General features: G+C 66.9%; 45 protein-coding genes (1 of these 45 cut by a window edge). 22 read left to right on the forward strand and 23 right to left on the reverse strand.

All coding sequences use genetic code 11. The features are described 5' to 3' along the window. Positions 1-215: 215 nt before the first annotated feature. Positions 216-2,123 carry a beta-ketoacyl synthase gene (locus tag ACFPU0_RS01740; protein WP_377691068.1) on the forward strand — a complete coding sequence of 636 codons (1,908 nt, stop codon included), beginning with the start codon at positions 216-218 and terminating at the stop codon, positions 2,121-2,123. Between the two features lie 153 nt (positions 2,124-2,276). Here the strand turns inward: ACFPU0_RS01740 and cysQ are convergent, their stop codons facing one another. Both cysQ and nudE read right to left on the reverse strand, forming a co-directional pair. Continuing rightward, a complete protein-coding gene (gene cysQ / locus ACFPU0_RS01745; RefSeq protein WP_377691069.1) occupies positions 2,277-3,098 on the reverse strand; it encodes a 3'(2'),5'-bisphosphate nucleotidase CysQ in 822 nt (273 codons plus the stop codon). Next, a complete protein-coding gene (nudE, locus tag ACFPU0_RS01750; protein WP_377691070.1) occupies positions 3,095-3,661 on the reverse strand; it encodes an ADP compounds hydrolase NudE in 567 nt (188 codons plus the stop codon). The genes cysQ and nudE overlap by 4 nt, the downstream gene beginning before the upstream one ends. Positions 3,662-3,792: 131 nt before the next feature. Here nudE and yrfG point away from each other — a divergent pair, with 131 nt between their 5' ends. The 6 genes from yrfG (at position 3,793) to ACFPU0_RS01780 (ending at position 10,209) form a co-directional block, all read left to right on the forward strand. Continuing rightward, on the forward strand, positions 3,793-4,455 hold the full coding sequence (gene yrfG / locus ACFPU0_RS01755) for a GMP/IMP nucleotidase (RefSeq protein WP_377691071.1): 663 nt from the start codon (positions 3,793-3,795) through the stop codon (positions 4,453-4,455). Positions 4,456-4,477: 22 nt separating this feature from the next. Further along, positions 4,478-5,374, forward strand: coding sequence for a LysR family transcriptional regulator (locus ACFPU0_RS01760; protein WP_377691072.1), 897 nt, complete (start codon positions 4,478-4,480; stop codon positions 5,372-5,374). A 95-nt stretch (positions 5,375-5,469) separates the two neighbouring features. Then, positions 5,470-6,315: a formate dehydrogenase accessory sulfurtransferase FdhD gene (gene fdhD / locus ACFPU0_RS01765; RefSeq protein WP_377691073.1), complete on the forward strand. Its 846-nt coding sequence runs from the start codon at positions 5,470-5,472 to the stop codon at positions 6,313-6,315. Then, the gene (locus tag ACFPU0_RS01770; RefSeq protein WP_377691074.1) at positions 6,312-8,633 is read left to right on the forward strand and encodes an FdhF/YdeP family oxidoreductase; all 2,322 of its coding nucleotides are present in this window, start codon (positions 6,312-6,314) and stop codon (positions 8,631-8,633) included. Before fdhD ends, ACFPU0_RS01770 begins: the two co-directional genes overlap by 4 nt. A 544-nt stretch (positions 8,634-9,177) precedes the next feature. Beyond that, positions 9,178-9,669, forward strand: coding sequence for a hypothetical protein (locus ACFPU0_RS01775; RefSeq protein ID WP_377691075.1), 492 nt, complete (start codon positions 9,178-9,180; stop codon positions 9,667-9,669). Between the two features lie 171 nt (positions 9,670-9,840). Next, a complete protein-coding gene (locus tag ACFPU0_RS01780) occupies positions 9,841-10,209 on the forward strand; it encodes a glycine zipper domain-containing protein (RefSeq protein ID WP_377691076.1) in 369 nt (122 codons plus the stop codon). A gap of 59 nt (positions 10,210-10,268) precedes the next feature. Here the strand turns inward: ACFPU0_RS01780 and sstT are convergent, their stop codons facing one another. The 4 genes from sstT to ACFPU0_RS01800 all read right to left on the reverse strand — a co-directional run bounded on the left by sstT (position 10,269) and on the right by ACFPU0_RS01800 (position 15,383). Then, a complete protein-coding gene (gene sstT, locus ACFPU0_RS01785) occupies positions 10,269-11,513 on the reverse strand; it encodes a serine/threonine transporter SstT (RefSeq protein ID WP_377691077.1) in 1,245 nt (414 codons plus the stop codon). A 295-nt stretch (positions 11,514-11,808) separates the two neighbouring features. Beyond that, positions 11,809-12,246, reverse strand: coding sequence for an acyl-CoA thioesterase (locus tag ACFPU0_RS01790; RefSeq protein ID WP_377691078.1), 438 nt, complete (start codon positions 12,244-12,246; stop codon positions 11,809-11,811). Positions 12,247-12,355: 109 nt separating this feature from the next. Then, positions 12,356-13,519 carry an iron-containing alcohol dehydrogenase gene (locus ACFPU0_RS01795; RefSeq protein WP_377691079.1) on the reverse strand — a complete coding sequence of 388 codons (1,164 nt, stop codon included), beginning with the start codon at positions 13,517-13,519 and terminating at the stop codon, positions 12,356-12,358. A gap of 64 nt (positions 13,520-13,583) precedes the next feature. Continuing rightward, on the reverse strand, positions 13,584-15,383 hold the full coding sequence (locus tag ACFPU0_RS01800; RefSeq protein WP_377691080.1) for an acyl-CoA dehydrogenase C-terminal domain-containing protein: 1,800 nt from the start codon (positions 15,381-15,383) through the stop codon (positions 13,584-13,586). Positions 15,384-15,488: 105 nt separating this feature from the next. Between ACFPU0_RS01800 and ACFPU0_RS01805 the strand changes: the two genes are divergently transcribed. Further along, a complete protein-coding gene (locus ACFPU0_RS01805; RefSeq protein ID WP_377691081.1) occupies positions 15,489-16,388 on the forward strand; it encodes a LysR family transcriptional regulator in 900 nt (299 codons plus the stop codon). 142 nt (positions 16,389-16,530) lie between these two features. Here ACFPU0_RS01805 and ACFPU0_RS01810 read toward each other — a convergent pair whose 3' ends face one another. The 4 genes from ACFPU0_RS01810 to hslO all read right to left on the reverse strand — a co-directional run bounded on the left by ACFPU0_RS01810 (position 16,531) and on the right by hslO (position 22,187). Next, complete coding sequence (locus ACFPU0_RS01810; protein WP_377691082.1) at positions 16,531-17,133, reverse strand: nitroreductase family protein; 603 nt, start codon at positions 17,131-17,133, stop codon at positions 16,531-16,533. Positions 17,134-17,344: 211 nt separating this feature from the next. Further along, positions 17,345-19,285, reverse strand: coding sequence for a RecQ family ATP-dependent DNA helicase (locus ACFPU0_RS01815; protein WP_377691083.1), 1,941 nt, complete (start codon positions 19,283-19,285; stop codon positions 17,345-17,347). Between the two features lie 267 nt (positions 19,286-19,552). Next, on the reverse strand, positions 19,553-21,097 hold the full coding sequence (locus ACFPU0_RS01820; protein ID WP_377691084.1) for a phosphoenolpyruvate carboxykinase: 1,545 nt from the start codon (positions 21,095-21,097) through the stop codon (positions 19,553-19,555). A gap of 196 nt (positions 21,098-21,293) precedes the next feature. Then, positions 21,294-22,187: an Hsp33 family molecular chaperone HslO gene (gene hslO, locus ACFPU0_RS01825; protein WP_377691085.1), complete on the reverse strand. Its 894-nt coding sequence runs from the start codon at positions 22,185-22,187 to the stop codon at positions 21,294-21,296. Between the two features lie 355 nt (positions 22,188-22,542). Between hslO and ACFPU0_RS01830 the strand changes: the two genes are divergently transcribed. Then, positions 22,543-23,895 (forward strand): UDP-glucose dehydrogenase family protein, encoded by a 1,353-nt coding sequence (locus ACFPU0_RS01830; protein ID WP_377691086.1) that lies wholly within the window; start codon positions 22,543-22,545, stop codon positions 23,893-23,895. Between the two features lie 52 nt (positions 23,896-23,947). On the opposite strand, the gene hslR is transcribed toward ACFPU0_RS01830, so the two are convergent. Then, the gene (gene hslR / locus ACFPU0_RS01835; RefSeq protein WP_377691087.1) at positions 23,948-24,346 is read right to left on the reverse strand and encodes a ribosome-associated heat shock protein Hsp15; all 399 of its coding nucleotides are present in this window, start codon (positions 24,344-24,346) and stop codon (positions 23,948-23,950) included. Positions 24,347-24,494: 148 nt separating this feature from the next. On the opposite strand from hslR, the gene ACFPU0_RS01840 reads away from it, so the two are divergent. Next, positions 24,495-24,929 (forward strand): ATP-dependent zinc protease, encoded by a 435-nt coding sequence (locus tag ACFPU0_RS01840; protein ID WP_377691337.1) that lies wholly within the window; start codon positions 24,495-24,497, stop codon positions 24,927-24,929. After that, positions 24,929-25,834 carry a 30S ribosomal protein S6--L-glutamate ligase gene (rimK, locus tag ACFPU0_RS01845; protein ID WP_377691088.1) on the forward strand — a complete coding sequence of 302 codons (906 nt, stop codon included), beginning with the start codon at positions 24,929-24,931 and terminating at the stop codon, positions 25,832-25,834. Before ACFPU0_RS01840 ends, rimK begins: the two co-directional genes overlap by 1 nt. Before the next feature lie 154 nt (positions 25,835-25,988). Here rimK and ACFPU0_RS01850 read toward each other — a convergent pair whose 3' ends face one another. From ACFPU0_RS01850 to ompR, 3 genes are all read right to left on the reverse strand, one after another. Continuing rightward, positions 25,989-29,774: an EAL domain-containing protein gene (locus ACFPU0_RS01850; RefSeq protein ID WP_377691089.1), complete on the reverse strand. Its 3,786-nt coding sequence runs from the start codon at positions 29,772-29,774 to the stop codon at positions 25,989-25,991. Positions 29,775-30,215: 441 nt separating this feature from the next. Next, positions 30,216-31,529: an ATP-binding protein gene (locus tag ACFPU0_RS01855; RefSeq protein ID WP_377691338.1), complete on the reverse strand. Its 1,314-nt coding sequence runs from the start codon at positions 31,527-31,529 to the stop codon at positions 30,216-30,218. Positions 31,530-31,572: 43 nt separating this feature from the next. Next, positions 31,573-32,304, reverse strand: a complete 732-nt coding sequence (gene ompR, locus ACFPU0_RS01860) for a two-component system response regulator OmpR (protein WP_044873108.1) — start codon at positions 32,302-32,304, stop codon at positions 31,573-31,575. Positions 32,305-32,524: 220 nt separating this feature from the next. On the opposite strand from ompR, the gene ACFPU0_RS01865 reads away from it, so the two are divergent. From ACFPU0_RS01865 to gshA, 3 genes are all read left to right on the forward strand, one after another. Beyond that, on the forward strand, positions 32,525-34,840 hold the full coding sequence (locus ACFPU0_RS01865; RefSeq protein WP_377691090.1) for a Tex family protein: 2,316 nt from the start codon (positions 32,525-32,527) through the stop codon (positions 34,838-34,840). A 2-nt stretch (positions 34,841-34,842) separates the two neighbouring features. Continuing rightward, complete coding sequence (locus ACFPU0_RS01870) at positions 34,843-35,226, forward strand: PaaI family thioesterase (RefSeq protein WP_377691091.1); 384 nt, start codon at positions 34,843-34,845, stop codon at positions 35,224-35,226. A 150-nt stretch (positions 35,227-35,376) separates the two neighbouring features. Beyond that, positions 35,377-36,963, forward strand: coding sequence for a glutamate--cysteine ligase (gene gshA / locus ACFPU0_RS01875; RefSeq protein ID WP_377691092.1), 1,587 nt, complete (start codon positions 35,377-35,379; stop codon positions 36,961-36,963). 127 nt (positions 36,964-37,090) lie between these two features. Here the strand turns inward: gshA and argA are convergent, their stop codons facing one another. Both argA and argE read right to left on the reverse strand, forming a co-directional pair. Next, a complete protein-coding gene (gene argA, locus ACFPU0_RS01880) occupies positions 37,091-38,389 on the reverse strand; it encodes an amino-acid N-acetyltransferase (RefSeq protein WP_377691093.1) in 1,299 nt (432 codons plus the stop codon). Positions 38,390-38,506: 117 nt separating this feature from the next. Next, positions 38,507-39,664, reverse strand: a complete 1,158-nt coding sequence (gene argE / locus ACFPU0_RS01885; RefSeq protein ID WP_377691094.1) for an acetylornithine deacetylase — start codon at positions 39,662-39,664, stop codon at positions 38,507-38,509. Positions 39,665-39,801: 137 nt separating this feature from the next. Between argE and ACFPU0_RS01890 the strand changes: the two genes are divergently transcribed. Then, on the forward strand, positions 39,802-41,166 hold the full coding sequence (locus ACFPU0_RS01890) for an inorganic triphosphatase (RefSeq protein WP_377691095.1): 1,365 nt from the start codon (positions 39,802-39,804) through the stop codon (positions 41,164-41,166). A gap of 15 nt (positions 41,167-41,181) precedes the next feature. Next, on the forward strand, positions 41,182-41,871 hold the full coding sequence (locus ACFPU0_RS01895; protein ID WP_377691096.1) for a DUF502 domain-containing protein: 690 nt from the start codon (positions 41,182-41,184) through the stop codon (positions 41,869-41,871). Positions 41,872-42,122: 251 nt separating this feature from the next. Here ACFPU0_RS01895 and ACFPU0_RS01900 read toward each other — a convergent pair whose 3' ends face one another. Beyond that, positions 42,123-42,596: an Lrp/AsnC family transcriptional regulator gene (locus ACFPU0_RS01900; protein ID WP_377691097.1), complete on the reverse strand. Its 474-nt coding sequence runs from the start codon at positions 42,594-42,596 to the stop codon at positions 42,123-42,125. Positions 42,597-42,722: 126 nt separating this feature from the next. Between ACFPU0_RS01900 and ACFPU0_RS01905 the strand changes: the two genes are divergently transcribed. The 6 genes from ACFPU0_RS01905 to ACFPU0_RS01930 all read left to right on the forward strand — a co-directional run bounded on the left by ACFPU0_RS01905 (position 42,723) and on the right by ACFPU0_RS01930 (position 49,245). Then, positions 42,723-43,037, forward strand: a complete 315-nt coding sequence (locus tag ACFPU0_RS01905; RefSeq protein ID WP_377691098.1) for a hypothetical protein — start codon at positions 42,723-42,725, stop codon at positions 43,035-43,037. A gap of 103 nt (positions 43,038-43,140) precedes the next feature. Further along, the gene (locus ACFPU0_RS01910; protein WP_377691099.1) at positions 43,141-44,925 is read left to right on the forward strand and encodes a GspE/PulE family protein; all 1,785 of its coding nucleotides are present in this window, start codon (positions 43,141-43,143) and stop codon (positions 44,923-44,925) included. Between the two features lie 92 nt (positions 44,926-45,017). Then, positions 45,018-45,938: an SPFH domain-containing protein gene (locus tag ACFPU0_RS01915; RefSeq protein WP_377691100.1), complete on the forward strand. Its 921-nt coding sequence runs from the start codon at positions 45,018-45,020 to the stop codon at positions 45,936-45,938. Positions 45,939-45,942: 4 nt separating this feature from the next. Further along, entirely contained in the window at positions 45,943-46,389 is a 447-nt protein-coding gene (locus ACFPU0_RS01920) for an NfeD family protein (protein ID WP_377691101.1), read from the forward strand. 123 nt (positions 46,390-46,512) lie between these two features. Continuing rightward, positions 46,513-48,834, forward strand: a complete 2,322-nt coding sequence (locus tag ACFPU0_RS01925) for a cytochrome c3 family protein (RefSeq protein WP_377691102.1) — start codon at positions 46,513-46,515, stop codon at positions 48,832-48,834. Positions 48,835-48,936: 102 nt separating this feature from the next. Continuing rightward, positions 48,937-49,245, forward strand: coding sequence for a DUF2388 domain-containing protein (locus tag ACFPU0_RS01930; RefSeq protein WP_377691103.1), 309 nt, complete (start codon positions 48,937-48,939; stop codon positions 49,243-49,245). Positions 49,246-49,706: 461 nt separating this feature from the next. Here the strand turns inward: ACFPU0_RS01930 and gcvP are convergent, their stop codons facing one another. The 6 genes from gcvP to ACFPU0_RS01960 all read right to left on the reverse strand — a co-directional run. Next, positions 49,707-52,583, reverse strand: a complete 2,877-nt coding sequence (gcvP, locus tag ACFPU0_RS01935; protein WP_377691104.1) for an aminomethyl-transferring glycine dehydrogenase — start codon at positions 52,581-52,583, stop codon at positions 49,707-49,709. A 78-nt stretch (positions 52,584-52,661) separates the two neighbouring features. Next, on the reverse strand, positions 52,662-53,051 hold the full coding sequence (gene gcvH / locus ACFPU0_RS01940) for a glycine cleavage system protein GcvH (protein ID WP_377691105.1): 390 nt from the start codon (positions 53,049-53,051) through the stop codon (positions 52,662-52,664). 43 nt (positions 53,052-53,094) lie between these two features. Then, positions 53,095-54,177 carry a glycine cleavage system aminomethyltransferase GcvT gene (gcvT, locus tag ACFPU0_RS01945; protein WP_377691106.1) on the reverse strand — a complete coding sequence of 361 codons (1,083 nt, stop codon included), beginning with the start codon at positions 54,175-54,177 and terminating at the stop codon, positions 53,095-53,097. A gap of 217 nt (positions 54,178-54,394) precedes the next feature. Beyond that, a complete protein-coding gene (locus tag ACFPU0_RS01950; RefSeq protein WP_377691107.1) occupies positions 54,395-56,014 on the reverse strand; it encodes an ABC transporter permease in 1,620 nt (539 codons plus the stop codon). Positions 56,015-56,118: 104 nt separating this feature from the next. Further along, positions 56,119-57,120, reverse strand: coding sequence for an extracellular solute-binding protein (locus tag ACFPU0_RS01955; protein ID WP_377691108.1), 1,002 nt, complete (start codon positions 57,118-57,120; stop codon positions 56,119-56,121). 138 nt (positions 57,121-57,258) lie between these two features. After that, on the reverse strand, positions 57,259-57,671 hold the end of the coding sequence (locus ACFPU0_RS01960; RefSeq protein ID WP_377691339.1) for a 2-octaprenyl-3-methyl-6-methoxy-1,4-benzoquinol hydroxylase. It continues 802 nt past the right edge of the window; 413 of the gene's 1,215 nt are visible here — the last part of the coding sequence; its start codon lies off the right edge, out of view — the gene reads right to left on this strand; it ends in the stop codon at positions 57,259-57,261.

Genomic DNA, 57,671 nt, shown 5'->3' on the forward strand with positions numbered 1-57,671 from the left:
CCATCCCCCCAATCTCCCGCCGAATGACCGACGGAGTGACTTGATAGTCATACCCCGCGTCAGGTAGACATCCCAATACATTCGAGCTGCCACCTGGCTCATGCCACCTGGCCCGTGACGCTTGACGCTGCATAAAGCCGCCACCTCCGAGCGGCGCCCCGCTGTCAAGCTCGCCCGCTGGCATGAGATGGTCCTTTTTGAGGAGTTTCCGAGAGATGTCCCGACTTCCAGTGATTGTGGGTTTTGGCGGCTATAACGCGGCTGGACGAAGCTCGTTCCACCACGGCTTCCGTCGTATCGTGATCGAGACCCTGGACGCCCAGGCCCGCCAGGAGACCCTGGCCGGCCTCGCCGTCATGATGAAGCGGGTGTCGGTGGCCGACGGCCAGTACTTCAGCGCCGAGGGCCAACCCCTGACCCTGGCCGAGATCGAAACCCGCTACGCCGCCGAGATCCTCGACTCCACCCTGGTGCGCCGCATCGGCCTGCAACACCTGGACGTGGACGCCGCCCACTGGCAGAAGAACCTCAGCGCCGCGGTCGGCGACGGCCAGGCCATCAGCTTCACCACCTCGCGCAAGCAGCTGCCCGAGCCGCTGCCGGCCAACTGGGAGGTGGAAACCCTGGACAACGGTGAAGTGCGCGTCGCCATCCACGGCAGCTGCGACTTCAAGGTGGACAGCTACCGCGAGCTGCCGGTGAAATCCGCCGGCCAGCTGCCCACCGGTTTCGAGCCGGGCGAGCTGTACAACTCGCGCTTCCACCCGCGCGGCCTGCAGATGTCGGTGATCGCCGCCACCGACGCCATCCGCTCCATCGGCCTGCCGTGGAAGGACATCGTCGACCGCGTGCAGCCCGACGAGATCGCCGTGTTCTCCGGCAGCATCATGAGCCAGCTGGACGAGTACGGTTTCGGCGGCATGATGCAGTCGCGCCTGAAAGGCAACCGCGTCACCGCCAAGCAGTGCCCGCTTGGCCTCAACACCATGCCGGCCGACTTCATCAACGCCTATGTGCTGGGCAGCGTCGGCACCACCGGCAGCGTTACCGGCGCCTGCGCCACCTTCCTCTACAACCTGCAGAAGGGCATCGAGCTCATCACCTCCGGCCGCGCCCGCGTGGCCCTGGTGGGCAACGCCGAAGCACCGATCACCCAGGAGTGCATCGACGGCTACGGCGCCATGGGCGCCCTGGCCACCGAGGAAGGCCTGCGCCAGGTGGGCGGCCGCGAGGACGTGGATTTCAGCCGCGCCAGCCGCCCCTTCGGCGAGAACTGCGGCTTCACCCTGGCCGAATCCAGCCAGTACGTGGTGCTGATGGACGACGAGCTGGCCCTGGAACTGGGCGCCGACATCCATGGGGCGGTGACCGACGTCTTCATCAACGCCGACGGCTTCAAGAAATCCATTTCCGCCCCCGGCCCGGGCAACTACCTGACCCTGGCCAAGGCGGTTGCCGCCGCGTCCCAGCTGATCGGCCCGGACGGCGTGCGCGAGCGCAGTTTCGTCCATGCCCACGGCTCCAGCACCCCGGCCAACCGCGTCACCGAATCCGAGCTGCTGGACCGCGTAGCCGGCGCCTTCGGCATCGAGGAATGGCCAGTCGCCGCGGTGAAGGCCTATGTCGGCCACTCCCTGGCCACCGCCAGCGGCGACCAGGTGATCGCCGCCCTCGGCACCTTCAAGTACGGCATCCTGCCGGGCATCAAGACCATCGACCGGGTGGCCGACGACGTGCACCGCCAGCACCTGTCCATCGAAACCCGTGACCGGGTCCTCGGTGACCGCCAGCTGGACGTCTGCTTCATCAACTCCAAGGGCTTCGGCGGCAACAACGCCACGGGCGTGGTCATTTCCCCGCGCCTGGTGGAGAAGATGCTGAAGAAGCGCCACGGCGAAGCGGCTTTCGCCGCCTACAGCGCCAAGCGCGAACAGACCCGCGCCAATGCCGAGGAATACGACCGCCGCGCCCGCCTCGGCGAGCTCGACATCATCTACAACTTCGGCAACGACCTGATCGACGAGCAGCAGATCGAGCTGAGCCCCGAAGGCATCCAGGTGCCCGGTTTCGCCCAGACGCTGCGCTACAAGAAGGACGAGCGCTTCGCCGATATGCTCGATTGAGCCTTTGGCAGGCCTCCGGCCTGCTTGGCGAATGAATTCGCCCCTACAAGGGTCCGCAACTCTGTAGGGGCGAATTCATTCGCCAAGGACCGCGCAGCGGTCCCAAAAGGTTGAATCCATGAAAAAGGGCCCCTCGGGGCCCTTTCTCGTTGCTCAGTCCAGCGCGCGCGCCAGCTGGATCAACTCCGCCCGCCATTCGGCGGCCACCGGCAGGGCCAGGAAGGACGGATTGAGGAAGTCCGCGCGGGCTTCGTAGGTCAGGGCCGTGCCGGCCAGGTTCAGCACCTCGCCGCCGGCGCCCTCGAGCACACCCTGGGCCGCCGCGGTGTCCCACTGGGAGGTGGGGGCCAGGCGCGGATAGCAGTCCGCCGAGCCCTCGGCCAGCAGGCAGAACTTCAGCGAGCTGCCGATATTGGCCAGCTGCAGGTCACCGAAACGCTCGCACAGCCAGGCCAGCAGGCGCTCCTGGGCCGGACTCGAATGACGCTTGCTGGCGACCACGGTAAAGGCTTCGTCCGGGGCGATGCGCACGCTGATCTCCTCGGGCGCACCGCCAATGTCCAGGCGCCAGGCGCCCAGGCCGGCACCGCCGTAATAGCAGCGTCCGCCCACCGGCATGCCGACCACGCCGAACACCACGCGACCGGCTTCCACCAGGGCCACGTTGACGGTGAACTCCTCGCTGCCGGCGATGAATTCCTTGGTGCCGTCCAGCGGGTCCACCAGCCACCAGCGCTGCCAGCCGGCGCGCTCGGCGAGGGGGATGTCGGCGGCCTCTTCGGAAAGCACCGGGATCTGGGCATCCAGCGCCGCCAGTCCGCTGGCCAGCACCTTGTGCGCCGCCAGGTCGGCGGCGGTGACGGGCGAGGCGTCGGCCTTCTCCATCACCGAAAGTTCGCCACGCCAGTAGGGCAGGATCAGGTCGCCGGCCTGGCGCACCAGGTCGATCACGGCGGGTAGCAGGGGATGGTTCACGGTTGGTACTCCCCGCGCTGGGTCAGGAGGTCACGGGTCAGGTAGAGCGCCGCCAGGGCACGGCCCTCGCTGAATTGCTGATGCTGGGCGAGGCTGGACAGCTCGCGCAGGTTGATGCGGTCGACCCGCAGCGGCTCGGGCTCGTCGCCCGGCAGGCTCTCGGCGAAGAGGTCGCGGGCCAGCACCACCTGGATCTTCTGGCTCATGTAGCCGGGGGACAGGGACAGCTCGGTGAGGTACTCCAGCTTGCGCGCGCCGAACCCGGCCTCTTCCTTGAGTTCGCGGTTGGCGGCGTCGAGCACATCCTCGCCCGGCTCGATCAGCCCCTTGGGCAGGGACAGCTGGTAGTCGTCGGTGCCGGCGCAGTATTCCTCCACCAGCAGCACATGTTCGGCGTCGGCCATGGCCACCACCATCACCGCGCCGTAGCCGGAGCCCTTGCCCACCAGACGTTCATAGGTGCGTTCGACACCATTGGCGAAGCGCAACTGCAGCTCTTCGACACGGAACAGGCGGCTGCTGGCGACGATTTCGCGAGCGAGCACCGTGGGCTTCTGACGCATAACGGACTCCTTGGCATGACCGGCGGGTTATCATACCCCGCCTTTGCCGAATGTCCCCGCTGGAGATTGCATGCCAGCGACGACCAGCGATGCATTGGCGACAGCCCCCTTCACCACCGCCGGCGTTACCCATGTCCCGACTGCCCTGGAGCGAAATCGACACCGTCCTGCTCGACATGGATGGCACCCTGCTCGACCTGCACTTCGACAACCACTTCTGGATGGAGTACCTGCCGCAGCGCTACGCCGAACACCACGGCATCAGCCGTGAACTGGCCGACGCCGAGCTGCTGCCGCTGTTTCGCGACAACGCCGGGCAGCTGAACTGGTACTGCACGGATTTCTGGAGCCGCGAACTGCGCCTGTCGATCCGCGACCTCAAGCGCGAGGTGGCGCACCTGATCGCCCTGCGCCCGGACGCCGACCTCTTCCTCGCTGCCCTGCGCCGCGCCGGCAAGCGCGTGGCGCTGATCACCAACGCCCACCGCGACTCGCTGTCGCTGAAGATGGAGCGGGTCCAGCTGGCGCCCTGGTTCGACCGCCTGATCAGCTCCCACGACTATGGCTACCCCAAGGAAGACCAGCAGTTCTGGCAGGCGCTGCAGCAGGACTTCGGCTTCGAACCTGCGCGCAGCCTGTTCATCGACGACAGTCTGCCGATCCTGCGCAGCGCACGGCATTATGGCGTCGCCCAGTTGCTGGCGGTACGCGAACCGGACAGCCGCAAGGGCCCGAAGGACACCGAGGAGTTCCCCGCGGTGGAGAGCTACCGCACGCTGATCCAGGGACTCTGAACTTTCCTGTGGAGGAACCGCCATGGACATCAAGCAACTGAAGTTCCTCATCGCCCTGGAGGAGACCCACCACTTCGGCCAGGCCGCCGCGCGCTGCCACGTCACCCAGCCGACGCTGTCCATGCGCCTGCGCAGCCTGGAGGAGGAACTGGGCCTGGACCTGGTGATCCGCGGCCAGCGCTTCGAAGGTTTCACCGACGCAGGCGAGCGCGTGCTGGCCTGGGCCCGTACCCTGCTGGCGGCCCACGACGGCCTGTACGCCGAGGCGGCGGCCTGCCGCGGCCAGTTGGTGGGCACCTTGCGCCTGGGGATGGTGCCGCTCGCCGGCTTCGACCCCATGCGCCTGGTGGAAGCCTTTTCCAGCCCTCACCCGAACCTGCGTTTCCAGATGTTCTCGCTGAGCTCCGAACAGATTCTCGAAGGCCTGGCGCGCAACCAGCTGGACCTCGGCCTGTCCTACCTGGATCGCCTCGACCGCGAGCATTTCGAGAGCCTGGAACTGGCGCAGACGCGCATGGGCCTGTTGCACGACCGCCGCCACTTCAGCTTCGATACCCCGGCGCTGTCCTGGGAAAGCCTGGTGGACCTGCCCCTGGGACTGCTTTCCAGCGGCATGCACTTCCGCCAGTCCATCGACCACGGTTTCCGCAGTCGTGGCCTGTCACCCCAGCCACGGCTGGAAACCGACGCCGTGCACCAGCTGCTGCGGGCGGTCAGCGCCGGCCTGTGCTGCGCCATCATGCCTCTGGACAGCGGCCTCGACGACTTCACCGAGCACCTGGCGCTCACCCCCATAGAAGAAGCCCGCACCCTCGCTCCCCTGGGCCTGATCCTGCGTCGTAGCGAGCCCCGCTCGGCGCTGGCGGATGCCTGCTTCGCCGAGGCGAAGGCACTGCTGGAGCTCGATTCGGCGTCTTGATAGGCGCGCTCGATCATTGAATCGGGAATAGCGATTAGACGCCCGTGCCATGCGGGCCTAGGATGGCTGAGTCAATCCGTCGCAGGGGCAGTTCCATGTCACGCCCAGACGCCAAGCGCCATCTCGAATCTGTGGATAACCCACCCGTGCCGTCCGGCTACACCTATGCCGAGCTGGACCGCGGCGCGCGTGTGGAAGACGCCGTGCTGGCCGAGGAATGCGCCCTGGCCATTTCCTACAACGGCATCAGCTACGCCGTGATGATGGTGTCTCCCAGCGCCCTGGAAGATTTTGTCGCCGGCTTCAGCCTGAGCAGTGCGGTGGTGCAATCCATCGACGAAATCTATGACATCCAGCTCGAAGGCGAGGGCATCGCCCTGCATGCCGAAGTGGACATCGGCAACCGCGCCTTCTGGTCCTTCAAGGAGCAGCGCCGCAACCTGGCCGGCACCACCGGCTGCGGCCTCTGTGGCGTGGAAGCGCTGGAACAGGCGCTGCCGGAACTGCGTTCCCTGGAGCCGGCCCCGCTGCCGCCCGCCGAGCATTTCGTCGACCTGCGCCAGCGCATCAATGAAGCCCAGGAACTGGCCCGGCGCAGCGGCGCCCTGCATGCCGCGCTCTTCGTCGATGCCAGCGGCGAGCTGCGCCTGTGCCGCGAAGACATCGGCCGCCACAACGCCCTCGACAAGCTGATCGGCGCCCTGCTGCGCCAGGGCCTGGACCCCCGCGAAGGTTTCGCCGTGGTCACCAGCCGCTGCAGCCTGGAACTTATCCACAAGGCGGTGCGCGCCGGCCTGTCCACCCTGGTCAGCCTGTCTGCCCCCACCACCCTGACGGTGGAATGGGCGCGTCGGCACCACCTCAACCTCATCCACCTGCCTCACCACAGCGCCCCACGGGTCTACAGCCCGGCGCCGCAACCGAAAGCCCCCACCGAATGAGCCTGCAACCCGTACAACCCCGCTACAAACCCTACAAGGGCGCCGCGGCCGGCTGGGGTGCGCTGAAAAGCGTCACCCGCTTCTGGCTGGACAGCAAACAGCCGTTCAAGAACCTCCGTGCCCTGCTCAAGACCAACCAGAATGGCGGCTTCGACTGCCCCGGTTGCGCCTGGGGCGATTCCCCCGAGGACGGCCGCATCAAGTTCTGCGAGAACGGCGCCAAGGCGGTCAACTGGGAAGCCACCAAACGCCGGGTGGATGCCGCCTTCTTCGCCCGCTACAGCGTCAGCCAGTTGCGCGAGCAGAGCGACTACTGGCTCGAATACCAGGGCCGCCTGACCCAGCCCATGCGCTACGACCGCCAGACCGACCACTACGTGCCGGTCAGCTGGGAACACGCCTTCGCCACGGTGGCCCATCACTTGCGCAACCTGGAAAGCCCGCACCAGGCCGAGTTCTACACCTCCGGCCGGGCCAGCAACGAGGCGGCCTACCTGTACCAGCTGTTCGTCCGCGCCTTCGGCACCAACAACTTCCCCGACTGCTCGAACATGTGCCACGAGGCCAGCGGCGTGGCCCTGGGCTCGAGCCTGGGGGTGGGCAAGGGCAGCGTGACCTTCCACGACTTCGAGCATGCCGACGCCATCTTCGTGCTCGGCCAGAACCCCGGCACCAACCACCCGCGCATGCTCGAACCCCTGCGCGAAGCGGTGAAGCGCGGCGCCCAGGTGGTCTGCCTCAACCCGCTTAAAGAACGCGGCCTGGAACGCTTCCAGCATCCCCAGCACGCCCTGGAGATGCTCAGCAACGGCTCGCGCCCGCTGAATACCGCGTTCTTCCGCCCGGCCCTGGGCGGCGACATGGCGGCCATCCGCGGCATCGCCAAGTTCCTCCTGCAGTGGGAGCGGGAAGCGGCCGGCAAGGGCGAGCCGCCGGTGTTCGACCATGCCTTCATCGCCGAACACACCGAAGGCGTCGACGCCTACCTGGCGGAACTGGATGCCACGCCCTGGGAGCGGATCGAGCAGCAGTCGGGCCTGGGCCTGGACGAGATCGAGATTGCCGCGCGCATCTACCGCGACGCCGGCAGCGTGATCATCTGCTGGGCCATGGGCATCACCCAGCACCGCCACTCGGTGCCGACCATCCAGGAAATCGTCAACCTGCAACTGCTGCGCGGCAACGTCGGCCGCCCAGGCGCCGGCCTCTGCCCGGTACGCGGCCACAGCAACGTGCAGGGCGACCGCACCATGGGCATCAACGACCGCCCGCCGGCGGCGCTGCTGGACGCGCTGGAGAAGCGCTTCGGCTTCAAGGTGCCGCGGGAGAACGGCCACAACACCGTGGAAGCGATCAACGCCATGCTGAAGGGCGAGGCCAGGGTCTTCATCGGCCTCGGCGGCAACTTCGCCCAGGCTACCCCGGATACCCCGCGCACCCATGCCGCGTTGCAGAACTGCGAGCTGACGGTGCAGATCAGCACCAAGCTCAACCGCAGCCACCTGACCGTCGGCCGCGACGCGCTGATCCTGCCGTGCCTCGGCCGCACCGATATCGATCGCCAGGCCGAAGGGCCGCAGGCGGTGACGGTGGAAGACTCCTTCAGCATGATCCACGCGTCCTGCGGCCAGCTGGAGCCCTCGTCCCGGGAAATGCGTTCGGAGCCGGCCGTCATCGCCGGCATCGCCAAGGCCACCCTGGGCGATCACCCGGTGGACTGGGACGCCCTGGTCGCCAACTACGACCGCATCCGCGAGCTGATCGCCGACACCATCCCCGGCTTCGAGGACTTCAACCGCCGCGTGCAACACCCGGGCGGCTTCTACCTGGGCAACACGGCCAACGCCCGGCAGTGGAGCACCGCCAGTGGCCGCGCCAACTTCACCGCCAGCCCGCTACCGGCGGACCTGCTCCACGAGAAGGTCCGCAGCACCGGTGAAACGCCGCACCTGATCCTGCAGACGCTGCGCTCCCACGACCAGTACAACACCACCATCTACGGCCTGGACGACCGCTACCGCGGCGTGCACGGCCAGCGCGAGGTGGTCTTCGCCAACGAGGCGGACATCCGCCGCCTGGGCTTCTCGCCTGGGCAGAAGGTGGACATGGTGACGCTCTGGGATGACGGCGTGGAACGCCGGGTGTCCGGCTTCAGCCTGCTGGCCTTCGATATTCCCGCCGGACAGGCCGCCGCCTACTACCCGGAAACCAACCCCCTGGTGCCCCTGGAAAGCTACGGCGACGGCAGCTACACCCCCACCTCGAAATTCGTCGCCATCCGCCTCGAAGCCTCCCGCGACAACGGCCGCATCCTCTAAAGGGTGCAGCCCGCCACCGAGTTGAACTGAACGGTAGGGTGCGCTGCGCGCACCGAGAGCCCCGCGCGGAGCATCCGGTGCGCACAGCTCTGTAGGATGGGTAGAGCGGAGCGAAACCCATGCTGTCGGATCGATGGGTTTCGCAAGCTCTACCCATCCTGCAGGCTGAACCGAACCGTAAGGTGCGCACGGCGCACCCTACATGGGCGCAATAGCGGCAATGAACTTTCAATGGAAATAAGGGAACTTTGTTTCGTGGAACTTTAATTCTGCGAAACAATTTGAAACATCGCTTTAAACGCTATATAAAGTTCCCACGCAAACGAAACTTTCACGGCACTTTGCTAGCATGCAAAAAGCCCGAAAGGCAGGGCTGTAGAGGGCTGGAACAGAGCTCAGACTGTGAAGCAAAAAAATAGTTCCGCCTTTAAAGTCGAAAGTGAAAAAAATGTGAAAAGTCGGTGTTTTTCGTCGCCCGACTCTTGCGCAAGTTAATTCCTGCGGTAAATATCGCCTCACCAAAACCACTGAGGCGATCCTCACCATGAAGTACACCTCGATCCTTCTTCTGTCTCTTGGCCTCGCCAGCGGCAGCGTCTTCGCAGGCGGCAATACCGAAGCCGGTGTTGGCGGTGCGCTGGGCGGGGTCCTGGGGTCCGTTGTCGGCAACGCTGTCGGCGGCAGCACCGGTGCAGCCATTGGCGCCGGCGTGGGTGGTGCAGCGGGCGGCGCCGTAGCCGCTCCGAAACGCAACCGCACCGAGGCAGCCATCGGCGGTGGCCTCGGCGCGGCCGGCGGCCAGGTCATCGGCCGCTCCATGGGCGGCACCACGGGCGGCCTGATCGGCGCGGCCCTGGGTGGTGGCGCCGGTGGTGCGCTGGGTAACGAATACGGCGACCGGAACCGCTACGACGATGACGACTGGGACGACGATGGTCATCGCCACTACCGCCGCGCTTACCGTGATCACCCCGGCCGTGGCCATGCCTGGGGCCATCGCAAGCACAAGCACAAGCACTGGCATGACGATGATTGATCAACGCCACTAACCGAAAAAAGCCCGCTTCCAGCGGGCTTTTTCTGCGGGCTGCGGCCTGGTCGAGCACCAGCCGCCCCCCTCCTGAAACCATAATCCGACCTGCGTCATGGATGCCCCGGAGAAGCCGCGGGACCATGGACTTCCCCTTCGAAATGGAGACTTAGCAAGATGCGCAAAGCAGTAACCGCCCTCGCCCTCAGCCTGCTGGCGACCCAGGCCGTCGTGGCCGGCGAGACCACCAACAACGCCATCGGCGGCGGCCTCGGCGGTGCCCTGGGCAACGTCGTTGGCAACGCTGTTGGCGGCAGCACTGGCGCGGCCATCGGCGCCGGCCTGGGTGGTGCGGCCGGTGGCGCCATGACCGCGCGCAAAGGCAAGAAGACCGAAGCCGCCATTGGCGGTGGCCTGGGCGCTGCCGGCGGTTCCGTCGTTGGCCGCAGCCTCGGCGGTTCCACCGGTTCGGCCATCGGCGCGGGCCTGGGCGGCGCGGCTGGCGGCGCGATCGCCACCGAGCTGAGCAAGGGCAAGCATCGCTGAGGCATGCGCCCATGAAAAAGCCCCGGCACCTGCCGGGGCTTTTTCGTTGTGGGCGGGAATCAGCCGAGCTGTTCGGCGCGCGCCTCGATCACATCGCCGCTGGCCATGCACGCGGCCGCGGTGAAGAGCACATCGGTGGAGGAGTTCAGCGCGGTCTCGGCGGCGTCCTGGAGGATGCCGATGATGAAGCCCACGGCCACCACCTGCATCGCCACCTCGCTGGGAATGCCGAACAGGCTGCAGGCCAGCGGGATCAGCAGCAGCGAACCACCGGCCACGCCGGAGGCGCCACAGGCGCAGATGGCAGCGACCACGCTGAGCAGGATGGCGGTGGGGATGTCGACGGCGATGCCGAGGGTCTTCACCGCCGCCAGGGTCAGCACGGTGATGGTGATGGCCGCACCGGCCATGTTGATGGTGGCGCCCAGCGGGATGGATACCGAGTAGGTGTCCTCGTGCAGGCCGAGCTTTTCCGACAGCTGCAGGTTGACCGGGATGTTGGCCGCCGAGCTGCGGGTGAAGAAGGCGGTGATGCCGCTCTCGCGCAGGCAGGTCAGCACCAGCGGGTAGGGGTTGCGGCGGATCTTCCAGAACACGATCAGCGGATTGACCACGAAGGCCACGAAGAGCATGCAGCCCAGCAGTACCGCCAGCAGGTGGGCATAGTCGGCCAGCACGCCGATGCCGTTCTCCGCGAGAGTGGAAGCCACCAGGCCGAAGATGCCCAGCGGAGCGAAGCTGATCACCACGCGAACGATCAGGGACACGCCATGGGACAGGTCGCTGAACACGTTGCGGGTGGTTTCGCTGCCCTGGCGAATGGCGATGCCGAGGCCCACGGCCCAGACCAGGATGCCGATGAAGTTGGCTTCCATCAGCGCGGTCACCGGGTTGGCCACGGCACTGGCCAGCAGGCTCAGCAGCACTTCGGAGATATTGCCGGGTGGCGCCAGGTCGGTGGCGCCGGTGGACAGGGCGATGGTCGAGGGGAACAGGCTGGAGGCCAGCACCGCGACCACGGCGGCGGAGAAGGTGCCGATCAGGTAGAGGAACAGGATCGGGCGGATATGGGTGCGCTCGCCCGGCTTGTGGTTGGCGATGGCGGCGATCACCAGGACGAATACCAGCACCGGCGCCACGGCCTTCAGGGCCATGACGAACAGCTTGCCGAGCAGGCCGACGGCGCTGGCGTACTCGGGGGCGGTCAGGGCGAGGGCGATGCCGGCGATCAGGCCGATGATGATGCGGGTGACCAGGCTGGTGCGTTTCAAGCGTTGCAGGATGGAGCCGTTTGCATGGGTCATTGCAGGTACCGCTGAACGTTCGGGCCGCACGACGGGCCGGCCCCAGGTGGAAATTGAATCCCGGTGGCGCCCCGCCTTCACTGCCGCAGATCAAGCGCAAAAGAAAAAACCATGCCGCGCGGTGTTTCACCTCGCAGCCGGTCGGGACGTTCGGGTTTGGCGCGCATTGTGCTGATTCGCGCCCGATATGGGTAGAGCGAGCGGACCGCTGGCCCTTGTGGATGTCGCCATTTCGGCCGTTTCGGGCCGCTGAATGTCTGTAGGGGCGAATTCATTCGCCCCTACAAGGAGGCAGTCAGCCCTCCACCACCAACTCCGCCAGCGCCCCGCGAAGGGCCTCGGGAATCGGCACCGGCCGGTTGCTCTCGCGGTCGACGAAGACGTGCACGAAACGCCCGGCGGCGCAGGCCTCGTCTTCACCCTGCTTGAAGATCGCCAGTTCGTACTGCACCGAGCTGTTGCCCAGCTTGCCCACCCGCAGGCCCACTTCGATGCGATCGGGGAAGGCGATGGAGGCGAAATAGTCGCAGGAGGAACTGACCACGAACCCCACCACGCCGCCCTCGTGGATATCCAGGCCGCCCCGTTCGATCAGGTAGGCGTTCACCGCGCTGTCGAAGTAGCCGTAATAGACCACGTTGTTCACATGGCCGTAGATGTCGTTGTCGTGCCAGCGCGTGGTGATGGGCTGGAAATGGCGGTAGTCACCGCGCAGGTGCTGGGGTTGGCTCATGGAATCTCCTGTGTTCGAGGGGCGATTGATGGAAATCCGCCCAGGGGATTTCCACCCTGCGCGAGGCAATCGTAGGGTGGATCACGCTCCACCGATCCACCAGGCGGACTCAATAGGCGGCCTGGTAGATGGCCAGGGCCTGGGCCTCGCTGATGTCGCGGGGATTATTCACCAGCAGGCGCTGTTGCAACATGGCGTCGCTGGCCAGGCGCGGCAGCATGGCTTCGGGCACGCCGGCATCGCGCAGGCGGGTGGGCAGGCCGCTGCGCAGGCTGAAGCCCGCCAGTTCGACGATCAGTTGCTCGGCCAGATGGGCCTCGCCACCGGGCTTGAGCTTGCGCCCGAGCACCAGGGGCGCCAATTCGGCATAGAGGGGCGCCGCCACCTCGGCGTTGAAACCCAGCACATGGGGCAGCACCAGCGCATTGGACAGGCCGTGGGGCATGTGGAAATGCCCGCCCAGGGGGTAGGCCAGGGCGTGCACCGCCGCCACCGGGGCGTTGGCGAAGGCCTGTCCGGCCAGGCAGGCGCCCAGCAGCATGGCCTGGCGTGCCGCGCGGTCACGGCCGTCGTGCACCACCTTGTCGAGGTTGCCCACCAGCAGGCGCAAGGCCTCGCGGGCCAGCAGGTCGGACAAGGGGTTCTTCTTCAGGCGGCTGGTGTAGGCCTCGATGGCGTGGACCATGGCGTCGATTCCGGTGGCCGCGGTGACCGCCGCCGGCAGGCCGAGGGTGAGGTCGGCGTCCAGCAGTGCCAGGTCCGGCAGCAGCAGGGGCGACACCACGCCCTGCTTGGCGGTCTCGCCGGTGGTGACGATGGCGATGGGTGTCACCTCGGAGCCGGTGCCGGCGGTGGTCGGCACCTGCAGCAGCGGCAGACGCCGGCCCCGTGCGTTGCCGACACCGTAGATATCCGAGAGCCCCTGGCGGCACTCCGGGTGCGCCAGCAGCGCCACCAGCTTGGCCACGTCCATGGAGCTGCCGCCGCCGAAACCCACCACCAGTTCGGCGCCTAGCGTCCTGGCCAGCTCCACGGCCTCCAGCACCACGCTTTCCGGCGGGTCGGCCTGGACCTGGTCATAGACGGCGACGGTCAGGCCGGCGGCGGCGAAGCCGGGAAGGATTTCATCGAGCATGCCGAGGCGGGTGATGCCGGGATCCGTGACGATCAGCACGCGGCTTGCGCCGCGTTCACGACAAAGTTCGGCCAAGCGCACGGCCGCACCCGATTCGCAGAGGATCTGCGCGGTGGTGGCAAAGCTGAAGGGTTGCATCCTGGCGTCCTCCTTTTCTTGTTGTGGGGCGCACCGCAGCCGGGCGGTGCGCCGGATCGCCTGGTCAGAACGCGAAATGCGCCTCGGGCAGCGCCATCAGGCAGTCCGCACCGCCCAGCAGGGCCTCGCGGTGGCTGCTGGCACGCGGCAGCACACGACGCAGATAGAAGCGCGCGCTGTGCAGCTTGGCCTGGTAGAAGTCCGCCTCGGCAGCACCGGCCTCCAGGGCGTCCTGGGCCCGGGCGGCGGCTTGCAGCCAGAACCCGGCCAACAACACATAGGCCGAGTACTGGAGGAAGTCCACCGAGGCGGCACCGATTTCCTCCGGGTTCTCCCGCACCCGGTCCAGCAGGGTAGCGGTCAGCGCGCGCCATTCCTGCAGGCGCGCCAGCACCGCGCCGGCCAGTTCGGCCAGTTCGGCCAGTTCGGCGCGCTCCGCCTGGGCATCGGCCAGGGCGGCGAACTCGTCCTGCAATGCAGCCAGTTCGGCGCCGCCATCGCCCATCAGCTTGCGGCGGATCAGGTCCAGCGCCTGGATACCGTTGGTGCCCTCGTAGATCTGGGTGATGCGGCTGTCGCGCATCAGCTGCTCCATGCCCCACTCGCGGATGTAGCCGTGGCCGCCGTAGACCTGCACGCCAAGACTGGCGACCTCCTGGCCCATATCGGTGAGGAAGGCCTTGACCATGGGAATCAGCAGCGCCGCGCGGCGGCCGGCGGCCTTGCGCTGGGCGGCGTCGGGGTGGCCGTGCTCCAGGTCCAGCTGACGCGCGCAGTAGGCGGCCAGCATGCGGCTGCCCTCCACCAGGGTCTTCTGGGTCAGCAGCATGCGCCGCACATCGGCGTGGTGAATGATCGGATCGGCGGGCTTTTCCGGCGCCGCCGGACCGCTCAGCGCGCGGGATTGCAGGCGCTCGCGGGCGTAGGCCAGGGCGCCCTGGAAGGCCTGCTCGCCAATGCCGAGGCCCTGCAGACCGACCTGGAAACGCGCGTCGTTCATCATGGTGAACATGCAGGCCAGGCCCTGGTTGGCTTCGCCGATGAGCCAGCCGGTGGCGCCATCGAAGTTCATCACGCAGGTGGCGGCGCCCTTGATGCCCATCTTGTGCTCGAGGGCGCCGCAGGACAGGGCATTGCGCGCACCCGGCGTGCCATCGGGGTTGGCGATGAACTTGGGTACCAGGAACAGGCTGATGCCCTTGACCCCGGCCGGGGCGTCCGGCAGGCGCGCCAGCACCAGGTGGACGATGTTCTCCGACAGGTCCTGCTCGCCGCCGCTGATGAAGATCTTGCTGCCGCTGACCTTGTAGCTGCCATCGGCCTGGGGCTCGGCGCGGGTGCGCAGCAGGGCCAGGTCGGTGCCGGCCTGGGGTTCGGTGAGGCACATGGTGCCGGCCCACTGGCCGCTCACCAGCTTGCCCAGGTAGGCCTCGCGCAGCGCCTCGCTGCCGTGCTTGTGCAGCGCCAGCACGGCGCCTTCGGTCAGGCCCGAGTAGACGCGGAAGGACAGGCTGGCGCCCATCAGCATTTCGTGGAAGTTGCAGGCGACCATCTGCGGAAAGCCCTGGCCACCGTATTCCAGCGGGCCGGTCATGCTCGCCCAGCCATTGTCGCAGTACTGCCGGTACGCCTCGCGGAAGCCCTTGGGCGTGGTCACCACGCCCTGTTCCAGGGTCACGCCTTGTTCGTCGCCGTTGCGGTTCAGTGGCGAGACCACTTCACCGGCATAGCGCGCGCCCTCTTCGAGGACGCCGTCGATCAGTTCGCGGTCCAGGCCATTGCCCAGCAGTTCGCAGTGGGCGGAAACGTCGAAAAGCTCGTGGAGCACGAAGCGCATGTCGCGCAGGGGTGCCTTGTAGGTCATGGATGGCCCTCTTGTTGTGCTGCTGGAAAGACAAAAACGCCAATCACCTTAAGGAAGCCGCTACTATTTTTGAAATTTAGTCTTGTGATAGATGGCATTCCCCCGGTGAATATCTCGAACTTCGACCTCAACCTCCTGCGGGTGCTGGACGCCCTGCTGCGCGAGCGCAACGTTTCCCGTGCGGCGGAACGCCTGGCGCTCAGCCAGCCGGCGGTGAGCAACGCGCTGAGCCGCCTGCGCGAACTGCTCGGCGACCCGCTGCTGGTGCGCGTGGGCCGCGCCATGCAGCCGACACCGCGGGCCCTGGCCCTGGAGACGCCGATTCGCGCGGCGCTCAAGCAGATCGAGCAGAGCCTGGTGATGGGCGAAGGTTTCGACCCGGCGCGCAGCCGCCAGCGCTTCACCATCGCGCTGACCGACTATGTGGAACTGCTCTGCATGCCGCGCCTGCTGCAGCAGCTGGCCGAGGAAGCGCCGGGGGTGAAGGTCGCCATCCGCCACCTCAGCCCCAGCCTGCCCGCCGCGGCGCTGGACCAGGGCGAGCTGGACCTGCTGCTGGGCCGCTTCGAGCGCATCCCCTCGCGCTTTTCCAGCCGCCGCTGGATGAGCGAAACCCTGCGCCTGGTGGCCCGCCGCGACCATCCGCTGTTGCAGGAGGCGCCCGACCTGTCCGGTTTCCTCAGGCTACGTCACCTCTGGGTGCACGGTGGCCAGACCAAGGGCATGGTCGATCAGTGGCTGGGGGAACAGGGGCTGGCGCGGGATATCGTCTACACCACGCCCAATTACCTGCAGGCGGCCCACATAGTCGCCGGCACCGACCTGACCGTGGTGCTGCCAACGCGCCTGGCCCATCACTTCGCGCGCCTGCTGCCGCTGCAGGTGCATCCCCTGCCCTTCGCCCTCGGGCCCTTCCACCTGGACCTGGTGAGCGTGGCCCAACGCGAAGGGGACGAGGCGCTGCAGTGGCTGATCGAGCGGTTGATGGGAATCGGGCGTTTGTAGGGTGGACCACGCTTCACCGGTCCACCATCGCGGTTCGGCATGACTCCGCTGGTGGATAGAAAAGCGCTATCCACCCTACCGGGCTGCCGTGACCTGTGGGAGCGAATTCATTCGCGATTGAAATCGCTCCCACAACCGCAATTCAGAACCGGTCGCGGATAACCGCTTCGTCGAAGGCCAGCTTGCCGATGCGCGGCTTGGGCTCGATGGCCTGCTTGCCTACGGCGACCATCAGGCCGATGGCGTGGTGTTCCGGCAGGCGGATCAGGTCGGCGACGGCGTCGAAATCGAAGCCGTCCATGGGGCAGCTGTCCAGGCCCTTGCCGCGGGCGGCGAGCATCAGGGTCTGGGCCACCAGGCCACAGCTGCGCATCACCTCATCGCGCTGCACCCGGGGCTTGCCGCGGTAGTAGTTGTCGATGGCACCGGCCATGAAGTCCTGCACCGGCTGCGGCGCTTCGGCCCAGACGCGGGCGGCGTCCTGTTCCCAGGCGTCGAGGCGGGCGCAGACGATCACCAGCATCGAGGCCTCGGTCACCTGGGCCTGGTCCCAGGCCACATCGCGAATGCGCTGGCGCAGGGCCGGGTCGCCCACTTCCACCAGGCGCACGTGCTGCAGGTTGAAGGCGGTAGGCGCGAACAGGGCCAGTCGCAGCAGCTCGTCCTTTTCTTCGCGGCTCAGGGCGTGGCCGGTATCGTAACCCTTGACGGCGCGGCGGCTGCGGATGGCTTCATGGATATGCATGTAAGGCTCCTGGGATCGGTGAAGTGAAACGTGGCGCCATCCTAAGCAGGCAATGCATGCACTACCAACACTGATTAATGATGGAACCGATCGAAAAAATCCGTGTGGGCGAGATTTTCCTGTAGGGGCGAATTCATTCGCCAAGGACCGCGAAGCGGTCCAGCGGTATCGAAGGGCAGGTCTTCGACCTGCTTGGCGAATGAATTCGCCCCTACAAGATGTGCTGTCGACTCACCCACTCACGCACCTCGGCGTAGGGATAGGCCTCCAGCGCGGCGAAGCCCGGCAGGCTGCGCGCCTTGAGACGGGTGAAGAGCGGCGCGCTGATGCCGCAGAGCAGGCGGGCCAGGCAATCGGCGCTGGGCGGCGCGCCCCTCAGCTCCTCGTAGCGGCGGCTGAAGGCACCGCACAGGGACTGGAAGTCCCGCCCGGCCAACGGCGCCAGTTCAGGCGGCGCGGGCAGGCGCGCCACCCGGCCCTGGCAGACCGAGCAATGGCCGCAGCGCTCCGGCACCTCGTGGTCGCCGAAGTAATGGGCCAGCCGCGCGCTGAGGCAGTGGTCGCTGGAGAAGAGCTGCAGCATCGCCTGGATGCGGGCGATTTCGCTCGCCTCGTGCTGGCGGAAATAACGATGCAGCTCCTCGCTCAGGGCCGGCGCGTCGAAGGCGGGCTGCAGCAGGGCATAGACCTCGGTCATCTGCTTGCTTTCCAGCTCGATCCAGCCGCGCTCCTGGAAGTAGTCCAGGGCCTTCACCGCGCGGCTGCGCTCGGCGCCGTACTCGCGGTAGAGCCGGTCGAAATCCACCGTGCACCAGGTGCGCGCGCGGGTGGAGGTACGCACCAGGGCTTCGACGAACTGGCGGCGCTCCCCCTCGAACTGCCGCATGAGCTCCTCGGGCGCCAGCAGATGCTTGAAGCGGTACTCGGCGAAGTAGGCGAACAGCGGCGCGATGATGCCGCGCAATTCCAGCTGCACCAGCAGGGTCTTGAGCGGCAACTGGCGGATATTGCTCTGGTCGGAGAGGGCCCCCAGCATCAGCTCCCAGCGTTCGCCGCCCTGCGCCGCCGCCTTCAGTTCCTCCAGCACCTGGCGGATGCCGGCCAGCTCCGGGGTGTCGCCATAGACGAAGTTCTCCAGCACGTTGAGGCTGTCGCGGTTGGCCAGCACCAGGCAGTCCGAGGGCTGGCCATCGCGCCCGGCACGGCCGATCTCCTGGCTGTAGTTCTCCACCGACTTGGGCAGGTCGTAGTGCACCACCTGGCGGATATCGGCCTTGTCGATGCCCATGCCGAAGGCGATGGTGGCGACCATCACGCTCACCTGCCCGGCCATGAACCGGCGCTGCAGCGCCTCGCGCTCTTCATGGGGCATGCCGGCGTGATAGGCACTGGCGGCGATGCCACGTCCGGTGAGATGCGCGGCGACCTCTTCGGCGGTCTTCTGCAGGGTCACGTAGACGATGGCCGGCTGCCCCGCGCGCGGCCCCAGCCAGTCCACCAGTCGCTCCAGCTTGCGCGCTCCGGCCACGGGCTCCACCAGCAGGTTGAGGTTGGGGCGATAGAAGCCGGTGGTGATCACGTCGGCATCGGCGATGGCGAACTTGCGCTGCATGTCGGCGATCACCGTCGGCGTCGCGGTGGCGGTGAGCAGCAGCACCTGGGGGATGCCGAACTGGCGCTGGTATTCGGGCAGCTTGAGGTAATCGGGGCGGAAGTTGTGGCCCCATTCGGAAATGCAGTGGGCCTCGTCCACCACCAGCAGGGAAATCGGCACCTGCTGGATGAAGCTGCGGAAACGCTCGTTCTTCAGGCGCTCCACCGAGATCATCAGGATCTTCAGCTCGCCGGAACGCGCCCGCGCCATGACCGCGGCAGCCTCCTCGCGGCTCTGCGCCGAATCGATGCTGGCGGCGGCGATGCCGTGGCGATGAAGGAAGGCCAGCTGGTCCTGCATCAGCGCCAGCAGCGGCGACACCACCAGGGTCAGGTGCGGCAGGTGCAGGGCCGGCAGCTGGTAGCACAGCGACTTGCCGGAGCCGGTGGGGAAGATGGCGGCGGCCGAACGTCCGGCCAGGACGGCGGAGATGGCGGCTTCCTGGCCGGGGCGGAAGGCCGGGTAACCGAAGACCTGGGCGAGGCTGGTTTGGGGCATGGGGTTCACTCCGTTGACGGGGCCTTGAGCATGGGCGAAGGCTGCATCGGACGAGGCTCCTCGAAGGGAGGAAAAGTCCTGGAATCCGTGAGCGAATTCCAGCACATGCAGGGCCCCGTAGGGTGGACCACGCTTCACCGGTCCACCATTCGGGGTTCGGCCGGGCCCTGTTGGTGGATGTAAAAAGCGACATCCACCCTACGCACTACGCAGCGCCAATGAAAAAGCCGCCCGGGGGCGGCTTCTTCGATCAGGACGCGGTGCGGCTTAGAGCTGCGGGCCGGCGTTCTTGATAGCGTCGGAGACGTCGAACTTCTTGAAGTTCTCGATGAACTGCTTGGCCAGGGCCTGTGCAGCTTCGTCGTAGGCAGCCTTGTCAGCCCAGGTGTTGCGCGGGTTGAGCAGGTTGGTGTCGACGCCCGGAACGGCCTTCGGCACGTCCAGGTTGATGATGTCCAGGTGCTCGGTCTCGGCGCCGATCAGCGCGCCGCTCTGGATGGCGGCGATCACGCCACGGGTGGTCGGGATGTTGAAGCGCTTGCCGACGCCGTAGCCACCACCGGTCCAGCCGGTGTTGACCAGGTACACCTTGGAGCCGAAGCCCTGGATGCGCTTGATCAGCAGTTCGGCGTACTCGCCGGCCGGACGCGGGAAGAAGGGCGCGCCGAAGCAGGTGGAGAAGGTGGACTTGATGCCACCGCCGGAACCCATTTCGGTGGAGCCGACCAGCGCGGTGTAGCCGGACAGGAAGTGGTAGGCGGCCTGCTCGTTGTTCAGGATGGAAACGGGCGGCAGCACGCCGGTCAGGTCGCAGGTCAGGAAGATCACTGCGTTCGGCTCGCCGGCACGGTTGGCCTCGACGCGCTTCTCCACCAGGTGCAGCGGATAGGCGGCACGGGTGTTCTGGGTCAGGCTGTCATCGCTGTAGTCGGGCACGCGGGTTTCCGGGTTCAGCACGACGTTTTCCAGCACGGCGCCGAACTGGATGGCTTTCCAGATCACCGGCTCGTTCTTCTCGGACAGGTCGATGCACTTGGCATAGCAACCGCCTTCGATGTTGAACACGGTGCCCACGCCCCAGCCGTGCTCGTCGTCACCGATCAGGTAGCGGCTCGGGTCGGCGGACAGGGTGGTCTTGCCGGTGCCGGACAGGCCGAAGAACAGGGTGGTATCGCCCTCTTCGCCGACGTTGGCGGCGCAGTGCATCGGCAGCACGTCCTTTTCCGGCAGCAGGAAGTTCTGCACGGAGAACATGGCCTTCTTCATTTCACCGGCGTAGCGCATGCCGGCGATCAGGACTTTCCTGGCGGCGAAGTTGAGGATCACGCAACCATCGGAGTTGGTGCCGTCGCGCTCGGGTTCGCAAACGAAGTTCGGCGCGTTGATGATCTGCCATTCCTGGCGGGACTGCGGGTTGTACTGTTCCGGGTTGATGAACAGGCAACGGCCGAACAGGTTGTGCCAGGCGGTCTCGGTGGTCATCCTGACGGCCAGGTAGTGCTCGGGATCGGCGCCGACGTGCACGTGGGAGACGAAACTCTCGCGCTCGGTCACATAAGCGTCAACGCGGGCCCACAGCGCATCGAACTTGTCCGCCGGGAAGGGACGGTTGATGTTGCCCCAGGCGATCTTGGCGTCGGTGCTCGGCTCTTGAACGATGAATCGATCTGCCGGAGAACGACCGGTGCGGTGGCCGGTTTTCACTACCAACGAACCGTTGGCGGCCAGTTCACCCTCACCACGGCGGATGGCCTCTTCGACCAGTTGCGCGGCGCTGATATCGGTGTACACGGCGTTTTTGGCTTGCGTCATGTGGTTCCCCGTCGGCGAAAAGCCGAGTCCTCCAAACGATTTGTAGTGGGTACTGCGACCCCCTACAGCGAAAAAAGTGCGCGCGATTATGCCAGAAAAGGCTGCATTGGGTAGAAACCTCCTGTCAGCCGGGCATATTCCTGACCGATAATCGCACCTCGGTCACGCAGCGACCCCATGGGCACACTACATCTTTTCAGTGGCGCGTTTCCGAGGGCGCGGCACTGCCGCCACCGGCGAACAGCTGGGCGATATCCGCCGCATCGAAGCTGTAGCGCTGGTTGCAGAACTGGCAATCGATCTCGACCGTGCCGCCATTTTCCCGCAGCAGCGCCTCGGCGTCTTCCTTGCCCAGGCTGACCAGGGCATTGGCCGAGCGCTGGCGCGAGCAGCTGCAGCGGAAGTGGATGGCCTGCGGGTCGAACAGGCGCACCGCTTCCTCGTGGTAGAGGCGGTGCAGGATGGTTTCGTTGTCCAGGCCGAGCAGTTCCTCGGCGGTCAGGGTGTCGGCCAGGGTGGTCAGGTGCTGCCAGCTGGCCTCGCGGGCCTCGGGGTCCTTCAGGCGGTCGGCGGGCAGGGCCTGGAGCAGCATGCCACGGGCGTTGCGGCCGTCGGCATTGAGCCAGAACCGGGTGGGCAACTGCTGGGAGTTGTCGAAGTAGCTGGAGAGGCAATCGGCCAGGGTGGCGCCATCGAGGGCGACTATGCCCTGGTAGCGCTGGCCCTGCTTCGGGTCCACGGTCAGGGTCAGCGAACCTTCGGGCATCAGCTCGTGCAGGCCGGCGCCGGGGCTGACCTGGCTGGCGTGGTAACGGGCGATGCCGCGCACCTCGCGGTCGCTGGAGCACTCCACCATCAGCAGCGGAACCGCGCCCGAGGAGCGGGCCTGGAGTACCAGCAGCCCGTCGAACTTGAGGGTTCCCACCAGCAGGGACGCGGCGGCGAGCATCTCGCCGAGCAGCTGGGCGACAGGCTCCGGGTAGGGGTGCTTGGCCAGCACATGGGCGTAGCTATCGCCCAGGGAAGCCATTTCACCGCGCACGTCGGTGTCGTCGAAGAGAAAGCGTTGCGTGAAGTCGTGTTCGTACATATCGGCGGGCCGTAGCGGGGTACAGCGCGGACGGACGCCGGGCTGTCGGGAAGGAGGGAAGAGTCGGAAATACGACTCCGGCATGGCGGAATTTTAAGGAGAAAGACCAAGTCCTCCAAGAGGGCGCCAATTATTCGACAGATTTGACCGAGCGTCCGCAGGCGCCGACAGTTTATTGTCGAACAAGCAGATGAGGAAAGCGCCCTAACCGGCAGAAATCCAAGGGCTTTGCTTTCCGGGAAATACTGGCACTTTCACATTTCGCGACGCGCCAACAGTCTCTTCCCCCGCTGTCCCCCTTCGTACGTCACCTATATCTAAGCCGTGCAGCCCACATTTTCCTGAGGTTTGCTCCATGGATGTCAGCGTATTCGGGATCGGTCATGTCGGCCTCGTCCAGGCCGCCTCCCTGGCCGACGTCGGCCATCGGGTCCTGTGCGTCGATATCGACGAAAGGAAGATCCAGCAACTGCGAAAGGCGGTGCCACCCATCCAGGAGCCGGGACTGTCGGCCCTGATCGACGACAACCTGCGCGAAGGACGACTGTCGTTCAGCACCCGGTCCGGCGACGCGGTGACCCATGGGCAGCTGATCTTCATCGCGCTGGGCACGGCGCCGGATGAGGACGGTTCCGCCGATCTGCGCCACGTGCTCGGCGTGGCCCGGGAGATCGTGCGCCACATGGAGGCCGACCGTACCCTGGTGATCAAGTCCACCGTGCCGGTCGGCACCGCCGCCAGGGTGCTGGACACGGCGCGCGAGACCCTGGCCGAACTGGGCAAGGGGCACCTGAAGGTGCGCGTGGTCTCCAACCCCGAGTTCCTCAAGGAAGGCAGCGCCGTCAACGACTGCGCCTGCCCCGAGCGCATCATCGTCGGCAGCGACGACGAAGTGGCCCGCAGCCAGCTCGCCGAGCTCTACGCGCCTTTCTGCAGTAACCAGGACAAGCTGATCTTCATGGACAACCGCAGCGCGGAGCTGACCAAATACGCGGCCAACGCCATGCTCGCGACCCGCATCAGCCTGATGAACGAGCTGGCCAACCTGGCCGAACAGGTGGGCGCCGACATCGAGTCGGTGCGCAAGGGCATCGGTTCCGACCCGCGCATCGGCTTCCACTTCATCACCCCCGGTTGCGGCTGGGGCGGTGCCTGCTCGCCCAGGGACCTGCGCGCCCTGCTGCACACCGGCCACATGATCGGCTTCCAGATGCGCCTGCTGAGGACAGTGCACGAGGTCAACGAGGAGCAGCGCCAGGTGCTGTTCCACAAGCTGCAGAAGCACTATCCCCATGGGCTCAAGGGCAAGTCGATCGCCGTGTGGGGCCTGGACTTCAAACCCGACACCGACGACATGCGCGAGGCGCCGATCCGCTACCTGATGGAAGCGTTGTGGCACGAGGGCGCCACGGTGCGCGCCTTCGACCCGGAAACCATGTCCGAGTGCCGGCGCCTTTACGGCTACCGCGACGACCTGATGCTCTGCGCCACCCGCGACGACACCGTGCAGGACGCCGACGCCCTGGTGATCTGCACCGAGTGGAAGGCCTTCCGCGTGGTGGACTTCGAGTTCCTGGCCAGCAAGCTGCGCGACCGCCTCGTCATCGATGGGCGCAACCTCTACAACCCCGACCAGGTGACCGCAGCCGGCCTGCACTACCAGGGCATCGGCCTGCCCAGGATCGTTCCGTTGGCCAGCGCCTCATGATGCCCGCTCGGCGCGCTGCCGGAGCAACGGTCACCGGGCGCGCATTCCCGGCCTACTGATCCAGCAGGCGGAAGAGCTGCCGCCGCTGCTTCTTGCTCGGCCGGCCATCGGTCTGGATGCCCAGGGCGCCCGCCTTGCGCTGGGCGGCGGCTTCCTCACGCTTGGCCACGCTCTCGGCGGTTTCTTCATAGAGCAGTTGCGCCTCGGGGGCGCCGCGGCGCACCGCGGAGAGGGCGCGAACGATCACGGTGCGCTCGTCGAAGCCGGCGCGGATCACATACTCGTCGCCGACTCTCGGCTCCTTGGACGGTTTGCAGCGCTCGCCGTGGTGATGGACCTTGCCGCCTTCGATGGCTTCCTTGGCCAGGGCACGGGTCTTGTAGAAACGCGCAGCCCAGAGCCATTTGTCGAGGCGCACCTTGTCATCGTCTTTACGGTCTTTTTCACTCATGACTCATTCCCATCGTGCCCGGCCTGTGCCATTCGCCAGCCCGGTCTAAGCTCAGCCAGGGTCCAGGTGCAGTTGTCACACGGGCCCACTAGAATGCTCCAACTTTACCGGAAAGCCTGCAGTGAAGACTTTCGACCATCTCTCCGTGATCGGACTCCGCGAGTGGATCGCCCTGCCGGAACTCGGCATGGTCGGCCTGCGCGCGAAGATCGATACCGGGGCCAGCACCTCTACCCTGCACGCCAGCGACATCGTGCCCTTCGAAAAGCACGGCGAGCGCTGGGTGAGGTTCACCGCGCACCTCGGCACCCTGGTGCAGCGGCGTCACCGTTGCGAGGCGCAGGTGGTTTCGGTGAAGACCATAAGAAGCTCCAATGGCCAGGCACAGACCCGCTACGTGATCCGCACCCTGCTCGCGCTGGGTGACCGGGTCTGGCCCATCGAGTTCACCCTGGCCTGCCGCAAGACCATGCGCTACCGCGTACTGCTGGGCTCCAAGGCCCTGGTACAGGCACAGCTGGTGGTCAATCCGGCCCTAACCTACGTTCAGGAAAAACCGACTCTTTCCCTTCCGGGTGCCTAATGAAAATCGCCGTGTTATCGCGCAATCCGCGCCTGTATTCGACTCGCCGCCTCGTCGAGGCCGGCCATCAGCGCGGCCATGAGATAGTGGTGATAGACACCCTGCGCGCCTATATGAACATCGCCAGCCACAAGCCGCAGATCCACTACCGCGGCCAGCCGCTGGAGGGCTTCGACGCGGTGATCCCGCGCATCGGCGCCTCGGTCACCTTCTATGGCTGCGCCGTATTGCGCCAGTTCGAGATGATGGGGGTGTTCCCGCTCAACGAGTCGGTGGCCATCACCCGCTCGCGGGACAAGCTGCGTTCACTGCAGCTGCTGTCGCGCAAGGGCATCGGCCTGCCGGTGACCGGCTTCGCCCACTCGCCGGACGACATCCCCGACCTGATCCGCATGGTCAACGGCGCCCCGCTGGTGATCAAGGTGCTGGAAGGCACCCAGGGCATAGGCGTGGTGCTCTGCGAAACGGAGAAGGCGGCCGAATCGGTGATCGAGGCCTTCATGGGCCTGAAGCAGAACATCATGGTCCAGGAATACATCCGCGAGGCCGGCGGCGCCGATATCCGCTGCTTCGTGGTGGGCGACAAGGTGATCGCGGCGATGAAGCGCCAGGCCAAGCCCGGCGAATTCCGCTCCAACCTGCACCGTGGCGGCAGCGCCAGCCTGATCAAGATCACCCCGGAGGAGCGCATGACCGCCATCCGCGCCGCCAAGGTGATGGGCCTGTCGGTGGCGGGGGTGGATATCCTGCGTTCCCACCACGGGCCGCTGGTGATGGAGGTGAATTCCTCCCCCGGCCTGGAAGGCATCGAGGTCACCACCGGCAAGGATGTGGCCGGGATCATCATCGAGCACCTGGAAAAGTACGCCTGCCCCAACTCGACCAGGACCAAGGGTAAGGGGTGAGCCGGATGAGGCAACGCATGCGTTGCCCCGGCGAACGACCGGCCATGGATGGCCGGGAACCTGTAGGGGCGAATTCATTCGCCAAGCAGGCCGAAGGGCTGCCCCAGGCGAGCAAATGGGGCTGCTGCGCAGCCCTTGGCGAATAAATTCGCCCCTACAGGCTTCGTTCCATCAGTTGCCGGCATTCCCGCTCGCGAACCCAGTCCAGGAAGCCCGTCTCGCACAACGGCCGGCTGAAGTGGTAGCCCTGGCCCAGCTCGCAGCCGCGCTGGCGCAGCATCGTCAGTTGTTCCTCGCTCTCGATGCCTTCGGCGATGCACTCCAGGCCCAGGTTGCGGCCGATGGCCAGGATGGTTTCCACCAGGGCGAGGTCGCTGGCATCGCTGTTCAGGCCGTCGACGAAACTGCGGTCGATCTTCAGGCGGTCGAGGGGCAGGCGCTTGAGGTAGGCCAGGGATGAATAGCCGGTGCCGAAGTCGTCGATGGCAAAGCGCACGCCCAGCACCTTGAGCGCCTGCATGGCCGAGATGCACTGCTCCACTTCCTCCAGCAGGCTGCCTTCGGTGATTTCCAGCTCCAGGCGGCCGGCCGGGACGCCATGGCGTTCCAGGGCATTGCGGATGCGCTCGACGAAGCCCGGCTTGCGCAGCTCGCGCGGGCTGACGTTGATCGCCAGCACCAGCCAGGGCCAGTGGAGCTGCCAGCTGGCCAGGCAGCGGCAGGCGCTTTCCAGCATCCAGTCCGACAGTTCGATGATCAGCCCTGTCTCTTCGGCCAGCGGAATGAATTGCGCCGGCGGCACCTCGCCGCGGCTGGGGTGGTTCCAGCGCATCAGGGCCTCGGCACCCAGCAGCCGGCCATCGGCCAGGGCCAGTTGCGGCTGGAACACCAGGCTCAGTTGGCCGCGATCGATGGCCTGGCGCAGCTCGCTCTGCAGCTGCAGGCGCTGGTCGATGGCGGCCTGCATCTCCGGGGCGAAGAAGTGCAGGGCGTTGCGTCCGGACTGCTTGGCCCGGTACATGGCGGTATCCGCCTGTTTGAGCACGTCGGCGGCGACCTGTTCGGTGAAGGGATGCAGGGCGATGCCGATGCTGGCGCTGACCACCAGTTCGTGCTCGCCGATGCTGTAGCTGCCATGCAGGCTCTGCAGCAGCTTGTCGCCCACCTCCGCGGCCAGCTTGCCGGCCTGCTCCGGGGCATCGGCCAGGGCCTCCAGCAATACCACGAACTCGTCGCCGCCCAGGCGCGCCAGGGTGTCCTCGTTGCGCAGGCAGCCGGCCAGGCGGGCGGTGACGTCCCGCAGCAGGGCATCGCCCACCGGGTGGCCGAGGCTGTCGTTGACCGTCTTGAAGTGGTCAAGGTCGATGAACAGGAGCGCGCCGTAGCGGCCTTCGCGCTTCTCGCGGGCCATGGCGTGCTGCAGGCGGTCGAGCAGCAGGCGGCGATTCGGCAGGCCGGTGAGTTCGTCGCTGTAGGCCAGGCGTTCGATCTCGCGCTGGTAGCGCTGGCGCTCGGAGATGTCGGTGATGCTCAGGCGGACCAGCGGCCGCCCCTCGCCAGGCAGGCGCACCAGGCGGACTTCGCAGGGGCGCACGCGGCCATTCACATCACGCATCAGCCAATCGAAAGTGGGCGTGTCGCCCTTGAGCGCTGCACGGGTATGGGCGTTGCCCACCTCCCGCGACGACTGGCCATCGGCCTGCAGCGGCGGGCTGAAAGTGGTGGGCATCTGGCCCTGCAGCCGCTCGCGGGACAGGCCGAACAGGCGCGCGGCGTTTTCGTTGGCCTCGACTATGCCGTGCTGCGGGTCGAACACCAGGATGGCCTCCGGGGCGTGCTCCACCAGGGTCCGGTAGCGCGCCTCCGCCTCACGGCGGGCACTGATGTCCTCCACCAGCGCCAGCAGGGCGTAGAGCTGGCCGTCCAGGTCGCGCACGCCACGCACGTTGACCCGCGTGTGCACGGTGCCACCCGAGCCCTTCATGAAGCGCTTGTCCAGCTCGTAGCCATCGCGCTGGCCCTTGCGCACCTCCTCCAGCAGCGCTTCTTCGGCAACGCGGTCCTCGGCGAAGGTCATGCTCATCCAGTCGACGCCGCGCAGTTGCTCGCGGGAGCGGCCGAGGATGCTGCAGAGCTTGTAGTTGACCTCTTCCCAGCGCTGGTCCGGGGTGCACAGGGCCATGCCGATCAGCGGCGCCTCGAAGAACAGGTGCAGGTGCTTGTCGCGCTCATGCTGCAGGCGTTCGGCACGCTTCTGGCTGGTCAGGTCGAGCATCGCGCCATAGATGCGGATCACCTGGTCGCCGTCGTGCTCGGCCAGGCCCTTGATGCGCACCCAGCGCGGGGTCCCCCGGGCGGCCTGCATGCGCAGTTCCACGTCGAAGGGCTCGGCACTGCGCAGGCATTGCTCCAGGGTGTCCTCCAGCTGGGCGCGGCTGGCCGGATCGAAGAAGCTCAGCATCTGCCCGAGACTGGGGGCACCGGCGCCCGGGTCCAGCTCGTAGATACGGAAGCAGCCCTCGCTCCAGGCCATTTTCAGGGTGGTGATGTCCAGCACCCAGCTGCCGATGTCGGCAATGGCCTCGGTCTGGTTCAGCAGATGGGTCTGGCGCAGCAGTTCGTCGCGCCGGGTGTCCAGCTCCTCGGAGAGCATCTCGCGGCTGCTGACATCGTGCTGCAAGGCGACGAAGTGGCTGATGCCCAAGCCGTCGCGCATGGGCGCCACGGTGATTTCGTTCCAGAACAGGCTGCCGTCCTTGCGGTAGTTGCGCAGCACCAGGTGGCACTGCTCGCCACGCTGCAGGGCGTCCTGCAGGCGCGGCAGCTCGGACTGGTTGCGGTCGTGGTGCAGGAGGAAGCGCCAGTTGTTGCCCAGGACTTCTTCCCGCGGGTAACCACTCATCTGCTCGAAGGCCGGGTTGCAGTAGATCAGCGGCTGGTCGGGCTGACGAGCGTCGGCGATGGTCACCCCCAGGGGACTGGCCTGCAGCGCCAGGTTGGAAAGGGCCAGCTCCTTCTGCATCTCGTCGCGACGGCCCAGCGCCAGGCGCAGGTCGCTCAGGCTACGGCCCACCAGCAGGGCCGACATCATCAGCAGCAGCACGCTGAAGTACAGCTCCATGCCCCACTGCGATTCCGCCATGGGGGAACTCGCACCCAGCTGGCGCAGCATCGGCAGAGCCAGCACGGTCACGGCGGTGAGGCCCGCGCCACAGAGGGCGCCGGGAAAGCCCCAGACCAGGGCGAGGCCGAGCATCATCAGGCCGATGGGCGGCAAGGTGAGGATCGGTGGCACCAGGGTCAGCAACCAGGGAATCAGCAGCGCCAGGGCCAGCAGCAGCGGCCAGGGCGGCAGGCGGTGCAGGACTTCCGAGTGCCCCTGCGCCGGCTCCGGCACCCAGCCACGGCGGCTCAGCGGTGGCGTCAGGTAGGTGAGCAGCGGCAGGCTCACGGCCAGGGTGGTCAGGCTCGCGCCGGGCCAGACCAGCAGGGCTGCGCTGCCCCAGCTGTCCGGCGAGGTGTGGCCGGTGAGCACCAGCGCCGCCTGTTCGCCATAGATCAGCAGGGTGACCGGCAGCAGCACGCCATAGATCATGAAGCGCAGCAGCTCGGCGAAGTCCCGCAGGTCGGCATGGCAGCCGGCGCGCTTGAGCGACCACCAGCCCACCACGACAGCGAGGGTTTCCGGCACGGCATAGAGCGGCGCCCAGTACCAGTCCATGTTCCAGAGCGGAACACTGAGCAGGGCATTGAAGTAGATGGCGGGCAGCACCCGTGCGCCCCACCAGAGGCAGAACACCAGGCCGAGGGCGAAGGGCAGGTACCAGACGACCAGGCCACTGGTGGCTTGAGTGGCAAGGGACATCCAGGTAGCCAGGTGCAACAGCGGCAGCGGCAACCACCAGGTCCATTGGGGAAGTCGGAAGGAAGCAGCTGGCATACTGACCTCATGTCGGTGCGCAAGCTGAGAATAGCCCACAGCCGGTCCAGCGTATCCCGAAAGAATCGCACCGTGGCATTGGCACCGATGGCAGGTCCGAATCAGGGCCTGAAGGGAGTTGCGGCGAAAGTTCGAATGGGGCGGGCGGCGTTCCGCGAGCTTGCGATACCCATCAGCCCCGTCCGCATGGGTATCGCTCCGCTCCACCCATCCTACGCATTGGCCAGTGGCGCACGCACGGTATCCCGTTCCGCACGAAAACGCGCCGAGCAAAGGCCAGGCCAGGAAGAAATCGGCGAAGATGCGGAGTTAACGACTGTTAATGAGCAATACTCACTTCGTTCGCCCTTCGGGCCGCGCTGAAGCGCGTTAGCCGCAAGCGGCTTTCTGAGCCGATTTCTGACAACGCCTGGCCGAAGCGCAGGCCCTTTTCGTAGGAACCTACACCGCGTCGCGGGGGAGCATCAGCCCCAGGGGCAGGCATACCCGCGCCTCCAGGCCGCCGCCGGAGCGGTTGCGCAGCTCGACGCTGCCGCCATGCTGGGCGGCGATGCGCTTGACGATGGCCAGGCCCAGGCCGGTGCCCTTGCCGCCACGGGCGCGGTCGCCGCGGATGAAGGGATTGAAGATGTCCTGCAGTTCCCCGGGGTCGATGCCGGCACCACGGTCGAGCACGCTCAGCACCACGTAGGGTGCGGCGTTATCGCCCGCCAGGAAGGCCGCCACTTCGACGCCATTGCCGCCATATCGCAGCGCGTTCTCGATCAGGTTCACCAGCAGGCGCTTGATCGAAACCCGCCGCAACGGGAAGGGCGGCAGGGGTTCCAGGCACAGGCGCACCTGTTCCTGCTGGTGGTTGTAGGGCGCCACCACCTCGCGCACCAGTTCGCCCAGGTCGAGCTCTTCGACGCGTTCGTCGCGGCCGTCGCGGATGAAGGCGAGGAACTGGTCGAGGATGGTGTCCATGTCCTCGATGTCGCGGACCATGTCCTCGGTCAGCTCGGAGTCGTTGCTCATCAGTTCCAGGGACAGGCGCAGGCGCGTCAACGGCGTGCGCAGGTCATGGGAAACGCCGGCCAGCATCAGTTCGCGCTCGCGGGCGCCGCGCTCGACGTCCTCGGCCATCTGGTTGAAGGCGCGATACACCTCGGCCATCTCGCTGGGCGTGTCGCTCACCGGCAGGCGCACGCTGCGCCCCTGGCCGATCTGGCGGGCGGCGAAGACCAGGCGCTTGAGCGGGGCGTTGAGCTGGCGCACGAAGATCCAGGCGGCGGCGGTGGAGAGCAGGCCGATACCGAGGAACCAGCCGAGCACGCTCCAGATGCGCTGCCCGCGCAGGGGATGCGGATAGAGCGGGACGCGCACCCAGTCCGGGCCCAGCTCCGGGGCGTGGACCCAGAGCGCCGGCGGGCTCTGGGCGCGCAGGCGTACCTCGGTGCCCGGGCCGAGTTCGGCCTGCATCTGGCGCTGGAAGATTTCGCTGTAGGGCCAGTGTTGTTCGCTGGCCGGCACCGCGTCGCGAGTGACCCGCTTGAGCCCGGCGGCCTTGGCCAGTTCATGGCGCTCTTCTTCGCTCGCGGCCCAGTAGGCGCGCAGGGTCAGCGCCGCGCCGTGGCTGTACTGGCGATCCACCAGCACGTCCTCGTTCATCATCAGGTAGACCAGGGTCAGCGCCTTGGAAAACAGCACGACGATGAGCACCAGCCAGAGGGTGCGGGAGAAGAAGCTCTGCGGGAACCAGTAGGGGGTACGCATCACCACCCTGGGTTGCCCGGCGGCGGGAACCCCCGCCGCGCGTTCACTTGTTGCCATCGGGTACGAACACGTAGCCGACGCCCCAGACGGTCTGGATATAGCGCGGCTTGGAAGGGTCCGGTTCGATCAGCCGGCGCAGACGGGAAATCTGCACGTCGATGGAGCGCTCCAGGGCGTCCCATTCGCGGCCACGGGCCAGGTTCATGAGTTTGTCGCGGGTCAGCGGCTCGCGGGCATGCTGGACCAGCGCCTTGAGGACGGCGAACTCACCGGTGGTGAGCATCTGCACGTCGTCGCCTTTCTTCAGTTCGCGGGTGGCGAGGGACAGCTCGTACTCGCCGAAGCTGACGCTCTCGTCCTCGCTGGCCGGTGCGCCCGGCACCTGCGGCGCCTGGCGGCGCAGTACGGCCTTGATCCGCGCCAGCAGCTCGCGGGGGTTGAAGGGCTTGGCCAGGTAGTCGTCGGCGCCCAGTTCCAGGCCCTGGATACGGCTGGACTCATCGCCCTTGGCGGTGAGCATGATGATCGGCACCTGGTTGTTCGAAGCGCGCAGCCGGCGGCAGGCCGAGAGGCCGTCCTCGCCAGGCAGCATCAGGTCGAGCACCACCAGGTTGAAGAGTTCGCGAGCCAGCAGGCGATCCATCTGCTCGACGTTCTCCACGGCGCGCACGCGAAAGCCCTGCTCGTCGAGGAAGCGCTCGAGAAGGCGCCGCAGGCGGGCGTCATCGTCGACTATGAGGATCTTTTCGCCTTCAGCGGTCGGGTTGCTGCTCATGTTTTCTCCTGTCTGCAAGCCGCGCATTATCGCTTGCCGCACGTCGCGCGGCGGCTTGCCCATTGTTAGCAGATTTTTCCCCGAACGGTTCCCTACCCTTCGAAACTCGGTGTTTATAATGCGGCGCCTTTCATCACCGGCGAGCCCTGGCTCGCCGGTCTGTTTTTCCGCGGTAGCCGCCGTGGCCCGGCCCGGGTTGCCGCCCATGCAGGTGTTTTCAATGGATAGCATCAACAACCGCATCGCCGAAGAACTGGGCGTGCGCCCGCAACAGGTCGCCGCCGCCGTGGAACTGCTGGACGAAGGCGCCACCGTGCCCTTCATCGCCCGTTACCGGAAGGAAGTCACCGGCAGCCTCGACGATACCCAGCTGCGTACCCTGGAAGAACGCCTGCGCTACCTGCGGGAAATGGAAGACCGTCGCGGCGCGATCCTCGCCAGCATCACCGAACAGGGCAAGCTGACCCCGGAACTGGAGCGCGAGATCAGGCTGGCCGACACCAAGACCCGCCTGGAAGACCTCTACCTGCCCTACAAGCAGAAACGCCGCACCAAGGGCCAGATCGCCCTGGAAGCCGGCCTCGGCGAACTGGCCGACGCGCTGTTCAGCGACCCGGCCCTGGCCCCCGAGGCCGAAGCCGAGCGCTTCATCGACGCCGAGAAGGGCTTCGCCGACATCAAGGCCGTGCTCGAAGGCGCCAAGTACATCCTCATGGAGCGCTTCGCCGAGGACGCCACCCTGCTGGCCAGCCTGCGCGGCTTCCTCAAGGACAACGCCACCCTCGCCGCCCGCCTGGTGGCCGGCAAGGAGCAGGAAGGCGCCAAGTTCAGCGACTACTTCGAGCATGACGAGAACCTCAAGGGCGTACCCTCGCACCGTGCCCTGGCGATCTTCCGCGGGCGCAACGAAGGCGTGCTGAGCATCGCCCTGAAAGTGGGCGAGGAGCTGCCGGGCACCATGCACCCCTGCGAGCTGATGATCGGCGAGCGCTTCGGCATCGCCAACCAGGGCCGCGCCGCCGACAAGTGGCTGGCCGAGGTGGTGCGCTGGACCTGGAAGGTAAAGCTCTACACCCACCTGGAAACCGACCTGCTCGGCGAGCTGCGCGAAGCCGCCGAGACCGAGGCGATCAACGTCTTCGCCCGCAACCTGCACGACCTGCTGCTGGCCGCCCCGGCCGGCCCGCGCGCCACCCTGGGGCTGGACCCGGGCCTGCGCACCGGCTGCAAGGTGGCCGTGGTCGACGCCACCGGCAAGCTGCTGGACACCGCCACCGTCTACCCCCACGTGCCGCACAACAAGTGGGACGAGACCCTGGCGATCCTCGGCAAGCTCTGCGCCAGGCACAGCGTCGACCTGATCGCCATCGGCAACGGCACCGCCAGCCGCGAGACCGACAAGCTGGCCATCGAACTGATCAAGAAATACCCCGCGCTGAAGATGACCAAGATCATGGTCAGCGAGGCCGGCGCCTCGGTGTATTCCGCCTCCGAGCTGGCGGCCAAGGAATTCCCCGAGCTGGACGTGTCCCTGCGTGGCGCGGTGTCCATCGCCCGCCGCCTGCAGGACCCGCTGGCCGAACTGGTGAAGATCGATCCGAAATCCATCGGCGTCGGCCAGTACCAGCACGACGTCTCCCAGCTGCAGCTGGCACGCAGCCTGGACGCCGTGGTGGAGGACTGCGTGAACGCCGTGGGTGTGGACGTGAACACCGCTTCCGCCGCCCTGCTGGCGCGCATTTCCGGCCTCAACGCGACCCTGGCGCAGAACATCGTCGCCTACCGTGACGCCAACGGCGCCTTCAAGACCCGCGCCGAGCTGAAGAAGGTCAGCCGCCTGGGCGAGAAGACCTTCGAGCAGGCCGCCGGCTTCCTCCGCGTGATGAACGGCGACAACCCGCTGGACGCCTCCGCCGTGCACCCGGAAACCTACCCGCTGGTGCAGCGCATCGCCGAAGGTACCGGCCGCGACATCCGCTCGCTGATCGGCGACTCGGGCTTCCTCAAGCGCCTGGACCCGGCCAGGTTCACCGACGAGACCTTCGGCCTGCCCACCGTCACCGACATCCTCAAGGAGCTGGACAAGCCCGGCCGCGACCCGCGTCCCGAGTTCAAGACCGCCGAGTTCCAGGAAGGCGTGGAAAGCCTCAAGGACCTCAAGCCCGGCATGGTGCTGGAAGGCGTGGTGACCAACGTCACCAACTTCGGCGCCTTCGTCGACATCGGCGTCCACCAGGACGGCCTGGTGCACATCTCCGCGCTGTCGGAGAAGTTCGTCAAGGACCCGTACGAAGTGGTCAAGGCCGGCGACATCGTCCGCGTCAAGGTCATGGAAGTGGACATTCCGCGTAACCGTGTCGGCCTGTCCATGCGCATGGGCGACACCCCGGGCGAGAAGGTGGAAGGCTCGCGCGGCGGTGGTCGCCAGGGCGGCCGGCCGCGCCAGCAGCAAGGCGCCCCGCGCCACAGCGCGCCGCCTGCCAGCGGCGGCATGGCCTCGCTCTTCGCCAACGCCAAGCAGATCAAGAAGAAATGACCATGGACCTTGCCGAACTGCAGACCGGCAGCAACTACAGCCAGTTGCTGGGCATCGAGGCGCTCAGCCTGGGCGATGGAATCGCCGAGGCGCGCCTGCCCATGGCCGAACACCTGCGCAACCGCGCCCAGGTGATGCACGGCGGGGCGATCTTCTCCCTGCTGGACATCGCCATGGGCCTGGCCTGCTCCAGCAGCCACGGCTTCGACCGGCGCAGCGCCACCCTGGAATGCAAGATCAACTACATCCGCCCGGTGGCGGAGGGCGAAGTGATCTGCCGGGCGCGGGTGCTGCACGCCGGCACGCGCACCCTGGTGGTGGAGGCCGACGTGCTGCAGGGCGACAAGCTGGTCGCTCGGGGACAAGGCACCTTCGCCCAGCTGTAACCGCAGGTCAGCGACAAGGCTCTATTCTGGACGAAGCGACAACGCGAGCCGCCGGTTGGAAAAGTATTTCGGCCGGCGGCGAAGTCCGCCTCTTGTAGACAGCTTGGTCCACCCCCATATTGGGGCGACCGACGCGTGAAGGATTCCAAATTGAGCGATCTTCTTTCCCGCCGCCTGGCCCTGCTCGGCGAGCGCGCCAACCTGCCCCTGCTCACCCGCTGCCTGCATGGCATCGAGCGTGAATGCCTGCGGGTCGATGGCAACGGCCAACTGGCGCTGACGCCGCACCCCTCTGCCCTGGGCTCGGCCCTGACCCATGGGCAGATCACCACGGACTATTCCGAATCCCTGCTGGAGTTCATCACCCCGGCCGAGCGCGATCCGGCGCAGACCCTGGCGGACCTGGAGAAGATCCACCGCTTCACCCTGGACAAGCTCGGCGACGAGCTGCTCTGGAGTCCGTCCATGCCCTGCCGCCTGCCGGCGGAGGAGGACATCCCCATCGCCCACTACGGCAATTCGCCCATCGGTCGCCTGAAGTACGTCTACCGCAAGGGTCTGGCCGTGCGCTACGGCAAGACCATGCAGTGCATCGCCGGCATCCACTACAACTATTCCCTGCCCGAGGCGCTCTGGCCGCTGCTCAAGCAGGCCGAAGGCGACCCGCAGAGCGAGCGCGACTACCAGTCGGCGCGCTATATCGCGATGATTCGCAACTTCCGCCGCTACAGCTGGCTGCTGATGTACCTGTTCGGCGCCGCCCCGGCCCTGGACAAGAGCTTCCTGCGCGGCCGTCCCCACGACCTCGACAGCCTGGACGCCGATACCCTCTACCTGCCCTGGGCCACCAGCCTGCGGATGAGCGACCTGGGCTACCAGAACAATGCCCAGGCCGGCCTCACGCCCTGCTACAACAGCCTCGACAGCTACCTGTCGAGCCTGCGCCAGGCGGTGTCCACGCCCTACCCGCCGTACGCCGAGATCGGCACCAAGCAGAACGGCGAGTGGGTGCAGCTGAACACCAACGTGATCCAGATCGAGAACGAGTACTACTCGAGCATCCGGCCCAAGCGCATCACCTACACCGGCGAACGCCCGATCCAGGCGCTGATGGCCCGTGGGGTGCAGTACGTCGAGGTGCGCTGCCTGGATATCAACCCCTTCCTGCCAGTGGGCCTCGACCTGACCGAGGCACGTTTCCTCGACGCCTTCCTGCTGTTCTGCGCCCTGCAGGACAGCCCGCCGATGGCCGGCGAGGAATGCCGGGGCTGCACCGACAACTTCCAGCGGGTGGTCAAGGAAGGCCGCCGGCCGGGCCTCACGCTGCAGCGCCATGGCCAGGCCATCGGCCTGACCGAATGGGCCAACGACCTGCTCGACCGCATCGCTCGCGCCACCGAACTGCTGGACGCCGCCCACGGCGGACAGGAGCATGCCGAGGCCCTGGCCGCGCAGCGCGCCAAGGTCGCCGACCCGGAGCTGACGCCGTCGGCCCGAGTACTGGCCGAACTGCGCGAACGCGGCGAAAGCTTCAGCCAGTTCGCCCTGCGCTACAGCCGCCAGCACGCCGACTACTTCCGCAGCCAGGCCCTCAGCGTGGAAGACCAGGCCCGCTTCGAAATCATGGCCCGCGAATCCCTGGAAGAGCAGGCCCGCCTGGAAGCCGAGCCGGAAGTGGATTTCGACACCTTCATTGCCGCCTACCAGGCGAGCATCCTGGGGTTGATCAGTAACTGATCGCCGCCCTGGCTGCGATGCGCCTGCAGGGGCGAATTCATTCGCCAAGCGGACCTCAGGTCTGCCCTTCAGCCTTGCAGGGGGCAGCTGCGCTGCCCTTGGCGAATGAATTCGCCCCTACAGGAAATCAGAGCGTTTTTTCGAAGATCTGCGAATTGCGCTGGTAGTTGTACAGCGACGCCCGCGCCGCTGGCAGGCGCTCGACGCCGCTGGGCTGGAAGCCGCGTTCGCGGAACCAGTGGGCGGTACGGGTGGTGAGGACGAACAGGGTCTTCAGGCCCATGGCCCGGGCGCGCTCCTCGATGCGTTCCAGCAACTCGTCGCCGCGACCGCCATGGCGATACTCCGGGTTCACCGCCAGGCAGGCCAGCTCGCCGGCCTCGGAATCGGCGATGGGGTAGAGGGCCGCGCAGGCGATGATCAGGCCGTCGCGCTCGACTATGGTGAACTGCTCGATCTCCCGCTCCAGCACCTCCCGCGAACGGCGCACCAGGATGCCCTGGTCCTCCAGCGGGGTGATCAGGTCGATCAGGCCGCCGACGTCGTCGATGGTGGCCTCGCGCAGGGACTCGAACTGCTCCTGGTCCACCAGGGTGCCGCCGCCGTCGCGGGTGAACAGCTCGGTGAGCAGGGAACCGTCCTCGGCATAGCTGACCATGTGGCTGCGCTTGACCCCGGCGCGGCAGGCCTGGGCCGAGGCGTCCAGCAATTCCGCCTGGTAGTTGTTGCCCAGGCGCGCCAGATGCGGCGGGACCTGCTGCGGGCGCAGTTCACGCACCAGCTTGCCGGACTCGTCGATCAGGCCACGCTCGGCGCCGAACAGGATCAGCTTGTCCGCGCCCAGGTCGATGGCGACGCGGGTGGCCACGTCCTCGCAGGCGAGGTTGAAGATTTCCCCGGTGGGCGAGTAGCCCAGCGGCGAGAGCAGCACTATGGTGCGCTCGTCCAGCAGCCGGCCGATGCCCTTGCGGTCCACCCGGCGCACTTCGCCGGTGTGGTGGTAGTCGATGCCGTCGACCACGCCGATGGGGCGCGCGGTGACGAAGTTGCCGGTGCTCACCCGCAGGCGCGAGCCCTGCATGGGCGAGGCGGCGATATCCATGGACAGGCGCGCCTCGATGGCGATGCGCAGCTGGCCGACGGCGTCGATCACGCATTCCAGGGTGGGACCGTCGGTGATCCGCAGGTCGTGGTGGAAGTGCGGCGTGAGGCCGCGGGCGGCCAGGCGCGCCTCGATCTGCGGACGCGAACCGTGCACCAGCACCAGGCGCACGCCCAGGCTGTGCAGCAGCACCAGGTCGTGGACGATGTTGCCGAAGTTCGTGTGGGCGACGCCCTCGCCGGGCAGCATCACCACGAAGGTGCAGTCCCGGTGGGCGTTGATGTAGGGAGAAGCGTGACGCAGCCAATTGACGTAATCGGGCATGGTTCCGTGAGCCTGAAAATGTGGCGAATAGACGAATGCGATTCCCGGCGAATACGGGAAAGAAAGTGAGGCGGCGCGTTATCGTCGTCGCATGAGCATCAACGGAAACCCTCCCGGTCAGGACTTGGTGGCGGATTGCAGGCAGTAATGCTGGATGAGCTGGCGCAATAGCGCAACGGTAGGCTCGATCCGTGACAGTTCGAGATGCTCGTCCGGCTGGTGGGCGCAGGCGATATCGCCAGGGCCGAGGACCAGGGTCTCGCAACCGAGCTGCTGAAGATACGGCGCTTCGGTGCCAAAGGCCACCGCCTGCGCGGTATGGCCGGTAAGACGTTCGGCCAGGCGCACCAGATCACTTTCCGCGGACTGCTCGAAGGGCGGCACCGCCGGGAACAGCGGCCTGAAGTCGATTTGCACCTGGTAATGCTCGGCCACCGGGCGCAGGCGCTGGCGGATCACCGCGCGCAGGGTGTCCGGATTCATGCCGGGCAACGGCCGCAGATCGAATTCCAGGCTGCACTGGCCGCAGATGCGGTTGGGGTTGTCGCCGCCATGGATGCAGCCGAGGTTGAGTGTGGGCTGCGGCACGCTGAACTGCGGGTTGCGGAATTCCTGCTGCCACTCGCCGCGCAGTTCGAGCAGGTCGCTCATCACCGCATGCATGGCTTCCAGGGCGCTGTGGCCGAGGCTGGGGTCGGAGGAATGGCCACTCTGCCCGAGGATGTCGATGCGCTCCATCATCACCCCCTTGTGCAGGCGGATGGGCTTCAGGCCCGTGGGCTCGCCGATCACCGCCGCGCGGCCGAGGGGACGCCCGGCCTGGGCCAGGGCACGGGCGCCGGCCATGGAGCTCTCCTCGTCGCAGGTGGCGAGGATGATCAGCGGCTGGCGGAAGGGTTGGTCCAGCAGGCCACGCGCGGCCTCGATGGCGAGCGGGAAGAAGCCCTTCATGTCGCAACTGCCCAGGCCATACCAGCGGTCACCCACCTCGTTGAGTTTCAGCGGGTCGGTTTTCCACAGGGCGGCGTCGAAGGGCACGGTGTCGCTGTGGCCGGCCAGCACCAGGCCACCGGGGCCGCTGCCGTAGGTGGCCAGCAGGTTGGCCTTGCCCGGTGACACCTGCTGGATCTCGCAGCGAAAGCCCAGGTCACCGAGCCAGCCGGCCAGCAATTCGATCACCGCCTGGTTCGACTGGTCCCAGCTGGGCTGGGTGCAGCTCACCGAGGGCGTGGCGATCAGGGCGGCGAACTGCGATTTCAGGTCTGGAACGGACATCGGGGCCTCCACGATTGGAGGACCATCATAGGCCCAAGCCAGCGCCCGACGAAACCGCTGCGGCAAGGTACGGACCTGTCCTGTAGACTTCACCGCCTTGGCAGCCACCCCCTGGCTGCGCCTGAAAGATCCCGGCGATGAACAAAGAGACCGAAATCAAGCTTCGCGCCAGCCGCGAGACCCTGGAAGCCCTGCGCGACCACCCGCTGCTGAAGAAGCGCAACAAGTCCGGCTGGGAACGCCGCGAACTCTTCAACCAGTACTTCGACACCCCCGAGCGCGATCTCGCCCAGGCCCGCGTGGCCCTGCGCCTGCGCCGCGACGGCGAGCAGTTCATCCAGACGCTGAAGACCCGCGGCCAGAGCGTGGCCGGGCTGTCCGAGCGCAACGAATGGGACTGGTACCTGGCGAAAGCGAAACTGGACCCGAAGAAGCTCACCGACGACTGCTGGCCGGCGAGCCTGGCCGAACTGGACAAGAAGCAGCTGGGCCCGATCTTCACCACCGACTTCAACCGCGACCGCGCCGAGATCGCCTGGGGGCGCGGCAAGGCCAAGGTGGTGATCGAAGCCGCCCTGGACCTGGGCAAGGTGATCGCCGGCAAGCAGGAAGAAGATATCTGCGAACTGGAACTGGAACTGCGCCAGGGCGAGCCCGAGGCCCTGCTGGAACTGGCCGCCGAGCTGGCCGCCGACCTGCCGCTGATGCCCTGCGACATCAGCAAGGCCGAGCGCGGCTATCGCCTCTACGACGCCAACAGCTACCACCTCAGCCTGCCGGCCCCGGCACTGTCCGCCGAGCTGTCGCTGGACGACGCCTTCGCCGCCCTCGCCTGGCACCTGCTGGGCGCCAGCCAGCGCCTGGCCGAGCAGTACCGCTTCAACGGCCACTGGAAGCTGCTGGCGGACTGGCTGCAGCAACTGGTGGACCTGCGCGCCCTGCTCGGCAGCCTCGGCCAGGCCGCGCCGCGCGCCAGCAGCCATGACCTGCGCGAAGCCCTGGACGCCCTGCTCCAGGACTGGCGCCCGCGCATCCAGGCCGGCGAGCTGGACGAGGCCGCGCGCCACGCCGCCCCGCAACAGTTCGCCGAGGAACTCGCCGGGACCCGCTGGGGGCTGTTCTCGCTCAACGCCTCCCGCTGGCTGCTGACCCGCGCCTGGACCGTGGAACGCAACGCCCGCGGCACCCGCCAGGGTCAGGCGGCGCTGGGCAACTGGCTGCCGCGCTTCCTCGGCGAGGAAGGCCAGGCGCTGAAACCCGAGCTCTACAAGCGCCAGCCCGAGGATCTGGCCGAGCAGCTGCCGCGCCTGGAGCGCCTGCTGGTCTGGCTGCGCCTGGCACGCCAGGTGCTGGACGTGGTGGAGATCGACCGCTGCTACGGCGAGCTGGCGAAGCTCGCCGAACTGGCCGGCCAGCCACTGGACGCCGAAGTGCTGGCAACCCGCAGCGAACAGGCGCAGACCCTGATCAGCCTTCGCAGCTGGAAGGCGCTGACCCGCTGAGACGAGGGCCCCGGCATGTTCAGGCAAAGCTTCCGCTCCGTGGTCACCACCTGGCTCACCGGCCTGCTGGCCCTGTTGCCGCTGGTGCTGACCCTGGCCCTGCTGGCCTGGCTGGTCAGCCTGCTGAACAGGCTGGTGGGGCCATCCACCCTGATCGGCCAACTCCTCGGCGCCCTGGGCCAACACTTCGCCAGCAATCCGGTCCTGGCCTACCTGGTCGGGACCCTGGTGCTGCTGGGCAGCCTCTACCCCCTGGGCCTGGCGGTGCAGCTCGGCCTGCGCCGGCCGCTGGCCTGGCTGCTGGACATGACCCTGCGCCGCGCGCCGCTGATCGGCAGCCTGTACAACCTGGCCGACCGCTTCGTCAGCCTGCTGGACCGCAGCAAGAACGCCGACATCGCCGCCATGAGCCCGGTCTGGTGCTTCTTCGGTGGCGACGGCGCCGCGGTGCTGGCGCTGCAACCCAGCCCGGAAAGCTTCGAACTCGACGGCCGCCAGTACTGCGCCGTGCTGGTGCCCAGCGCGCCCATCCCGGTGGGTGGCGGGCTGATCTACGTCCCCGTGGAATGGGTGCGCCCGGCGGATATGGGTGTCGATCAGCTGACCGGCATCTACCTGTCCATGGGGCTGACGCTACCCCATCAGGTGGGCAGGCTGGCGCAGGAGCCGGTGGTGGTGGTTGCTCCTGATGACAAGGCCTCCTAGCGCGACCTCCGCCACCCTCTCCCCCCGCCCCTCTCCCTGAAGGGCGAGGGGAGTTAGGCCGTGCCGGGATCGAATACCGAGCCCAGTCCCGCTCCGCGTTGCCGGGTGCTCCGAGCCACCAGGCGCGAGTCACCCCTCTCCTCTTCAGGGGTGAAGAGGCACGTTTTCGGAAGCACCGCTTCCGGTGCCGATGAACGCCTGAGCGCGAAGCGATCGGGCCGGGGGAGAGGGCAACGCCCAGCACAAAAGCCCTACCCCTGTCCCACCGGCAAGCTGGTGGTGGACTTGATCTCCGACAGCGCGACTATGGAGTTCACCTCCTGGATGCCCGGCACCAGCGACAGCTTCTCGAAGAAGAAGCGCTCGTAGGCCTCGATGTCGCGGGTGACGATGCGCAGCATGAAATCCACCGCGCCCATCAGCACGTGGCACTCCAGCACTTCCGGGAAGCGTTGCATGGCTTCGGCGAACTCCGTCAGGTTGGAGCGGCCGTGGGCGTTGAGCTTCACCTGGGCGAAGATCTGCGCGTTGAGGCCGACCTTGCGCCGGTCCAGCAAGGTCACCTGGCGGCGGATCACCCCCTCGTCCTTGAGGCGCTGGATGCGCCGCCAGCAGGGCGACTGGGACAGCCCCACCCGTTCGGCGATCTCGGCAGTGGACAGGCTGGCGTCCTCCTGCAGCAGTTCGAGGATACGTTTGTCGTAGTTATCCAGGGTGACGGACATAAAAATTCCCTGCTTTGACGATATACAGGAAAGTCTATCCATAAACCTCCTGTTTTCCCCGTAATCAGGCAGAAAAATCCTACGGCAGACTGGAAAACTATCGGCATCCCTACCGAGGAACCCCCGATGCTCAGCCTGCAGACCGCTCCCGTTGCCCGCGACGACCACTGGCACCCGCGCACCACCCAACTCCAGGCCTGCGAGATGCAGTTCGCGATCCTCGCCGAGGCGGAAGCGGACATCCTCGGCCGCCTGCTCGCCTTCTTCGCCCAGTTGCAGCTGGTGCCGCGCTGGCTGCAGGTCAACCGGCTGGGCGACGACCTGCTGGTGCAACTGCGCCAGCCCGGGCTGACGCCGCACCGCGCCGAGGTCATCGCGCAGAAGATGCGTTCGCTGGTCAGCGTGTCCTCGGTAGAGCTGGAACAGACCCCCTTTCCTTGATCCAGCGCTTAGCGGCGCCGCGGCGATTCGGGCATGCTTGCCGTCTTACCGGAAGAGCGTTTGACTACTCTTCCAGACAGAGCAGCGTGACCGAGGAGCTTGCATGTCCGCCTTTGCCTCACCCGCCCAGGACCGCTGGCTGGACCTCAACGACCTGATGCGTGAACTGGTGGCCCAGGGCCGTCTGAGCCAGGACCAGGCCGAACATTGCCTGGCCATTCGCCGCAGCGCGGTGAACAACCAGCAGCACCCGCTGGAATTTCTCGCCAGCCAGCAGGTGGACGACCTCGGGCGCCCCGGCAAGAAGCTCGACCTGGAGACCCTCAGCCACTGGCTGGCCGAGCACGCCGGGCAGCCCTACCTGCGCATCGACCCGCTGAAGATCGACGTGGCCGCCATCACCCCGCTGATGTCCTATGCGTTCGCCCAGCGCCACAAGATCCTCGCGGTGGCGGTGGACAGCGAAGGGGTGACCATCGCCAGCGCACAGCCCTTCGTGCAGAGCTGGGAGGGCAACCTGACCCATGTGCTCAAGCGGCCGATCAGGCGCGTGGTGGCCAATCCGTCGGATATCCAGAGGTTCACCCTGGAGTTCTACCGCCTGGCCAAGTCGGTCAGCGGCGCCAGCGCGGTGGACCAGAAGATCAGCGGCGTGGGCAACTTCGAGCAGTTGCTCAAGCTCGGCTCCAGCGAACAGGAGCCGGACGCCAACGACGCGCACATCGTCAACATCGTCGACTGGCTGTTCCAGTACGCCTACCAGCAGCGCGCCAGCGACATCCACATCGAGCCGCGCCGCGAACAGGGCACGGTGCGCTTCCGCATCGACGGCGTGCTGCACAACGTCTACCAGTTCCCGCCCCAGGTCACCATGGCCGTGGTCAGCCGCCTGAAGAGCCTCGGGCGGATGAACGTGGCGGAGAAGCGCAAGCCCCAGGACGGCCGGGTCAAGACCAAGACCCCGGACGGCGGCGAGGTGGAGCTGCGCCTGTCCACCCTGCCCACCGCCTTCGGCGAGAAGATGGTGATGCGCATCTTCGACCCGGAAGTGCTGCTGAAAAGCTTCGACCAGCTGGGCTTCTCCCAGGACGACCTGCGCCGCTGGCAGAGCATGACCAACCAGCCCAACGGCATCATCCTGGTCACCGGCCCCACCGGCTCGGGCAAGACCACCACCCTCTACACCACCCTCAAGCAGCTGGCCACCAGCGAGGTGAACGTCTGCACCATCGAGGACCCCATCGAGATGATCGAGGGCGCCTTCAACCAGATGCAGGTGCAGCACAACATCGACCTGACCTTCGCCAGCGGCGTGCGCGCGCTGATGCGACAGGACCCGGACATCATCATGATCGGCGAGATCCGCGACCTGGAAACCGCCGAGATGGCCATCCAGGCCGCCCTCACCGGCCACCTGGTGCTCTCCACCCTGCACACCAACGACGCCCCCAGCGCCATCACCCGCCTGCTGGAGCTGGGCGTGCCCTACTACCTGCTGCGCGCCACCCTGCTCGGGGTAATGGCCCAGCGCCTGGTGCGCACTCTCTGCCCGCACTGCAAGGCGCCGATGGAGCTGCGCGAGGACGACTGGAACGGCCTCACCAAGCCCTGGAGCGCGCCGTTGCCAACCGGCGCCCACCGCGCCGTGGGTTGCCTGGAATGCCGCGACACCGGCTACCGTGGCCGCGCCGGGGTGTACGAGATCATGCTGCTGTCCGACGGCATCAAGCCGCTGATCACCGCCGACACCGATCTCATCGCCCTGCGCCGCGCCGCCTTCAAGGAGGGCATGCGCAGCCTGCGCCTGTCCGGCGCGCAAAAGGTCGCCGCCGGCCTGACGACCATCGAAGAAGTGCTGCGGGTCACGCCACAAAGCGAGCAGAAATGAAATCCTAGGCGGCTGGGGCGAGGGGCCCTCGCCAACCCTGGGCTATAACTGCCTACACATAAGAACCACAGCCAGCAAACGGAGCAATCCCCATGGAAATCGGCAGTGTCGTCATCCTCTTCGTCGCCCTGGCGATCGCCATCGTCTTCATGGGCTTCAAGGTAGTGCCCCAGGGGTTCGAGTGGACGGTGGAGCGCTTCGGCCGCTACACCAATACCCTGAAGCCCGGCCTGAACATCATAGTGCCGGTGATGGACCGCATCGGCCGCAAGCTCAGCGTCATGGAAAGCGTGCTGGACATCCCGCCGCAGGAAGCCATCAGCGCCGACAACGCCATCGTCACCATCGACGCCGTGTGCTTCTTCCAGGTGGTCAATGCCGCCCAGGCGGCCTACGAGGTCAACGACCTGGAGCACGCCATCCGCAACCTGGTGATGACCAATATCCGCACCGTGCTCGGTTCCATGGAGCTGGACGCCATGCTCAGCCAGCGCGACGCCATCAACGAACGCCTGTTGCGCACCGTGGACGAAGCCACCGCGCCCTGGGGCATCAAGGTCACCCGCATCGAGATCAAGGACATCACCCCACCGGCCGACCTGGTGGAAGCCATGGCCAGCCAGATGAAGGCCGAACGCCTGAAACGCGCGCAGATCCTCGAAGCCGAAGGCCGCCGCCAGGCGGAAATCCTCACCGCCGAGGGCGAGAAGCAGGCGCAGATCCTCAAGGCCGAGGGCCAGCGCCAGGCCGCCTTCCTCGAAGCGGAAGCCCGCGAACGCGCGGCCCAGGCCGAAGCCGAGGCGACCCGCATGGTTTCCGAGGCCATCGCCCGCGGCAATGTGCAGGCGGTGAACTACTTCGTCGCGCAGAAGTACGTCGAGGCCCTGGGCAACCTGGCCAGCGCCAACAACAGCAAGGTGGTGCTGATGCCCCTGGAGGCCAGCCAGGTGATCGGCGCCGTGGGCGGTATCGGCGAGATCGTTCGCGCCACCTTCGACGCCAAGAAGGGTTGAGGCCATGTGGAACTACCTGCAGCACCTGACCTACTGGGATTGGCTGGCCCTCGGCACCCTGCTGCTGATCCTCGAAGTCTTCGGCGCCGGCGGCTACCTGCTGTGGATAGGCGTGGCCGCGGCCTGCGTCGGCGTCATCACCTTCATCGCCCCGGAACTGCACTGGGCCATCCAGTTCCTGCTCTTCGGCGTGCTCTCGGTCCTCACCGCGGTGTACTGGTGGCGCCGCCAGCGCAGCGCCGCCCGCCCCTCCGAGCAGCCCGGCCTGAACCAGCGCGGCCAGGAGTTCATCGGCCGCCAGTTCCCCCTGCACGAAGCCATCAGCGGCGGGCGCGGCAAGATCCGCGCCGGCGACTCGGTCTGGCTGGTTTGCGGCCCCGACCTGCCCGCCGGCAGCCAGGTCCGCGTGATCGGCCGGGACGGCGTGCTGCTCAGGGTGGAGCCGGTGTAGCGCCGGTTCCCTGCCCTTCCCTGCCGGTGAAGGGGAACGTCATGCAGCCTTGACGGGCTCCGGGGCATTCACGGAACCTGCACGCCACTGTGAAGCACCCTCGCCAGAACAGCGGATGTCTGCATGTCGAAACACCGGAAGATCGCCCCGGGAACGCCCCCCGCCAAGCCGCCACGACACCCCGTATACCCGGTGCTGGCCGGCCTCCTGCTGCTGGTCGGCCTGGGCCTCTGGCTGTACTTCGAGCGCGGCGGCGACGGCCTGCCGGGCAAGGCGCCGCAGCCCGACGCCAGCACCCTTCCTGCCAGCCTGGTGGAGGAAGCCCAGTGCGCGGGCTGCCACGTCCCGCAAGCCAAGGCCTGGGAAGGCAGCCACCACCAGCTCGCCATGCAGGAAGCGAACGAGTCCAGCGTGCTGGGGGATTTCAATGACACCCTCTTCAGCGACGAGAAGGAAACCACCCGCTTCTTCCGCAAGGACGGCGGTTTCTGGGTCAACACCCCGGGAGCCGACGGCAGGCCGGCGGACTTCCGCGTAGCCTACGCCTTCGGCATCGCGCCCCTGCAGCAGTACCTGATCGAGGTCCCCGGCGGTCGCCTGCAGGCCCTGGGCATCGCCTGGGACGTGGACAGGCGCGCCTGGTTCCACCTCTATCCGGGCCAGGGCGTCGACTTCAAGGACCCGCTGCACTGGAGCCAGCCGCAGCAGAACGCCAATTTCATGTGCGTGGAGTGCCACACCACCGGCTTCAAACGCAATTTCGACCCGGCCAGCAACGCCTTCGCCAGCCACTGGAACAGCCTGGGAGTGGGCTGCCAGGCCTGCCACGGCCCGGCTTCGCGGCACCTGGAGTGGGTGGAAAAACGCAATGACGCGGCCAATGCCGGCTTCGCCGTCGATCTCGGCCGCGCGGACCGGATCACCGCCGTGGAGACCTGCGCCCGCTGCCACTCCCGTCGCGCGCCCCTGGGCGACGGTTACCACAATGAGCGGCGGCTGATGGACGACTACCTGCCCAGCGCCCTGACCCGCGAACTCTACGAGCTGGATGGCAAGATCAAGGAAGAGGTGTTCGAGTACGGCGCCTTCACCCAGAGCCGGATGTTCGCCAAGGGCGTGCGCTGCAGCAACTGTCACGACCCTCACAGCACGGCGCTCAAGGCCCCGGGCAATGGCGTCTGCCTGCAGTGCCACAATCCCTCCGGCAAGACGGCCGTCGCCGGCGTCGACGGCAAGGGGCTGAAGGCCAAGGACTACGAGTCCCCCGCGCACCACCACCACAACCCCGGGCAGGCCGGCTCGCAGTGCGTGGACTGCCACATGCCGGGCAAGTTGTTCATGGTCAACGACTACCGCCACGACCACGGCTTCACCCTGCCCAACCCGGCCCGGGCCCTGCGCCTGGGCACCTCGGACGCCTGTCTCGGCTGCCACGGCGACCGCCCGGGGGACAGGATCGCCGAGCAGTTCCGCCACTGGTACGGCGAAGCCAAGCCCGCCACACCGCGCTATGACGAGAGCCTGTGGCTGATCCGCAATGGCCGGCCGGGCGCCTCGCGGGCGCTGTTCCAGCAGCTGGAATCCCAGGGCCTGCCGGCGATCCGCCGCGCCACCCTGCTGGCCGAGCTGCCGCGCTACCCCAGCGAACGCGCCCTCAAGGCCGCGGCGCGCGACCTGGCCCATCCCGCGCCGCAGGTGCGCGAAGCCGCGATCAAGGCGGTGGCCGCCCTGGTACCGCCAGAGCAGCGCCGCAACCTGCTGGCGCCGCTGCTGGAGGATCCGTTGCGCGCCGTGCGCATCGCCGCCGCCTACGAACTGCTGGGCATGCGCGCCACGGGCCTCGGCAACTATGAGAAGAGCTGGGTCGAGGCCATCACCGAATACGAAGCCGTGCAGCTCAGCCTGCAGGAGCGCGCCGAAGCCAACCTCAACCTGGCCGCGCTGTACCAGGCCAACGGCCGCGCCGAGGCGGTGGAGCCGCACCTGCGTGCCGCGCTGCAGCGCGACCCGGACTTCCTGCCGGCGCTGGTCGCCCTGGTGCAATGGCTGGATGGCAATTTCCGCTGGGAGGAAGGACGCGCCCTGCTGGAGCAGGGGCTGAAGGACCACCCGCAGTCGGCCCTGCTGCAGCATGCCAACGGCCTGATGCTGGTGCGCAAGGGCGACCTGTCGGCGGCGCTCAAGGCCTTCGCCGAGGCGGTCCGGCTGGAGCCGAAGAACAGCCAGTACGACTATGTCTACGCCGTGGCGCTGCATGACAGCGGCCAGCTGGAAACAGCATGCCATCGCCTGGAGGAATTGCTGGAACGCGACGCCGCGAACCGCGACGCACGCCTGGCGCTGATCAGCTACTGGCGCGAGGCAGGACAGATCCAGAAGGTCCAGGCACTGCTGGCGGAGCTGGAACAGCAGAACCCGGACGACCCGGTGCTGCGCCGGGAGTGATGGGATGGCGAGCGACCATGACCGGCAGGCGGTAAGGTTGAACTCGGGATTGGGCGGCCGAATCTGATATGTCAGGCCCACCCGAGAACGGAGTACCAGCCTATGCGCACTCGTCTGTATGCAGCCGCCTTCGCCCTGATCGCCCTGCCGTTCGGCTCGGCCATGGCAGACAGCGATTTCTGGCGCGATATCATCTCGTCCGGCGCCACTACCGCGTCCACCTACCTCACCTTCAAGGACGACAAACTGATAGTTGCGGCCCGCGACGACGCCAGCAGCTTCGTCGCCAGTGGCGGCGAAATCCGCGGCCCCTACCTTGAGGCGGCGTTGCAACGCATCCGCAGCGAGCATCCGGACCTCAAGGCCAGCGACAGCGAACTGGCCAACGCGATCCTGGCCACGGAAGAGTGAGCCCCCCAAGCACCCCGCACGGCAGGACCTCGCCGTGCGGGGCATCGTTTTTTCGCTATCCGCCTTTCCCTCGCGCGCGGAGCGCCCTCTTCTGTAGGGGCGAATTCATTCGCCAAGCAGACCGCAGGTTTGCCCACACCCCGTCGGGGCAACTTCGTTGCCCTTGGCGAGTAAACATCCACGTTCGTAGAACGTGGACTTGCGCTGGCCCCTTGGAAGCGGGCGAATCCTCCCCGTGCACAAGACCGCCCCCTTTCGCCTGGCCTGGACCCTAGGGTGCGCTGCGCGCACCGATTCCGGGATTGAAACCGCCGGTGCGCACGGCGCACCCTACCGCATCGGCTTCATCCTGCTAGTCCGGACATTCGAATCGTCACAGGCAAAGCCGCTGACTCATGGCCACGCCCCAAGGACGTGGTTTCCCAAGTTCAAATGAATTCGCCCCTACAGATCGCGCTTACCTACTCCCGATAATCCTCCACCGGCACGCAGGCGCAGAACAGATTGCGGTCGCCGTAGACGTTGTCCACCCGGTTCACCGTCGGCCAGTACTTGTGGGCGCGGGTATGGGGCGAGGGAGTAACGGCCTCCTCGATACTGTAGGGCCGCTCCCAGTGGCCGATCACGTCGGCGAGCGTGTGCGGCGCGCGTTTCAGCGGGTTGTCCTCCGCCGGCCAGTCGCCCGCCTGGACCTTGGCGATCTCCGCGCGAATGCTCAGCATCGCTTCGATGAAGCGGTCCAGCTCGTGCTTGTTCTCGCTCTCGGTGGGCTCGACCATCAGGGTGCCCGGCACCGGGAAGCTCATGGTCGGCGCATGGAAGCCGTAGTCCATCAGACGCTTGGCCACGTCTTCCTCGGTGATACCGGTTTCCGCCTTGAGCGGGCGCAGGTCGAAGATGCACTCGTGGGCCACGTGGCCGTTGCGCCCGCTGTAGAGCACCGGGTAGGCATCGCCCAGCTGCCGGGCCAGGTAGTTGGCATTGAGGATGGCGACTTCGGTGGCGTCGGCCAGCTCCGGCCCCATCATGGCGATGTACATCCAGCTGATCGGCAGGATGCTGGCACTGCCCCAGGGCGCCGCGCTGACCGCGCCGTTCTCCGGGTTGGGCCCCTTGAGCTCGATCACCGGGTGATTGGCGACGAAGGGTGCCAGGTGCGCGCGCACACCGATCGGCCCCATGCCCGGCCCACCGCCACCATGGGGGATGCAGAAGGTCTTGTGCAGGTTCATGTGGGAGACGTCGGCGCCGATGTCCGCCGGTCGCGCCAGGCCGACCTGGGCATTGAGGTTGGCGCCGTCCATGTAGACCTGGCCGCCATTGCTGTGGATAACCTCGCAGATCTCACGGATGCCCTCCTCGTAGACCCCGTGGGTGGAGGGGTAGGTGGCCATCAGGCAGGCCAGCTGGCCGCCGGCCTCGGCGGCCTTGCGCTTGAGGTCCTCGAGGTCGACGTTACCGTCCTGGTCGCACTCGACTATCACCACGCGCAAGCTCGCCATCTGCGCCGAGGCCGGGTTGGTGCCGTGGGCCGAGGCCGGGATCAGGCAGATATTGCGGTGCCCCTCCCCGCGACTCTCGTGATAGCGGCGGATGGCCAGCAGTCCGGCGTACTCGCCCTGGGCGCCGGAGTTGGGCTGCATGCAGATGGCATCGAAGCCGGTGATGGCGCAGAGCCAGGCCTCCAGCTCGTCGATCATCAGCTTGTAGCCCAGGGCCTGCGTCCGCGGCACGAAGGGGTGCAGGTTGGCGAATTCCGGCCAGGTGATGGGGATCATCTCGCTGGTGGCGTTGAGCTTCATGGTGCAGGAGCCCAGCGGGATCATCGCCTGGTTCAGCGCCAGGTCCTTGTTCTCCAGCTGCTTGAGGTAGCGCAGCATCTCGGTCTCACTGTGGTGGGCATTGAACACCGGGTGGTCGAGGTAGCCGCTGCTGCGCGCGAGATCGGCCGGGATGCCGCCGATGATCACGCTTTCGTCCAGCTCGGCGACGGACAGGCCATGGTCGGCACCGAGGAAAATGCCGAACAGTTGCTCCACGGTGTCCGCCGTGCAGGTCTCGTCGAGACTGACCCCCAGCTTGCCGCGGCCGAGAATGCGCAGGTTGATGCGCGCGGCGTTGGCCGACTCGATCACGGCGGTCTGGCTGCCGCCCACATCCAGGGTCAGGGTGTCGAAGAAATACTGGTTGTCACGCTGGATGCCGCGGCGCGCCAGGCCTTCGGCCAGGATGGCGGTGAGCCGGTGGACGCGCTGGGCGATGCGCTTGAGGCCCTCGGGGCCGTGGTAGACGGCGTAGCAGCTGGCGATATTGGCCAGCAGCACCTGGGCCGTGCAGATGTTGGAGTTGGCCTTCTCGCGGCGAATGTGCTGCTCGCGGGTCTGCAGGGCCATGCGCAGGGCGACGTTGCCGCGGGCGTCCTTGGACACGCCGATGATCCGCCCGGGCATGGCGCGCTTGAATTCGTCGCGGGTGGCGAAGAAGGCCGCGTGGGGCCCGCCGTAGCCCATGGGCACGCCGAAGCGCTGGGCCGAACCGAAGGCCACGTCCGCCCCCAGCTCGCCGGGCGGAGTGAGCAGCAGCAGGCTGAGCAGGTCGGCGCCGACGCAGGCCAGGGCCTGCTGACCATGCAGGTGCTCGATCAGGGGTCGCAGGTCGCGGATCTCGCCGTGGGTATCGGGGTACTGCAACAGGGCGCCGAACACTTCGTGCTGCGTCAGGTTATCCACAGGGGCCACCACCAGGTCGAAGCCGAAGGCCTGGGCGCGGGTCTGCACCACCGAGATGGTCTGCGGGTGGCAGTCTTCGTCGACGAAGAACAGGTTGCTCTTCGACTTGGCCACCCGCTTGGCCAGGGCCATGGCCTCGGCGGCGGCGGTAGCCTCGTCCAGCAGGGATGCGCTGGCGAGATCGAGGCCGGTGAGGTCGATGGTCAGTTGCTGGAAGTTCAGCAGGGCCTCCAGCCGGCCCTGGGCGATCTCCGGCTGATAGGGCGTGTAGGCGGTGTACCAGCCCGGGCTTTCCAGCACGTTGCGCAATATCACGGTGGGCGTGATGGTGCCGTAGTAGCCCATGCCGATCAGGCTGGTCCATAGCTGGTTCTGCTCGGCGTAGCCACGCAGCTTGGCCAGGGCCTGCTGCTCGTCCAGCGCCGGCGGCAGCTCCAGGGGCTGATTGAGGCGGATCGCCGGCGGCACCGTCTGTACGATCAGCTCATCGAGGCTGGTGAGGCCCAGGGCCTCGAGCATGGCCCGCTGTTCGGCCTCATCCGGCCCCAGGTGGCGGCGGAGGAAGGCGTCGGGCAGTTGGAGCTGGGACAGCGAGGGCATCTGGGACATGGGCAGGACCTCGTTTCGCCTCTTGTGAAAAGCAAAAAGCCTCGACTAGCGAGGCTTTTTGCAAGGATAGCGGGAGAATCAGCTATCGGCGTCGGCGGCTGCCTTGTAGGCGGCGGCATCGAGCAGCTTGTCCAGCTCGCCGGCGTCGTTCGGCTTGAGCTTGAAGAACCAGGAGCCGTAGGGGTCGCTGTTGACGCTCTCGGGGGCATCGCTGAGGGCATCGTTCACGGCGATCACTTCGCCGCCGATCGGCGCGTAGATGTCGGAAGCGGCCTTCACCGACTCCACCACGCCGGCTTCCTGACCGGCGGCCAGGGTCTTGCCGACTTCCGGCAGTTCGACGAAGACCACGTCGCCCAGGGCTTCCTGGGCATGGTCGGTGATGCCCACGGTGACGGTGCCATCGGCTTCCAGACGGGCCCACTCGTGGCTGGGGGCGTAACGCAGTTCAGCGGGGATGTTGCTCATGTCGAGTTCCTCAGAGACTGTGGCGGATGGCCCGCCTGCAAATTTAGATCAAGGCTTTGCCATTGCGCACGAAGTTCGGCCGCACGACGCGCACCGGGAACCACTTGCCGCGGATTTCCACTTCCGCGCGCTCACCGGTGGCCATCGGCAGCCGCGCCATGGCGATGGATTTGTTCAGGGTCGGGGAGAAGCTGCCGCTGGTGATCTCGCCCTCGCCCACGCCCTCTACCCGCACCACCTGGTGGGCGCGCAGCACGCCGCGCTCTTCCAGGACCAGGCCGACCAGCTTGCTGGCGGGGCCCGCGGCGCGTTCGGCTTCCAGGGCCTGGCGGCCGATGAAGTCGCGGGACTCGGGTTCCCAGGCGATGGTCCAGGCCATGTTGGAGACCAGCGGGGAAACCTCCTCGGTCATGTCCTGGCCGTAGAGGTTCATCCCGGCTTCCAGGCGCAGGGTGTCGCGGGCGCCGAGGCCGATGGGGGCGATGCCGGCGCCCACCAGTTCGCTGAAGAAACCGGCCACCTGTTCGGCAGGTAGCATGATCTCCAGGCCGTCCTCACCGGTGTAGCCGGTGCGAGCGATGAACCAGTCGTCATCGGGCAGGCCCTGGAAGGGCTTGAGTTCGTGGATCAGCGCGGCGCGCTCGGTGCTCAGCAGCTCGGCCACCCGGGTACGGGCGCTGGGGCCCTGGATGGCGAGGATCGCCAGGTCGGCACGCTGGCTCAGCTGGACGTCGTAACCCTGGCTGCGCGCTTGCATCCAGGCCAGGTCCTTCTCGCGGGTGGCGGCGTTGACCACCAGGCGATAACCGCCGGCGGTGAGGTAGACGATCAGGTCGTCGATCACCCCGCCCCGCTCATTGAGCATGGCGCTGTAGAGGGCCTTGCCGGGGGTCTGCAGGCGCTCGACGTCGTTGGCCAGCAGATGCTGGAGCCAGGCCTTGGCCTGATTGCCCGCGACGTCCACCACTGTCATGTGGGAGACATCGAAGACACCGCAGTCGCGGCGCACCTGGTGGTGCTCCTCGACCTGGGAGCCGTAGTGCAGCGGCATGTCCCAACCGCCGAAATCGACCATCTTGGCTCCCAGGGCCACATGCTGGTCATGCAATGGAGTGCGCTGTCCCATGGGTTTCTCCTTCCGGGATTGGCGAAGTGCGGCGGGCCTTGGGCGCGGGATCATCCGCTGCCGCGGCGGGGTGGGCCGCAACGAATGGCGCGCATTGTAGCCGCTAGGTCGACCCCTGGACACTCCAGCAGGCGGACGGCCGAAAGGGCGCCTCAAGGGGGGTGAGATGGCCTTGTGCCTTATGCCGCCACGCTCGCGGGCATTCCCGGGGGCGCCCTCAGTGGCCGATCCGTCTTGCCGAACGGCGTATCAGGCCGATCACCGGCAACAGGCCGACCAGCACCAGGGTCAGGGCGGGCAGCGAAGCGCGGGCCCATTCGCCCTCGCTGGTCATTTCGAAGATGCGCACGGCCAGGGTGTCCCAGCCGAAGGGACGCATCAGCAGGGTGGCGGGCATTTCCTTGAGCACGTCGACGAACACCAGCAGCGCGGCACTCAGGGTGCCGGGCACCAGCAACGGCAGGTAGACCCGGAAGAACAGCGCCGGCCCGCCCACTCCGAGGCTGCGGGAAGCCTCCGGCAACGACGGACGGATACGCGCCAGGCCGTTCTCCAGGGGCCCGTAGGCCACCGCCATGAAACGCACCAGGTAAGCCAGCAGCAGTGCGCCGAGGCTGCCCAGCAGCAGCGGCTTGCCGGCGCCGCCGAGCCAGTTGGACAGCGGGATCACCATCTGGCTGTCGAGATAGCTGAAGGCGAGCATGATGGACACCGCCAGCACCGAGCCCGGCAGCGCGTAGCCGAGGTTGGCCATTCCGACGGCCGCGCGCACCGGGCGGGTCGGCGCCAGGCGCCGGGCGAAGGCCAGCAGCAGCGCCACGCAGACGGTGAGCAGCGCGGCCATGCCGCCGAGGTAGAGGGTATGCAGGATCAGCCCGGCATAACGCTCGTCGAGGTCGAAGCGCCCGCGCAGCCAGAACCACGCCAGGAGCTGCAGCATGGGAATGACGAAGGCGCAGGCGAACACCAGGGAGCACCAGCAGGTGGCCGCCAGGGCCTTGATGCCGTTCAGGTGATAGAGCGCCTTGCCCCGTGGCCGCTCGCTGGCCGGGCGGCCTGCGCCACGGGCGCGGCGCTCGCCATAGAGCACCAGGCAGACACCGAGCAGCAGCAGGCTGGCCAGCTGGGCGGCGCTGGAGAGGCTGAAGAAGCCGTACCAGGTCTTGTAGATGGCGGTGGTGAAGGTATCGAAGTTGAACACCGCCACGGCGCCGAAGTCGGCCAGGGTTTCCATGACCGCCAGGGCCAGGCCGGCGCCGATGGCTGGCCGCGCCATGGGCAGGGCGACGTGCCAGAACGCCTGCCAGGGTGACTGGCCGAGTACCCGGGCGGCCTCCATCAGCCCCTTGCCCTGGGCCAGGAAGGCGGCGCGGGCCAGCAGGTAGACGTAGGGGTAGAAGACCAGCACCAGCACCAGGATCACCCCGCCGGTGGAGCGCACCCGCGGCAGCCGCAGGCCGCTGCCGAACCACTCGCGCAGCAGGGTCTGCACCGGCCCGGAAAAGTCGAACAGGCCGATGAAGACGAAGGCCAACACATAGGCCGGCACGGCGAAGGGCAGCATCAGCGCCCAGTCCAGCCAGCGCCGGCCGGGGAACTCGCAGAGGCTGGTGAGCCAGGCCAGGCTGACGCCGATCAGGGTCACCCCCACCGACACGCCGGCCACCAGCACCAGGGTATTGCCCAGCAGGCGCGGCATCTGGGTTTCCCAGAGGTGGGACCAGATCTCGCCATCCACCTCGCCCCAGGACAGCAGCAGGACACTCAGGGGCAACAGGACCAGGACGGCGACGGCAAAGCTGATGGGGTACCAGCGACGCTGGGCGGGATGGGACACGCGAAACCTCGAGGGGAGCTGGAAGCGGGGAAGCTTAAAGCCTGAAGCGGAAAGCTTGAAGCCGCGTTTCGCTTCCGGCTTCCCGCTTCAGGCTTCAGCTTCGGTCAGTTCCAGCCGACCCGGTCCATCATCCTGATGGCTTCGGCCTGGCGCTTGCCCGCCACTTCAACCGGGATAGTGTCGGCCTTGAAGCTGCCCCAGGCGGCCACCTCGGCGGACGGCTTGACCTTGGGATTGGCCGGGAACTCCTGGTTGATGTCGGCGAACAGGCTCTGGGCTTCGTCGGTGGTCATCCACTCCACCAGGGCCTTGGCGGCCTCGGGGTGCGGCGCGTGCCTGGTCAGGCCGATACCCGAGAGGTTCACGTGCACGCCGCGGTCAGCCTGGTTCGGCCAGAAGATCTTCACCCGCAGGTTCGGATTTTCCTTGTGCAGGCGCCCGAAGTAGTAGGTGTTGACGATACCGACGTCGCACTGGCCAGCATCCACCGCCTGGATCACCGCGTTGTCGTCGGCGAACACGTCGGTGGCCAGGTTGTTCACCCAGCCCTTGAGGACTTCCTCGGTCTTGGCCGCGCCATGGGTCTCGATCAGGGTAGCGGTCAGCGACTGGTTGTAGACCTTCTTCGCGGTACGCAGGCACAGGCGGCCTTCCCAGTTCTTGTCGGCCAGGGCCTCGTAGGTGGAAAGCTCTTCCGGCTTCACCCGCTCGGTGGAGTAGACGATGGTGCGCGCGCGCAGCGACAGGCCGGTCCAGGCATGGCTGCTGGCGCGGTACTGGGGCAGGATGTTGGCGTCGATCACAGGCGAGGTGAAGGGCTGCAGGATGCCCATCTGCTCGGCCTGCCAGAGGTTGCCGGCATCCACGGTGAGCAGCAGGTCGGCCACGCCGTTCTCGCCCTCCGCCTTGATCCGCTGCATCAGCGGGGCTTCCTTGTCGGTGATGAACTTGATCTGCACGCCTGTCTTGGCGGTGTAGGCGTCGAACACCGGCTTGATCAGCTCGTCGATCCGTGAGGAGTAGACCACCACTTCATCGGCGGCCTGCACCGAAGTAGCAGCGGCGGACAGCGCAAGGAGCGCGAAAAGGGACTGACGTACCCGCATTGCTGGAGCCTCTTGATGAAGACGAAGGCTGAATGATAGTCAACATCAGTTGCGAGCTGTAGCGGTTTTTATGTCGGGGTGTGTATTCCGCACTCCCCTCCCCGGATGGAGAGGGAAGCGTTCGCGCACAAGGCGCGATCAGGCCTGGGCGAGATTCGGCAGGTCTCCCGATAGCCCCAGGGCCCTGCGCACGAACAGCGCCTTGGCCTCGGGCATGCCGTCGACCCATTTCAGGCCAGTGTTGCGCAACCAGCGCAGGGGCAGCGGATTGGCCTGGAACAGCCGCTCGAAGCCTTCCATCGCCGCCATCATCGCCAGGTTGTGGGGCATGCGCCGGCGCTCGAAACGGCTCAGCACGCGCTCGTCGGCCAGGCGCTCGCCGCGGCCGACGGCATGCAACAGCACTTCGGCGAGCACCGCCGCATCGAGGAATCCGAGATTGACCCCCTGCCCCGCCAGCGGGTGGATGCTGTGGGCCGCATCGCCGATCAGCGCCAGCCCCTCTTCCACATAGCGCTTGGCGTGGCGTTGGCGCAGCGGGATGCACAGGC

Source organism: Pseudomonas sp. GCM10022186, from assembly GCF_042656385.1.
GTDB lineage: Bacteria > Pseudomonadota > Gammaproteobacteria > Pseudomonadales > Pseudomonadaceae > Metapseudomonas.

Excerpts from the sequence above, each read along its gene's own strand:
- ACFPU0_RS01740 (WP_377691068.1), top strand. The coding sequence starts at position 216 with ATGTCCCGACTTCCAGTGATTGTGGGTTTTGGCGGCTATAACGCGGCT.
- nudE (WP_377691070.1), bottom strand. The coding sequence starts at position 3,661 with ATGCGTCAGAAGCCCACGGTGCTCGCTCGCGAAATCGTCGCCAGCAGC.
- yrfG (WP_377691071.1), top strand. The coding sequence starts at position 3,793 with ATGTCCCGACTGCCCTGGAGCGAAATCGACACCGTCCTGCTCGACATG.
- ACFPU0_RS01760 (WP_377691072.1), top strand. The coding sequence starts at position 4,478 with ATGGACATCAAGCAACTGAAGTTCCTCATCGCCCTGGAGGAGACCCAC.
- fdhD (WP_377691073.1), top strand. The coding sequence starts at position 5,470 with ATGTCACGCCCAGACGCCAAGCGCCATCTCGAATCTGTGGATAACCCA.
- ACFPU0_RS01770 (WP_377691074.1), top strand. The coding sequence starts at position 6,312 with ATGAGCCTGCAACCCGTACAACCCCGCTACAAACCCTACAAGGGCGCC.
- ACFPU0_RS01775 (WP_377691075.1), top strand. The coding sequence starts at position 9,178 with ATGAAGTACACCTCGATCCTTCTTCTGTCTCTTGGCCTCGCCAGCGGC.
- ACFPU0_RS01780 (WP_377691076.1), top strand. The coding sequence starts at position 9,841 with ATGCGCAAAGCAGTAACCGCCCTCGCCCTCAGCCTGCTGGCGACCCAG.
- sstT (WP_377691077.1), bottom strand. The coding sequence starts at position 11,513 with ATGACCCATGCAAACGGCTCCATCCTGCAACGCTTGAAACGCACCAGC.
- ACFPU0_RS01790 (WP_377691078.1), bottom strand. The coding sequence starts at position 12,246 with ATGAGCCAACCCCAGCACCTGCGCGGTGACTACCGCCATTTCCAGCCC.
- ACFPU0_RS01795 (WP_377691079.1), bottom strand. The coding sequence starts at position 13,519 with ATGCAACCCTTCAGCTTTGCCACCACCGCGCAGATCCTCTGCGAATCG.
- ACFPU0_RS01800 (WP_377691080.1), bottom strand. The coding sequence starts at position 15,383 with ATGACCTACAAGGCACCCCTGCGCGACATGCGCTTCGTGCTCCACGAG.
- ACFPU0_RS01810 (WP_377691082.1), bottom strand. The coding sequence starts at position 17,133 with ATGCATATCCATGAAGCCATCCGCAGCCGCCGCGCCGTCAAGGGTTAC.
- ACFPU0_RS01815 (WP_377691083.1), bottom strand. The coding sequence starts at position 19,285 with ATGCCCCAAACCAGCCTCGCCCAGGTCTTCGGTTACCCGGCCTTCCGC.
- ACFPU0_RS01820 (WP_377691084.1), bottom strand. The coding sequence starts at position 21,097 with ATGACGCAAGCCAAAAACGCCGTGTACACCGATATCAGCGCCGCGCAA.
- hslO (WP_377691085.1), bottom strand. The coding sequence starts at position 22,187 with ATGTACGAACACGACTTCACGCAACGCTTTCTCTTCGACGACACCGAC.
- ACFPU0_RS01830 (WP_377691086.1), top strand. The coding sequence starts at position 22,543 with ATGGATGTCAGCGTATTCGGGATCGGTCATGTCGGCCTCGTCCAGGCC.
- hslR (WP_377691087.1), bottom strand. The coding sequence starts at position 24,346 with ATGAGTGAAAAAGACCGTAAAGACGATGACAAGGTGCGCCTCGACAAA.
- rimK (WP_377691088.1), top strand. The coding sequence starts at position 24,929 with ATGAAAATCGCCGTGTTATCGCGCAATCCGCGCCTGTATTCGACTCGC.
- ACFPU0_RS01850 (WP_377691089.1), bottom strand. The coding sequence starts at position 29,774 with ATGCCAGCTGCTTCCTTCCGACTTCCCCAATGGACCTGGTGGTTGCCG.
- ACFPU0_RS01855 (WP_377691338.1), bottom strand. The coding sequence starts at position 31,529 with ATGCGTACCCCCTACTGGTTCCCGCAGAGCTTCTTCTCCCGCACCCTC.
- ompR (WP_044873108.1), bottom strand. The coding sequence starts at position 32,304 with ATGAGCAGCAACCCGACCGCTGAAGGCGAAAAGATCCTCATAGTCGAC.
- ACFPU0_RS01865 (WP_377691090.1), top strand. The coding sequence starts at position 32,525 with ATGGATAGCATCAACAACCGCATCGCCGAAGAACTGGGCGTGCGCCCG.
- ACFPU0_RS01870 (WP_377691091.1), top strand. The coding sequence starts at position 34,843 with ATGGACCTTGCCGAACTGCAGACCGGCAGCAACTACAGCCAGTTGCTG.
- argA (WP_377691093.1), bottom strand. The coding sequence starts at position 38,389 with ATGCCCGATTACGTCAATTGGCTGCGTCACGCTTCTCCCTACATCAAC.
- argE (WP_377691094.1), bottom strand. The coding sequence starts at position 39,664 with ATGTCCGTTCCAGACCTGAAATCGCAGTTCGCCGCCCTGATCGCCACG.
- ACFPU0_RS01890 (WP_377691095.1), top strand. The coding sequence starts at position 39,802 with ATGAACAAAGAGACCGAAATCAAGCTTCGCGCCAGCCGCGAGACCCTG.
- ACFPU0_RS01895 (WP_377691096.1), top strand. The coding sequence starts at position 41,182 with ATGTTCAGGCAAAGCTTCCGCTCCGTGGTCACCACCTGGCTCACCGGC.
- ACFPU0_RS01900 (WP_377691097.1), bottom strand. The coding sequence starts at position 42,596 with ATGTCCGTCACCCTGGATAACTACGACAAACGTATCCTCGAACTGCTG.
- ACFPU0_RS01905 (WP_377691098.1), top strand. The coding sequence starts at position 42,723 with ATGCTCAGCCTGCAGACCGCTCCCGTTGCCCGCGACGACCACTGGCAC.
- ACFPU0_RS01910 (WP_377691099.1), top strand. The coding sequence starts at position 43,141 with ATGTCCGCCTTTGCCTCACCCGCCCAGGACCGCTGGCTGGACCTCAAC.
- ACFPU0_RS01915 (WP_377691100.1), top strand. The coding sequence starts at position 45,018 with ATGGAAATCGGCAGTGTCGTCATCCTCTTCGTCGCCCTGGCGATCGCC.
- ACFPU0_RS01920 (WP_377691101.1), top strand. The coding sequence starts at position 45,943 with ATGTGGAACTACCTGCAGCACCTGACCTACTGGGATTGGCTGGCCCTC.
- ACFPU0_RS01925 (WP_377691102.1), top strand. The coding sequence starts at position 46,513 with ATGTCGAAACACCGGAAGATCGCCCCGGGAACGCCCCCCGCCAAGCCG.
- ACFPU0_RS01930 (WP_377691103.1), top strand. The coding sequence starts at position 48,937 with ATGCGCACTCGTCTGTATGCAGCCGCCTTCGCCCTGATCGCCCTGCCG.
- gcvP (WP_377691104.1), bottom strand. The coding sequence starts at position 52,583 with ATGTCCCAGATGCCCTCGCTGTCCCAGCTCCAACTGCCCGACGCCTTC.
- gcvH (WP_377691105.1), bottom strand. The coding sequence starts at position 53,051 with ATGAGCAACATCCCCGCTGAACTGCGTTACGCCCCCAGCCACGAGTGG.
- gcvT (WP_377691106.1), bottom strand. The coding sequence starts at position 54,177 with ATGGGACAGCGCACTCCATTGCATGACCAGCATGTGGCCCTGGGAGCC.
- ACFPU0_RS01955 (WP_377691108.1), bottom strand. The coding sequence starts at position 57,120 with ATGCGGGTACGTCAGTCCCTTTTCGCGCTCCTTGCGCTGTCCGCCGCT.